Annotated in this window: 43 protein-coding genes and 1 riboswitch (1 of these 44 only partly in view); of the genes, 27 read left to right on the top strand and 16 right to left on the bottom strand. The window is 61.5% G+C overall.

Translation table 11 applies throughout. The annotated features are described in order from the left end of the window. Window positions 1-453: 453 nt before the first annotated feature. From B1722_RS17355 to madM, 10 genes are all read left to right on the top strand, one after another. Entirely contained in the window at window positions 454-819 is a 366-nt protein-coding gene (locus B1722_RS17355) for a DUF6124 family protein (RefSeq protein ID WP_086793642.1), read from the top strand. Window positions 820-1,140: 321 nt separating this feature from the next. Continuing rightward, entirely contained in the window at window positions 1,141-2,811 is a 1,671-nt protein-coding gene (gene mdcA, locus B1722_RS17350; protein WP_086793640.1) for a malonate decarboxylase subunit alpha, read from the top strand. After that, on the top strand, window positions 2,811-3,683 hold the full coding sequence (locus B1722_RS17345; RefSeq protein ID WP_086793638.1) for a triphosphoribosyl-dephospho-CoA synthase: 873 nt from the start codon (window positions 2,811-2,813) through the stop codon (window positions 3,681-3,683). Before mdcA ends, B1722_RS17345 begins: the two co-directional genes overlap by 1 nt. Further along, a complete protein-coding gene (locus B1722_RS17340) occupies window positions 3,683-3,982 on the top strand; it encodes a malonate decarboxylase subunit delta (protein ID WP_003229075.1) in 300 nt (99 codons plus the stop codon). Before B1722_RS17345 ends, B1722_RS17340 begins: the two co-directional genes overlap by 1 nt. Next, a complete protein-coding gene (locus B1722_RS17335; RefSeq protein ID WP_041063488.1) occupies window positions 3,975-4,826 on the top strand; it encodes a biotin-independent malonate decarboxylase subunit beta in 852 nt (283 codons plus the stop codon). Before B1722_RS17340 ends, B1722_RS17335 begins: the two co-directional genes overlap by 8 nt. Then, entirely contained in the window at window positions 4,823-5,608 is a 786-nt protein-coding gene (gene mdcE, locus B1722_RS17330; protein ID WP_041063486.1) for a biotin-independent malonate decarboxylase subunit gamma, read from the top strand. Before B1722_RS17335 ends, mdcE begins: the two co-directional genes overlap by 4 nt. After that, window positions 5,602-6,222 (top strand): malonate decarboxylase holo-ACP synthase, encoded by a 621-nt coding sequence (locus tag B1722_RS17325; protein WP_086793636.1) that lies wholly within the window; start codon window positions 5,602-5,604, stop codon window positions 6,220-6,222. The genes mdcE and B1722_RS17325 overlap by 7 nt, the downstream gene beginning before the upstream one ends. Continuing rightward, window positions 6,219-7,139 carry a malonate decarboxylase subunit epsilon gene (mdcH, locus tag B1722_RS17320; protein ID WP_086793634.1) on the top strand — a complete coding sequence of 307 codons (921 nt, stop codon included), beginning with the start codon at window positions 6,219-6,221 and terminating at the stop codon, window positions 7,137-7,139. Before B1722_RS17325 ends, mdcH begins: the two co-directional genes overlap by 4 nt. Before the next feature lie 66 nt (window positions 7,140-7,205). After that, a complete protein-coding gene (gene madL, locus B1722_RS17315; RefSeq protein ID WP_027610595.1) occupies window positions 7,206-7,622 on the top strand; it encodes a malonate transporter subunit MadL in 417 nt (138 codons plus the stop codon). Window position 7,623: 1 nt separating this feature from the next. Continuing rightward, window positions 7,624-8,388: a malonate transporter subunit MadM gene (gene madM / locus B1722_RS17310; protein WP_041063479.1), complete on the top strand. Its 765-nt coding sequence runs from the start codon at window positions 7,624-7,626 to the stop codon at window positions 8,386-8,388. Between the two features lie 196 nt (window positions 8,389-8,584). Here the strand turns inward: madM and B1722_RS17305 are convergent, their stop codons facing one another. Further along, entirely contained in the window at window positions 8,585-9,505 is a 921-nt protein-coding gene (locus tag B1722_RS17305; RefSeq protein ID WP_041063477.1) for a LysR substrate-binding domain-containing protein, read from the bottom strand. Between the two features lie 167 nt (window positions 9,506-9,672). On the opposite strand from B1722_RS17305, the gene B1722_RS17300 reads away from it, so the two are divergent. After that, window positions 9,673-10,290, top strand: a complete 618-nt coding sequence (locus tag B1722_RS17300; RefSeq protein ID WP_007964065.1) for a hemolysin III family protein — start codon at window positions 9,673-9,675, stop codon at window positions 10,288-10,290. Between the two features lie 51 nt (window positions 10,291-10,341). On the opposite strand, the gene B1722_RS17295 is transcribed toward B1722_RS17300, so the two are convergent. Continuing rightward, entirely contained in the window at window positions 10,342-11,298 is a 957-nt protein-coding gene (locus B1722_RS17295) for a LysR family transcriptional regulator (RefSeq protein ID WP_086793632.1), read from the bottom strand. Window positions 11,299-11,406: 108 nt separating this feature from the next. Here B1722_RS17295 and B1722_RS17290 point away from each other — a divergent pair, with 108 nt between their 5' ends. Both B1722_RS17290 and B1722_RS17285 read left to right on the top strand, forming a co-directional pair. Continuing rightward, window positions 11,407-12,648: a D-amino acid dehydrogenase gene (locus tag B1722_RS17290; RefSeq protein ID WP_086793630.1), complete on the top strand. Its 1,242-nt coding sequence runs from the start codon at window positions 11,407-11,409 to the stop codon at window positions 12,646-12,648. A gap of 41 nt (window positions 12,649-12,689) precedes the next feature. After that, the gene (locus B1722_RS17285; protein WP_086793628.1) at window positions 12,690-13,592 is read left to right on the top strand and encodes a transporter substrate-binding domain-containing protein; all 903 of its coding nucleotides are present in this window, start codon (window positions 12,690-12,692) and stop codon (window positions 13,590-13,592) included. Between the two features lie 4 nt (window positions 13,593-13,596). On the opposite strand, the gene B1722_RS17280 is transcribed toward B1722_RS17285, so the two are convergent. Together B1722_RS17280 and B1722_RS17275 are read right to left on the bottom strand one after the other, a co-directional pair. Beyond that, entirely contained in the window at window positions 13,597-14,316 is a 720-nt protein-coding gene (locus B1722_RS17280) for a 16S rRNA (uracil(1498)-N(3))-methyltransferase (protein WP_086793627.1), read from the bottom strand. A gap of 144 nt (window positions 14,317-14,460) precedes the next feature. Beyond that, window positions 14,461-15,867, bottom strand: a complete 1,407-nt coding sequence (locus tag B1722_RS17275) for an adenosylmethionine--8-amino-7-oxononanoate transaminase (RefSeq protein ID WP_086793625.1) — start codon at window positions 15,865-15,867, stop codon at window positions 14,461-14,463. Between the two features lie 223 nt (window positions 15,868-16,090). Here B1722_RS17275 and B1722_RS17270 point away from each other — a divergent pair, with 223 nt between their 5' ends. From B1722_RS17270 to B1722_RS17260, 3 genes are all read left to right on the top strand, one after another. Next, entirely contained in the window at window positions 16,091-17,878 is a 1,788-nt protein-coding gene (locus B1722_RS17270; protein WP_086793623.1) for a flavin monoamine oxidase family protein, read from the top strand. Between the two features lie 344 nt (window positions 17,879-18,222). After that, window positions 18,223-18,774 (top strand): cytochrome b, encoded by a 552-nt coding sequence (locus tag B1722_RS17265; protein ID WP_047297112.1) that lies wholly within the window; start codon window positions 18,223-18,225, stop codon window positions 18,772-18,774. Window positions 18,775-18,805: 31 nt separating this feature from the next. Continuing rightward, window positions 18,806-19,399: a YceI family protein gene (locus B1722_RS17260; RefSeq protein ID WP_041063462.1), complete on the top strand. Its 594-nt coding sequence runs from the start codon at window positions 18,806-18,808 to the stop codon at window positions 19,397-19,399. Window positions 19,400-19,631: 232 nt separating this feature from the next. Here the strand turns inward: B1722_RS17260 and B1722_RS17255 are convergent, their stop codons facing one another. The 4 genes from B1722_RS17255 to ahcY all read right to left on the bottom strand — a co-directional run bounded on the left by B1722_RS17255 (window position 19,632) and on the right by ahcY (window position 25,110). Next, window positions 19,632-21,497, bottom strand: coding sequence for a DEAD/DEAH box helicase (locus B1722_RS17255; protein WP_047297111.1), 1,866 nt, complete (start codon window positions 21,495-21,497; stop codon window positions 19,632-19,634). A 222-nt stretch (window positions 21,498-21,719) separates the two neighbouring features. Beyond that, complete coding sequence (locus B1722_RS17250; RefSeq protein ID WP_041063457.1) at window positions 21,720-22,532, bottom strand: ABC transporter substrate-binding protein; 813 nt, start codon at window positions 22,530-22,532, stop codon at window positions 21,720-21,722. A 148-nt stretch (window positions 22,533-22,680) separates the two neighbouring features. Further along, complete coding sequence (gene metF / locus B1722_RS17245; protein ID WP_003229047.1) at window positions 22,681-23,526, bottom strand: methylenetetrahydrofolate reductase [NAD(P)H]; 846 nt, start codon at window positions 23,524-23,526, stop codon at window positions 22,681-22,683. Window positions 23,527-23,700: 174 nt separating this feature from the next. Further along, a complete protein-coding gene (gene ahcY / locus B1722_RS17240; protein ID WP_007959684.1) occupies window positions 23,701-25,110 on the bottom strand; it encodes an adenosylhomocysteinase in 1,410 nt (469 codons plus the stop codon). A gap of 23 nt (window positions 25,111-25,133) precedes the next feature. Next, a riboswitch (S-adenosyl-L-homocysteine riboswitch) is annotated at window positions 25,134-25,232 on the bottom strand. Between the two features lie 196 nt (window positions 25,233-25,428). Here ahcY and B1722_RS17235 point away from each other — a divergent pair. Beyond that, window positions 25,429-25,836, top strand: coding sequence for an acyl-CoA thioesterase (locus B1722_RS17235; protein WP_003229043.1), 408 nt, complete (start codon window positions 25,429-25,431; stop codon window positions 25,834-25,836). 151 nt (window positions 25,837-25,987) lie between these two features. Then, the gene (locus B1722_RS17230) at window positions 25,988-26,893 is read left to right on the top strand and encodes a formate/nitrite transporter family protein (RefSeq protein ID WP_086793620.1); all 906 of its coding nucleotides are present in this window, start codon (window positions 25,988-25,990) and stop codon (window positions 26,891-26,893) included. On the opposite strand, the gene B1722_RS17225 is transcribed toward B1722_RS17230, so the two are convergent. Then, entirely contained in the window at window positions 26,894-28,159 is a 1,266-nt protein-coding gene (locus B1722_RS17225) for a sodium:proton antiporter (protein WP_086793619.1), read from the bottom strand. Between the two features lie 151 nt (window positions 28,160-28,310). On the opposite strand from B1722_RS17225, the gene B1722_RS17220 reads away from it, so the two are divergent. Next, window positions 28,311-29,144: an EamA family transporter gene (locus B1722_RS17220; protein ID WP_086793617.1), complete on the top strand. Its 834-nt coding sequence runs from the start codon at window positions 28,311-28,313 to the stop codon at window positions 29,142-29,144. 39 nt (window positions 29,145-29,183) lie between these two features. Further along, complete coding sequence (locus B1722_RS17215) at window positions 29,184-29,567, top strand: MAPEG family protein (RefSeq protein WP_027610617.1); 384 nt, start codon at window positions 29,184-29,186, stop codon at window positions 29,565-29,567. 140 nt (window positions 29,568-29,707) lie between these two features. Here B1722_RS17215 and B1722_RS17210 read toward each other — a convergent pair whose 3' ends face one another. After that, window positions 29,708-30,892, bottom strand: a complete 1,185-nt coding sequence (locus tag B1722_RS17210) for a murein transglycosylase A (protein WP_086793615.1) — start codon at window positions 30,890-30,892, stop codon at window positions 29,708-29,710. 128 nt (window positions 30,893-31,020) lie between these two features. Here B1722_RS17210 and B1722_RS17205 point away from each other — a divergent pair, with 128 nt between their 5' ends. Then, complete coding sequence (locus tag B1722_RS17205) at window positions 31,021-31,470, top strand: cytochrome c (protein WP_041063443.1); 450 nt, start codon at window positions 31,021-31,023, stop codon at window positions 31,468-31,470. A gap of 178 nt (window positions 31,471-31,648) precedes the next feature. Here B1722_RS17205 and B1722_RS17200 read toward each other — a convergent pair whose 3' ends face one another. From B1722_RS17200 to B1722_RS17185, 4 genes are all read right to left on the bottom strand, one after another. Continuing rightward, the gene (locus tag B1722_RS17200) at window positions 31,649-32,044 is read right to left on the bottom strand and encodes a DUF1090 domain-containing protein (RefSeq protein ID WP_041063442.1); all 396 of its coding nucleotides are present in this window, start codon (window positions 32,042-32,044) and stop codon (window positions 31,649-31,651) included. Window positions 32,045-32,137: 93 nt separating this feature from the next. Beyond that, window positions 32,138-33,814 carry an NAD-dependent DNA ligase LigB gene (gene ligB, locus B1722_RS17195; RefSeq protein ID WP_086793613.1) on the bottom strand — a complete coding sequence of 559 codons (1,677 nt, stop codon included), beginning with the start codon at window positions 33,812-33,814 and terminating at the stop codon, window positions 32,138-32,140. Window positions 33,815-34,057: 243 nt separating this feature from the next. Further along, complete coding sequence (metK, locus tag B1722_RS17190) at window positions 34,058-35,248, bottom strand: methionine adenosyltransferase (protein ID WP_027610621.1); 1,191 nt, start codon at window positions 35,246-35,248, stop codon at window positions 34,058-34,060. Window positions 35,249-35,266: 18 nt separating this feature from the next. Next, window positions 35,267-36,262 carry a metalloregulator ArsR/SmtB family transcription factor gene (locus B1722_RS17185; RefSeq protein WP_041063436.1) on the bottom strand — a complete coding sequence of 332 codons (996 nt, stop codon included), beginning with the start codon at window positions 36,260-36,262 and terminating at the stop codon, window positions 35,267-35,269. Window positions 36,263-36,520: 258 nt separating this feature from the next. Between B1722_RS17185 and tkt the strand changes: the two genes are divergently transcribed. From tkt to fba, 6 genes are all read left to right on the top strand, one after another. Then, window positions 36,521-38,518: a transketolase gene (gene tkt, locus B1722_RS17180; RefSeq protein ID WP_041063434.1), complete on the top strand. Its 1,998-nt coding sequence runs from the start codon at window positions 36,521-36,523 to the stop codon at window positions 38,516-38,518. 180 nt (window positions 38,519-38,698) lie between these two features. Then, window positions 38,699-39,757, top strand: coding sequence for an erythrose-4-phosphate dehydrogenase (epd, locus tag B1722_RS17175; protein WP_041063431.1), 1,059 nt, complete (start codon window positions 38,699-38,701; stop codon window positions 39,755-39,757). 26 nt (window positions 39,758-39,783) lie between these two features. Further along, a complete protein-coding gene (locus tag B1722_RS17170; protein WP_041063429.1) occupies window positions 39,784-40,947 on the top strand; it encodes a phosphoglycerate kinase in 1,164 nt (387 codons plus the stop codon). A gap of 34 nt (window positions 40,948-40,981) precedes the next feature. Then, window positions 40,982-41,203, top strand: coding sequence for a hypothetical protein (locus B1722_RS17165; RefSeq protein ID WP_007961876.1), 222 nt, complete (start codon window positions 40,982-40,984; stop codon window positions 41,201-41,203). A gap of 57 nt (window positions 41,204-41,260) precedes the next feature. Then, complete coding sequence (locus B1722_RS17160) at window positions 41,261-41,593, top strand: MliC family protein (protein WP_086793611.1); 333 nt, start codon at window positions 41,261-41,263, stop codon at window positions 41,591-41,593. Window positions 41,594-41,862: 269 nt separating this feature from the next. Beyond that, window positions 41,863-42,927 (top strand): class II fructose-bisphosphate aldolase, encoded by a 1,065-nt coding sequence (fba, locus tag B1722_RS17155; protein ID WP_041063423.1) that lies wholly within the window; start codon window positions 41,863-41,865, stop codon window positions 42,925-42,927. Window positions 42,928-42,989: 62 nt separating this feature from the next. On the opposite strand, the gene B1722_RS17150 is transcribed toward fba, so the two are convergent. Next, entirely contained in the window at window positions 42,990-43,241 is a 252-nt protein-coding gene (locus B1722_RS17150) for a helix-turn-helix domain-containing protein (RefSeq protein WP_041063421.1), read from the bottom strand. Between the two features lie 219 nt (window positions 43,242-43,460). Next, window positions 43,461-43,770: the 3' portion of a DUF6124 family protein gene (locus tag B1722_RS17145; protein ID WP_041063419.1), read on the bottom strand. Its footprint extends 53 nt past the window's final position; 310 of the gene's 363 nt are visible here — the last part of the coding sequence; the start codon falls outside the window, past its right edge; it ends in the stop codon at window positions 43,461-43,463.

The raw sequence follows: 43,770 nt of genomic DNA, 5'->3' as shown, positions 1-43,770 counted from the left end.
CTCCTCCCTTCAAGTCCCAGCATACAAGCTGGCTTGCCAGCGATGGGGCCAGTTGAATCAGCAAATTCTTACAGGCAAATCTTCAATTTCTGCAGTGCAATAAACACTTTCCAGCACAGCTGTTTAAAGACACCCGGTGTTACGCCTCACCAGCCTACAAATCCTTGCGCCACTGCCTACGCATGCACCAGAATCCGCCGGCTTGTGCGCCCTCGGCAGGCTGCGTAACTTGATTGCGTCACTGATTCCCAGTGATCGGGTTTAGCAGCCCGTGGTTAATCTAAGGGTGCACATACATCATCGTCAGGCTCAGTGCCTGCATTCGATGGCGGCTGTGCGCAGGGCGCTTCGGCGCGCCGGCTTCCTTAGGTTCCCCGGTCTGCTAACCTGCGTTCAGCTGCCACCCCTTCTTTTAGCAGAGAAGCGGTTCCAGCCTTATTTCGGAACCTGAGAATGATTAAACCAACACCAAATCCGCCGCCAACAGATGCGGCATCCCCTTACGAAGCCCCCGAATCAAAGAAATTCCACGAAGCCGCCGAACGCGCCCTCGACCATTACCTCGGCCCGCCAAAACCCGACCTCATGGCCAAGCCCTACACCCCCAACACGCTGTACATGGCCAACCCCGACGCCGACAGCGAATCCCTGCTGGCCGACGCCAGCGAATCCCTCGGCTCCGCTACGGTCATGCTCAACAACCATGCGGCGCTGGTGCAAGGCACGCACCGCAAGACGCTGCAGGGCATTGCTCAGGTGGTGATGGTGGCGGAGCTGGCGGTGAATCGGGTGTTGGATAGGTTGGTGCCGACGGAGTGATTAAAAGCCGACCCTCACCCCAGCCCTCTCCCGGAGGGAGAGGGGGCCGACCGAGGTGTCTGGCGTTGTACATCGACCTGAAAAACCGAGTCGATTATGGATTTGGTAAACCTGGTGAATTCCGGATTCAGTACAACACTCCCAGGTCGGCGTATCCCTTGAGCATCCCCCAATCAGTCCCCTCTCCCTCCGGGAGAGGGCTAGGGTGAGGGCAGCTCTCGATCGTTACCCTGACCGTAACGATCCACCACCGCGCTTGATTGATGCGCCCCGCTCACACGCCTACCTTGGCTCCACGACAGCGAACCCCGTGGAGTGAGCATGACAACAACAATTTCCCCCGACTCGCGCTGGACGCGGCGGCGTGACGAGAAGCAGCGGCGTCTCGACAAGGTGCGCGGGCTGGCCGACGGTGTGGTACTGCCAAGCGACAAGATCGTCGCCGCGCTCGAAGCGCTGATTCATCCCGGCGACCGGGTGGTGCTGGAGGGCAACAACCAGAAGCAGGCGGATTTCCTTTCCCGTTCGCTGGCCAAAGCCGATCCGGCCAAGCTGCATGATCTGCACATGATCATGCCCAGCGTCGGTCGCTCCGAGCATCTGGATCTGTTCGAACGCGGCATCGCCCGCAAGCTCGATTTCTCCTTCGCCGGTACCCAAAGCCTGCGCATCAGCCAGTTGCTCGAAGACGGCCTGCTGGAAATCGGCGCGATTCACACCTACATCGAACTCTACGCGCGGCTGGTGGTGGATCTGATCCCCAACGTCGTGCTCTCGGCCGGGTTCATGGCTGACCGCAACGGCAACATCTACACCGGCCCCAGCACCGAAGACACCCCGGCACTGATCGAACCGGCGGCGTTCAGCGATGGCATCGTCATCGTTCAGGTCAACCAGTTGGTGGATGACGTCAGCGAACTGCCCCGCGTCGATATCCCGGCCTCGTGGGTCGACTTCGTGGTGGTGGCCGACAAGCCGTTCTACATCGAACCGCTGTTCACCCGCGACCCACGGCACATCAAACCGGTGCACGTGTTGATGGCGATGATGGCGATCCGCGGGATCTACGAAAAACACAACGTGCAGTCGCTCAACCACGGCATCGGTTTCAACACCGCTGCCATTGAGTTGATCCTGCCGACCTACGGCGAATCCCTCGGCCTCAAAGGCAAGATCTGCCGCAACTGGACGCTCAACCCGCACCCGACCCTGATCCCGGCGATCGAGAGCGGTTGGGTCGAAAGCGTGCATTGCTTCGGCACCGAACTCGGTATGGAAAACTACATCGCCGCGCGCCCGGACGTGTTCTTCACCGGGCGCGACGGCTCGCTGCGTTCCAACCGAATGTTCTGCCAACTGGCCGGGCAATACGCGGTGGACCTGTTTATCGGCGCGACCCTGCAAGTCGACGGCGATGGCCATTCCTCCACTGTTACCCGTGGGCGCCTGGCCGGGTTCGGCGGCGCGCCGAACATGGGCCACGACCCGCGCGGTCGGCGTCACGGCACCCCGGCGTGGCTCGACATGCGCCACGACGATTCACAGCAACCGATGCTCGAACGCGGCAAGAAACTCGTGGTGCAAATGGTCGAGACCTTTCAGGAGGGCGGCAAACCGACCTTCGTCGAAACCCTCGACGCGGTGGAAGTGGCGAAGAAAAGCGGCATGCCGCTGGCGCCGATCATGATCTACGGCGACGACGTCACCCACCTGCTCACCGAAGAGGGCATCGCCTACCTGTACAAGGCGCGCTCGCTGGAAGAACGCCAAGCGATGATCGCTGCGGTTGCGGGCGTGACTGCCATCGGCCTGCGCCACAACCCGAAAGACACTGAACGCATGCGCCGCGAAGGCCTGATCGCCTTGCCCGAAGACCTCGGCATCCGCCGCACCGACGCCACCCGCGAACTGCTGGCGGCGAAAAGCGTGGCCGATCTGGTCGAGTGGTCCGGCGGCCTGTACAACCCGCCCGCCAAATTCAGGAGCTGGTGATGCACGCACTCAACCTGCAAGCGAAACCCCTGAGCCTGAGCGAACGCCTGGCGGATCTGGCGGTGGATGCGCTGATCGACGAAGCCGATCTGTCGCCGAAACCGGCGCTGGTCGACCGGCGTGGCAATGGCGCGCACACCGATCTGCACTTGGGCCTGATGCACGCTTCGGCGTTGTCGTTATGGCCGGCGTTCAAGGAAATGGCTGAAGCGGCGGTTGAAATCGGCGAAGTCGATTCAACGTTGCGCGAAACGATTGGCCGCATCGGTCGCGAAGGCGAGCAAGCCATGCTCGCGACCACCGACGGGGTGAATACTCATCGCGGGGCAATTTGGGCACTGGGTTTACTGGTGACCGCCGCTGCGCTGGAACCGAAATCCTCAAGTGCCAACGCCGTCTCTCTTCGCGCCGCACGTCTGGCCTTGCTGGATGATCGCTACGCACCAAAACCGCTGAGCCACGGCGCTCAGGTCGCCCTGCGTTACGGCGCACGCGGTGCCCGTGAGGAAGCGCAACTCGGCTTCCCGTCCGTGCTGCAACGTGGCCTGCCACAACTCAAACGCAGCCGCGCCAACGGTCACGGCGAACAGAACGCCCGGCTCGATGCGCTGCTGGCGATCATGACCGATCTGGCCGACACCTGCGTGCTCTACCGCGCCGGTGAACAAGGCCTGCAGGCCATGCAATACGGCGCGCAAGCGGTGCTCGATGCCGGCGGCAGCGCCAGCCTCAGCGGGCGTCGGCGCCTGCACGCACTGGATCAACAACTCATCGCATTGAATGCCTCGCCCGGTGGCGCCGCCGACTTGCTCGCCGCCACGCTGCTGCTCGATCGAATCGAGCGCGACGGCATCCTTCAGGGAGCGTTTTGATGGAAACCTTATCCTTTGAATTTCCCGCCGGGCAGCCGCCACGCGGGCGCGCGCTGGTCGGTTGTGTCGGCTCGGGCGATCTGGAAGTGCTGATCGAACCGGGGCTGGCCGGCAAGCTGACGATCAATGTGCAGACTTCGGTCAACGGTGCGCAGCAGCGCTGGCAGCATCTGTTTGCGCGGATGTTCGACGGCACCACGCCACCGGCGATGGCCATCGATATCCACGATTTCGGCGCCACGCCGGGGGTGGTGCGTTTGCGCCTGGAACAAGGTTTCGAGGAGATCGGCCATGACTGACAGCGCAGCGCTGTTGCACAAGCACAGCTTCGTCGAACTCGGTGCGCGGCAACGGGCGAAAGCCTTGCTCGACGCCGGGACCTTCCGCGAATTGCTCGACCCGTTTCAACGGGTGATGTCGCCATGGCTGGAGCGTCAGGGCGTGGTGCCGCAAGCCGATGACGGCGTGGTGATCGCCAAGGGCAGCCTCGATGGCCTGCCGCTGGTGATCGCCGCGATTGAAGGCGCGTTCCAGGGCGGCAGCCTCGGCGAAGTCGGCGGAGCGAAGATTGCCGGCGCGCTGGAACTGGCCGCCGAAGACAACCGCAAAGGCATCCCGACGCGCGCCGTGTTGCTGCTGGAAACCGGTGGCGTGCGCTTGCAGGAAGCCAATCTCGGGTTGGCGGCGATTGCCGATATTCATGCGGCGATTGTCGACTTGCAGCAGTACCAACCGGTGGTCGGCGTGGTCGCGGGCAGCGTCGGCTGTTTCGGCGGCATGTCGATTGCCGCTGCGCTGTGTAGTTATTTGCTGGTGACCCAGGAAGCGCGCCTTGGGTTGAACGGCCCACAGGTGATCGAGCAGGAAGCCGGGATCGAGGAATACGACTCCCGCGACCGGCCCTTCATCTGGAGCCTGACCGGTGGCGAGCAGCGTTTCGCCAGCGGCTTGGTGGATCGTTACGTCGCCGATGATGTGGCACAGATTCGCCAGCAGGTCGGTGCGTTGCTGCAACAGGGTTTGCCAACCCGGCCGCGCAGTCAGCGTGCCGATTGGTTTTTGCAACGCCTGAACCGTTTGGACACTGGCAAGCAAATCGAACCGTCGGTGGTTCGCGATCTGTATCAAGGAGAGCGCTCATGAGTGGTTATTCCGTGCGCGGTTTGAACTGGTTCAACGCCCTGAGCGCTGGCGCGAAAGCCGTAGAAGGCTTGCCGCCGTCGTTGCAAGTTGCCGATGGCGAACTCGGGCGATTTATTGCGGTGGTCGCTGACCCCGACAACCGTTTCCCACGGGCTCGCAACGGCGAAGTCGGTTTGCTCGAAGGCTGGGGTCTGGCTAAGGCTGTGGATGAGGTGATCACGGCTGATCATGATCAAGCTCACAAGCGCCCGATCATCGCCATCGTCGATGTTCCGAGCCAGGCTTACGGCCGCCGCGAAGAAGCCCTCGGCATTCACCAGGCCCTGGCCGGTGCGGCGGACGCTTATGCCCGCGCCCGTCTGGCCGGGCATCCGGTGATTGCGCTGCTGGTGGGCAAGGCGATGTCCGGGGCGTTTCTGGCCCACGGTTATCAGGCCAACCGCTTGATTGCCCTGCGCGATCCCGGGGTGATGGTGCATGCGATGGGCAAGGCCTCGGCGGCGCGAGTGACACTGCGCAGTGTCGAGGAACTGGAAGCACTGGCCGCCAGCGTGCCGCCGATGGCCTATGACATCGACAGCTACGCCAGCCTCGGATTGCTCTGGGAAACCCTCTCGGTGCAGCAGATCGAGCAGCCGACGGCGGAGGATCTGGCGCGGGTGACCGAGTGCCTGAAACAGGCCATCGGCGATATCGCCAGCACTGACTTGAGCAAGCGTCTCGGTGCGAAAAACCGTGAAGCGTCCAGCCGCGTGCGTGAACTGCTGAGGGCGCAGTGGTGAACCTGCCACTGGCCCACGATCTGCTGTGGGGCATGACCCCGGCGCAGTTGCCGGCGGATGCGCCGCAGTGGGCAGTCGAATCGCTGGCTGCCGGGCAACCGGTGGTGGTGCGGCGGGCGGTGAGCGCTGAAGGTTTGGTCGCGGTGGGCGTGCGCGGTGTGTTCCGTGAGCAGCGGCTGGCGGCGTTTATGGCGCTCGATTCGATTGCCTGTCGGGTCAGCCCCGAAGCGCTTTGTCATGTCGATTGCGCGCGCGATCTGCCAGTGATGCAGGCCCTCAAACAACTGCGGCCGATGCTCGATGATTGCGGTTGGGTCTGGGGCATCAGCGGCAGTGTCGGGTTTGAGCTGGCCAGTGGATTTGTCGCGATGCACGCGGCCAGCGATCTCGATCTGATTCTGCGTACACCGCAGCTGATTACCCGCAATCAGGCACGCAAACTGGTCGAGCTCTTTGATCAAGCCGTGTGCCGGGTCGACATGCAATTGCAGACGCCGTTCGGTGCAGTCGCGTTGCGCGAATGGGCCGGCGGGTCTGCACGGGTGCTGCTGAAAAACGCCCATCAAGCCTGTCTGGTCGCTGACCCGTGGAACCCGCAGGAGCAGGCAGCGTGAGCAGCCTGTTGGTGTTCCCCGGCCAGGGCGCGCAGCAACCGGGCATGCTCCAGCGTTTGCCCCGGGCAACCTTGACCGAGGCCAGCGAGGTGCTCGGTGAAGATGTCGCGCGGCTCGATTCTGCCGACGCGTTGCGCAGCACCCGGGCGGTTCAGCTGTGCCTGTTGATCGCCGGGGTCGCTGCTTCACGACAATTGCTGCAGGACGGACTCACGGCGGATTACGTCGCCGGCCTGTCCATCGGCGCATACCCGGCAGCGGTGGTCGCCGGGGCGCTGAGCTTCAGCGATGCGTTAAATCTGGTCAGTCTGCGTGGCGAGTTAATGCAGCAGGCTTATCCACAGGGCTATGGCATGACCGCAATCATCGGTCTGCAATTATCCACCGTCGAAACGCTGCTGGCGCAGGTGCACAGCGCGGAGTCGCCGGTGTACCTGGCCAATATCAATGCCGATAACCAGGTGGTGATTGCCGGCAGCGACGCGGCGATGCAAGCGGTGGCGGAGCTGGCGCGCAGTCGTGGCGCCGGTCTGGCGAAACGCCTGGCGGTGAGCGTGCCGTCGCACTGCCCGTTACTGGAGGCACCGGCGCAAACCCTCGCCGAGGCTTTCGTCAAAGTTGAACTGAAGACTCCGAAAATCGCTTACCTGAGTGGCAGTCGCGCGCGTCCGCTGATCAAGACTGACGCCCTGCGCGACGATCTCGCGTTCAACATGTGCCGCGTGCTGGACTGGCGCGGCACCGTGCAAAGCGCTTACGAGCGCGGCGTGCGTTTACAGATCGAACTGCCGCCCGGTGCGGTGCTGACCGGGCTGGCGCGCCGGGTGTTCGAATCGGGCACGGTCACTGCCTTCGACAGTGCGCGTCTGGACACCTTGCAGGCGCTGTTGCGAGAGGAGGGTGGCCGCCGACCATAAACCGCCGCGACTCAGGCTTCGAACAACAAAAACAACATTCGACGATGCACTTTGAGGACTACAACAATGATTATTTACGGTGTGGCGCTGTTGGCGATCTGTACGCTGGCAGGGGTGATCATGGGCGACATGCTCGGCGTGTTGCTGGGCGTCAAATCCAACGTCGGCGGGGTCGGCATCGCCATGATCCTGTTGATCTGCGCGCGGTTGTGGATGCAGAAACGCGGCGGCATGACCAAGGATTGCGAGATGGGCGTCGGCTTCTGGGGCGCGATGTACATTCCGGTGGTGGTGGCGATGGCCGCGCAACAGAACGTCGTCACCGCCCTGCACGGCGGCCCGGTGGCGGTGCTGGCGGCCATCGGTTCGGTGCTGGTCTGTGGCTGCACGATTGCCCTGATCAGCCGCACCCATAAAGGTGAGCCATTGCCTGACGAACCGGTGGAAGTCACCCCGGTCGGTACCCCGGTAGGAGGTCGCTGACATGTGGGCACTCATTGAAAACGGTCTGGAACACAACGGCCTGATCACCGCGTTCGCTTTCGTCGGCGTGATCATGTGGGTCTCGGTGATTCTCTCCAAACGCCTGACCTTCGGGCGCATTCATGGCTCGGCGATTGCCATCGTCATCGGTCTGGTGCTGGCCTGGGTCGGCGGCACCCTGACTGGCGGGCAAAAAGGCCTGGCGGATCTGACGCTGTTCTCCGGCATCGGCCTGATGGGCGGGGCGATGCTGCGGGATTTCGCGATTGTCGCCACGGCGTTCGAAGTGCAGGCGACCGAGGCGAAGAAGGCCGGGTTGATTGGCGTGATCGCGCTGCTGCTCGGTACGGTGTTGCCGTTCATTGTCGGCGCGTGCATGGCCTGGGCCTTCGGCTATCGCGATGCGGTGAGCATGACCACCATCGGCGCGGGCGCGGTGACCTACATCGTCGGGCCGGTGACCGGCGCGGCGATTGGCGCGACTTCGGATGTGATGGCGCTGTCGATTGCCACCGGGTTGATCAAGGCGATTCTGGTGATGATCGGCACGCCGGTCGCGGCGCGCTGGATGGGCCTGGATAATCCGCGTTCGGCGATGGTGTTCGGTGGTCTGGCCGGGACGGTGAGCGGGGTGACGGCGGGGCTGGCGGCGACGGATCGGCGGTTGGTGCCTTATGGGGCATTGACGGCGACGTTCCACACCGGGCTTGGGTGCTTGCTGGGGCCTTCGCTGTTGTTCTTCATTGTTCGCGGGATTGTGGGCTGAAAATCAAAAGCCCCTCACCCTAACCCTCTCCCGGGGGGAGAGGGGACTGACCGAGTTGGATGCTGGAGGTATGCCGACTTGAAAGTCCTGAGTCGAACTCAGGTCTTGAAACCCATGAAGATCTGCTCCCTTTCCCCCTCTACCCTTTGGGGGAGAGGGCTGGGGTGAGGGGGTAGCTCTTGATCTTGATTTTGCTCTAAATCCCAACCTGGCGATTGGCATACATCCGACACTCCGCCAGCAACGCCAGCAGATTCGGATCGCGCTCCTTGGCCTTCAAGAACACCACGCCAATGTGCTGCTGCAAGCGGTACTTCTCCTGCAACGGGATCAGCTTCACCCGATTCTCGTACACCGCCGCAATCCTTCCTGGCAGCAGCGCATAGCCGACCCCGGAGCTGACCATGCTCAGCAGGGTGAAGATGTCGTTGACCTGCATCGCCACCTTCGGCTCGAACCCCGCTTGCTTGAATACCCGAATGCCGTCCTGATGGGTGGCGAAGCCTTGGGTCAGGGTGATAAAGGTTTCGTCGCGCACCTCGGCCAGATCGACTTCACTGCGTTGGGCGAATCTTGAATCTGCCGGCGTGGCGAGGAAAATGTCATCGGAGAACAGCGGGATCTGCTCGCAGTCCGGGTCGCTGACGGTGTCGTCCAGCGACACCAGAATCGCATCGACTTCCATGTTCTTCAGCTTGTAGAGCAGGTCGATGTTGGAGCCGAGGATCAGGTCGATGTTGAGTTCGCTGCGGCGGATCTTCAGGCCCATGATCAGTTGCGGTACGGTTTTCACCGTCAGCGAGTACAGCGAGCCGAGTTTGAAGCGTTCAGCGGAGAAACCGGCGGCCTCGCGGGTCAGGCGCACACTCTCGACCACGTCCTGGATCAGCTTCTGCGCGCGTTCTTCGAGCACGTAGGCGCTTTCCAATGGCGTCAGGTTGCGCCCTTCATGCTTGAACAGCGGGCAGCGCAGGGCGCTTTCCAGCGAATGGATCGCCCGGTGCACGCTGACATTGCTGGTCTGCAACTCGGCTGCGGCACGCGCCAGATTGCCGGTGCGCATGAAGGCGAGGAACACCTCGAGTTTTTTCAGGGTCAATTCTTCGTCGATCAGCATGGCGCGGACTCTTTTTGGTATCGACCGATTGTGCCCGGTATGCGCCGCTCTTTGTAGGAGCTGCCGGAGGCTGCGATCTTTTGATCTTTTAAACGGAAACATTGCGCTTTTACGCTCAAGGCCCGAGCCTTGCGCGTTGCGGTAACGAATCTTGAGGTGAGCGACACATGTATCACGGGGAAAAACTCAACGCCTGGACGCATCTGGTCGGGGCCGTGGCCGCATTTATCGGCGGCGTGTGGATGCTGGTGATTGCCAGCCTCGACGGCAGTCCGTGGAAGATCGTCAGCGTGGCGATCTACGCCTTTACCTTGCTGGTGCTCTACAGCGCCTCGACCGTGTACCACAGCGTGCGCGGGCGCAAGAAAGCGATCATGAAGAAGGTCGATCACTTTTCCATCTATCTGCTGATCGCCGGCAGCTACACGCCGTTCTGCCTGGTGACGTTGCGCGGGCCGTGGGGCTGGACGTTGTTCGGGATTGTCTGGGGGCTGGCGCTGATCGGCATCCTGCAGGAGATCAAGCCACGCTCGGAAGCACGGATCCTGTCGATCGTGATCTACGCGGTGATGGGCTGGATCGTGCTGGTGGCGGTCAAGCCGTTGATCGCGGCGCTGGGCACGGCAGGCTTTGCCTGGCTGGCGTCGGGCGGCGTTCTGTACACCGTGGGGATCATCTTTTTTGCCCTGGATCACCGGTTGCGGCATGCGCACGGGATCTGGCATTTGTTCGTGATCGCCGGGAGTCTGCTGCACTTTGTGGCGATTCTGTTTTATGTCCTTTAGAACATCACAAATCCTGTGGGAGCGGGCTTGCCCGCGATGACGGACTGTCAGTCACTCATGTGTTGATGGGGCCACCGCAATCGCTGGCAAGCCAGTTCCCACAGGGACCAGGGTTTGCAGTTGTATCTGCGCGCGTCTGCTGAATATCTGCAACAAGTCGCCGAGGGTATGCGGTGGCGGTTCGGTGGCGCGGGTCACTGCGTACAACGTGATCGGCAAGGGCGGCGCCAACGGGCGGATTACGGTGCTGGTCGGCGAAGCACCGAGTGCCGTGAAAGGGTCGATCACCGCCACCCCGGCGCCAGACTCCACCATCGCCCGCGCCAGCGAATACGTCTGCACGGCGATCCGCACGCGAGGCGGTGGCTCGACCGCTTCCAGGTAGCTGTCGAGTCGGGCAGCCAGCGGGTCGGCGCTGGACAGCCCGATCAGCGGTGCGCCCGCCAACGCCATCAGCGGCAACGGCTGACCGGCTTCTTCCTCCGGCCAGTAACCTTTCGGCGCCAGCGCCACCAACACGCCCGAGGCCAATGCCTGCGCCTTCAATCCCGGATGATCCGGCAACTGCAACGTCAGGGCCACGTCCACTTCGCGCATCAGCAAGTTCTGCATCAGCTCGCGGCTGTGGGCACTGGAGAGTTCGCAGGCGATGTCCGGGAACTGTGCCGTCCATTGCCGGATCGCCGGCGGCAGCAACGACAGCGCCAGCGCAGGAGTCGCGCCGATCCGCAGGCTGTGGCCGGGTTCGCGGCGCAGGCTCTGTGCCAGGCGCCGCACGCCCTGCAGACTTTCCGTGACCTTGTCGACTTCGCGCTCCAGCTCCAGCGCTTCCGGGGTCGCCTGCAATTTACCGCGCACCCGCAGAAACAACGGAAAGCCCAACTGCTGCTCGGCGTGCTGCAGCACTTTGGTCACCGCCGGCTGAGAGACGTGCAGCAATTGCGCAGCGGCGCTGACCGAGCCGGTCTGGCGGATGGCCTGGAAAATCTCGATGTGGCGAAGGCGCATGGCGAGTCCATAACCTTTGTTTATAGGTCTGGCATCTTTATTCATTGTTCGGCGCCTGTCACCTCACCCTAACCTCAGCCTCGTCTTCACATAGAAATAAGGACGGACATGGCTCAGCGTGTATGCATCATCGGCGGCGGTGTGATCGGGTTGGCAACGGCCTATGCGCTGGTGCGCGACGGTTTCGAAGTGACTGTGGTCGAGGCGCGGCAGTCGCTGGGCAGCGAAACCAGTTTCGCCAACGGCGGCCAGTTGTCCTACCGCTATGTGGCGCCGCTGGCTGATGCCGGCGTGCCGTTGCAGGCGATCGGCTGGATGCTGCGCGGCGACTCGCCGCTCAAGCTGCGCCCGCGTCTGGACCCGGCGCAGTGGCGCTGGATGGCGTCGTTTCTCGCCGCCTGCCGCACCTCGGTCAACCGGGAAAACGCGGCGCATCTGTTGCGTCTGGCGCTGTTCAGCCAGAGCACGCTGAAACGCTGGCGCGAGGATGACGGGCTCATCGGTTTCAACTGGCGGCGCAACGGCAAACTGGTGACCTTCCGCAATGCCGGCAACTTCGACCATGCGCGCAAGGGCCTGGCCGGTCCGCAGCAACAACAGGTGTTGTCCGCCGCCGAATGTGCGCAGCTGGAACCGGCACTGACCGATGCGCCGTTTGTAGGCGCGATCTACACGCCGGATGAAGAAGTCGGCGACTGTCACGCCTTCTGCCAGCAGTTGGCGGCGCGATTGACGGCGTCGGGTCGCTGCGAGTTTCGCCTCGGTCAGGCAGTCACCGGCATTCGCCACAGCCACGGCGTCGTTACGGCGATTGAGCTTGGCAACGAAACCCTGCCGGTTGAACAACTGGTGATCGCCGCCGGGCACCGAAGCCCCTTGCTGGCGCTGCCCGGCCTGCGCCTGCCGCTGTATCCGCTGAAGGGTTACAGCCTGACCGTGCCGATCGGCGATGAGCATCGGGCGCCGGACGTGAGCATCACCGACTACGACCGCAAGATCGTCTACGCGCGCATCGGCGAACAGTTACGGGTGGCGGCGATGGTCGACATCGTCGGTTTCGACCCGGCGGTAGATCCCGAGCGGTTGGCACTGATCAAGCGCCAGGCCCGCGACACCTTTCCCGATGCCGGCAATTACGACGCAGCTGTGGAGTGGGCGGGCATGCGCCCGGCCACCCCCACCGGCGTACCGTTGTTGGGCGCCACGGCGTATCGCAATCTGTGGCTCAACCTCGGCCACGGCGCGCTCGGTTTCACCCTGGCCTGCGGCAGCGGGCAGTTGCTCAGCGAACTGATCGGTCAGCAGCGTACATCCATTGACCTGCACGGGCTCAATCCCCGTGCGGCGTGACAGTTTCTGCTAAAACACCCCAACCACAACGGAGAATAACAATGCAAAAAATCACGTTGCTCGGCTGCACACTGGCGCTGTTCATCGGCGCCCAGGCACAGGCCAATGAAGTGCCGCTGACCGGCGCGCTTGGCAAGATCGCCAGCGCCAACAGCATCACCCTGGGCTATCGCGATGCGTCGGTGCCGTTCTCGTATGTGGGCGATCACACCGGGCAGCCGATGGGGTATTCGGTGGAGCTGGCGGGCAAGATTGTCGAGCGGATCAAGCAGCAACTGGCGTTGCCGGAGCTGAAGGTGAAGTACAACCTGGTGACGTCGCAGACGCGGATTCCGCTGGTGCAGAACGGCACGGTTGATCTTGAGTGCGGCTCCACCGGGGTGACGGCCGAGCGGCAGAAACAGGTCGCGTTCTCCTACGGTTTCATCTACGTCAAAGGGCAGTTGCTGACCGCAAAGGACAGCGGCATCCACCGCTTCGATGACCTGCGCGGCAAGAACGTGGTGACCACCGCCGGCACCACCAACGAGCGCTATCTGAAGAGCTACAACCTTGACCACAAACTGAACATGTTCGTGATCAGCGCCAAGGATCACGGCGAGGCGTTCCAGATGCTGCAATCGGGACGGGCAGCGGCCTTCTACATGGACGACGCATTGCTCTACGGCGAGCGGGCTAAGGCGCGGGACCCGCACAACTGGGTCGTGGTGGGGGAGGAACAATCGCGGGAAATCTACAGCTGCATGGTGCGCAAGGATGATCCGCCATTCCTCGCGCTGGTGAACGGCGCGCTGGCCGATCTGTACAGTTCGGGGGAGATCAACGGGATCTACCGTAAGTGGTTCGAACAGCCGATCCCGCCGAAAGGCTTGAACCTTGAGTTCCCGATGACCAGCGAACTCAAGGCAATCATCGCCAAACCGATCAGTGATCCGGTGCCGTGACGGGTTAGAAATCACCCCACAGTTGCTGCGCCACCGCCAGTGCCACAACCGGCGCAGTCTCGGTACGCAGCACGCGTGGGCCGAGGCGGGCGGCGTGGAAACCGTTGGATTTGGCTTGCTCGACTTCGGCGTCGGACAAGCCGCCTTCGGGTCCGATCAGGAACGCCAGGGTCCCAGGCTTGGCGTGGCTGACCAACGGCTCGGCCACCGGGTGCAGCACCAGTTTCAGCTCGGCTTCGGTCTGTTTCAGCCAGTCCGCCAGCAGCACCGGTGGATGAATCACCGGAACCCGCGAACGACCGCATTGCTCGCAAGCGCTGATCGCCACCTGACGCCAGTGCAGCAGGCGTTTGTCGGCGCGTTCGTCCTTCAGGCGCACTTCGCAGCGGTCGCTGAAGATCGGGGTGATTTCGCTCACGCCCAGTTCGGTGGCTTTCTGGATCGCCCAGTCCATCCGTTCGCCCCGGGACAGGCCTTGGCCGAGGTGGATCTGCAGCGGCGATTCAATCTGCCCGGCGAACTGCTCGTCGATCTGTACGACGACGCGCTTCTTGCCGACTTCCACCAGCGAGCCGCGAAACTCATGGCCGGAACCGTCGAACAACTGCACCGCATCGCCCTCGGCCATGCGCAGCACGCGGCTGATGTAATGCGCCTGGGCTTCCGGCAGTTCGTGTTCGCCGGTGCTCAGGGGGGCGTCGATAAAGAAGCGGGACAGTCTCATGCGGGGTCTCTGTAAAATTTGTAAAAGTCTGGCGGCCCCATCGCTGGCAAGCCAGCTCCCACAGGGTTTTGCGCAGGACCTGTGGGAGCTGGCTTGCCAGCGATGACGGTACTCCGGTCACCGCTGAAGCTTAAGTGAAATAGATCAGCCCGGATCACGGAAGCCCGGGTGGAAATCCTTCGGCACCGCCACGCTGACGCTGTCACGCGTGGCGATGTCGATGCCTTCGCTGGCGACTTCGGCGAGGAAGTCGATCTGCTCCGGGGTGATCACGTACGGCGGCAGGAAATACACCACGCTGCCCAGCGGGCGCAGCAGCGCGCCACGCTCCAGCGCATGCTGGAACACCTTCAGGCCGCGACGTTCCTGCCAAGGGTAGGCCTCTTTGGTGGCTTTATCCTTGACCATCTCGATGGCCAGGACCATGCCGGTCTGCCGCACTTCGGAGACGTTCGGGTGATCAACCAGATGCGCAGTGGCCGAGGCCATGCGCCGTGCCAGCGCCTGGTTGTTCTCGATGACGTTGTCCTGTTCGAAGATATCCAGCGTCGCCAGCGCCGCCGCACAGGCCAGCGGGTTGCCGGTGTAGCTGTGCGAGTGGAGAAAGGCGCGCAGGGTCGGGTAGTCGTCGTAGAACGCGCTGTAGACCTCGTCGGTGGTCAGGCACGCCGCCAGTGGCAGGTAGCCGCCGGTCAGGGCCTTGGACAGGCAGAGGAAGTCCGGACGGATGCCAGCCTGTTCACAGGCGAACATCGTGCCGGTGCGGCCGAAGCCAACAGCGATTTCGTCGTGAATCAGGTGCACGCCGTAACGGTCGCAGGCTTCGCGCAGCAGCTTGAGGTACACCGGGTGATACATGCGCATGCCGCCGGCGCCTTGAATCAACGGTTCGACGATAACTGCCGCCACGCTGTCATGATGCTCTGCCAACGTCTGTTCCATGGCGGCGAACAGGTTGCGCGAATGTTCTTCCCAGCTCATGCCTTCGGGGCGCAGGTAGCAATCCGGGCTCGGCACCTTGATGGTGTCCATCAGCAGCGCTTTGTAGGTTTCGGTAAACAGCGGCACGTCACCGACCGCCATCGCCGCCATGGTTTCGCCGTGGTAGCTGTTGGTCAGGGTGACGAAGCGCTTCTTGTTCGGCTGGCCACGGTTGAGCCAGTAGTGAAAGCTCATTTTCAGCGCGACTTCGATGCAGGACGAACCGTTATCGGCGTAGAACACCCGGTTCAGGCCTTGCGGGGTCATCTTCACCAGGCGCTCGGACAGCTCGATCACCGGTTGATGGCTGAAACCGGCGAGAATCACGTGCTCCAGCTGATCGACCTGATCCTTGATGCGCTGGTTGATGCGCGGGTTGGCGTGGCCGAACACGTTGACCCACCAGGAGCTGACGGCGTCGAGGTAGCGCTTGCCTTCGAAGTCTTCGAGCCACACGCCTTCACCGCGCTTGATCGGGATCAGCGGCAGCTGTTCGTGGTCTTTCATCTGGGTGCAGGGATGCCACAACACCGCGAGGTCGCGTTGCATCCACTGGTTATTCAGGCCCATTTACAGTCTCCTCGAGGCGGCTCGCGTCAGGCGCGGGCAAACAATCGCGCAAGCCTATGCAATGCATCGCGTCGGAACAACCCATTGTGTCGATTGAGCTACTTTGTATGGGCCGATAGACGTCGCTGGCGGCGTTTTGATGGCTGACGTATTCTTCGCGGTTCTTGGGTCGTCTGACCCGCAAAAACTGCTTTTTCCTACGTGTATTTCCGGAGTTCGCTGAATGTCTGTCGGTTGGCTGCGCGCCTGTGCGCTGGTGATGTTGGGGCTGTTCAGCGTTACGGCGCTGGCCAAGGATAAAACCGCAATCGTGATCGGCGGCGGCCTGTCGGGCCTGACCGCGGCTTACGAGCTGCAAAACAAGGGCTGGCAGGTGACCCTGCTGGAAGCCAAACCGAGCCTGGGCGGTCGCTCGGGCATGGCCACCAGCGAGTGGATCGGCAACGACAAGACCCAGCCGGTGCTGAACAAATACGTCTCGACCTTCAAGCTGAGCACCACGCCGGCCCCTGAATTCGTGCGTACCCCGGGTTATCTGATCGACGGCGAGTATTTCTCCGCAGCCGATCTGGCGACCAAGCAACCGGCCACCGCCGATGCCTTGAAGCGCTATCAGAAAACCCTCGACGATCTGGCCCGTTCGATCGACGACCCGCAGAACCCGGCCGCGACCAACACCCTGCATGCGCTGGACCAGATCAACGTGTCGAGCTGGCTCGACAAGCAGAACCTGCCGGCCACCGCGCGTCAGTTGATCAACCAGGACATCCGCACCCACTACGACGAGCCTTCGCGCCTGTCGCTGCTGTATTTCGCCCAGCAGAACCGCGTGTATCGCGGCGTCTCCGACCGCGACCTGCGTGCTTCGCGTCTGGTCGGCGGCAGCCAGGTACTGGCCCAGGCCTTCGTCAAGCAGATCAAGACCATCAAAACCAACTCGCCGGTGTCGGCGATCACTCAGGACAAGGACGGCGTGACCGTCAAGGTCGGCAGTGTCGGCTACCAGGCTGATTACGTGGTGCTGGCCGTGCCGCTGCGCGCGCTGAACAAGATTGCGCTGACCCCGGCACTGGACGCCCAGCATCTGGCCGCGATCAAGGGCACCAACTACGGCTGGCGCGACCAGATCATGTTGAAGTTCAAGACGCCGGTGTGGGAAAGCAAGGCGCGCATGTCCGGTGAGATCTACAGCAACGCCGGCCTCGGCATGCTCTGGATCGAGCCGGCGCTGAAGGGCGGCGCCAATGTGGTGATCAACCTGTCCGGCGACAACGCCCGCGTGATGCAGGCGTTCGGCGACAAGCAGATGGTCGATCAGGTGCTGATCCGTCTGCACGCTTTTTATCCACAGGCCCGTGGCTCGTTCACCGGTTATGAAATCCGTCGTTACAGCACCGATCCGTCGATGGGCGGCGCTTACCTGGCTTACGGTCCGGGCCAGATCAGCAAGTTCTGGCGCCTGTGGGAGCGTCCGCTGCAACGCGTGACCTTCGCGGGCGAGCACACCGACACCCTGTATCCGGGCACCCTGGAAGGTGCGCTGCGCACCGGTCAGCGTGCGGCCAGTCAGGTTGAAGACCTGGCCGCCGGCAAGTCGTTTGAGCCGGTCAAAGTGGTTCCGGCTGCAGCAGCGGCGGGCGCGGCGGGTGCCGTGGCGGCGAAGAAAGGTAACTTCTTCAGCAACCTGTTTGGCGGTTCGGACGACGAGAAGAAGCCAGAGCCTACGAAGGCACCTGAGCCGGCTCCAGCGCCAGTGACTCCAGCGCCTGCACCGGCTCCGGCACCTGCGCCAGCTCCGGTGGAAGCGCCGAAACCCGCTGCTCCGGTGAAAACCGAGCCGGCGAAGAAAGCGCCAGCCAAGCCTGCGGCGAAGAAGCCAGCAGCGAAAACCGACGCGAAAAAGGCCCCGGCCAAGCCTGCGGCGAAAAAGGCTGAGCCGGCGAAGAAGCCAGCGGCGAAACCGGCTGCAGTGCCGGCTCCGGCGGCAGGCCCGGACAGCAAAGCGCAGTAAGGCTTTGCGGTGAATGAAAAGCGCGGCTCCGGCCGCGCTTTTTTATTGCCTGTGAGAACCTCATCGCGGGCAAGCCCGCTCCCACAGATTTTGCGGTGGGCGCAGAGTTTGTGTGCGCTATTGTCCACTGTGTGCGGGCTTGCCCGCGATGAGGCCTGTTCATACAGCACATCATCAGGATCTTCCACCTGACATCCCGCCACACTTTTCCCGTTTAATCTTTCCTTAACAAGCCACTTGCAGACTCTTGATCGTATTTCTCGATATTTCAAAGCAAAATTTTCCGCTTTAATTCGATAGATAACTCGCTAGTCTTGGTTCGCAGTTCTCACAGGATTTGGGCAATGCAGCTACGTAACTCTGCTTCACGCTATGGTTGGGTCAGCATCTTCATGCACTGGGGCGTGGCGCTGGCGGTCTTCGGACTGTTTGCGCTGGGTCTGTGGATGGTGGGGCTGGATTACTACAGCAGCTGGCGCAAAGACGCGCCGGATCTGCACAAGAGCATCGGTCTGGTGCTGCTGGGTGTGATGGTGTTGCGGGTGTTGTGGCGCTTTATCAGCCCACCGCCACCGACGCTGCAAAGCTACAGCCGCATGACCCGCCTCGGCGCCAAATTCGGCCACGGGTTTCTGTACGTCGGGCTGTTCGCTGTGATGCTTGCCGGTTACCTGATTTCCACCGCAGACGGTGTCGGGATTCCGGTGTTTGGTCTGTTTGAAGTGCCTGCACTGGTTTCCGGGCTACCGGATCAGGCAGATACCGCTGGGGTGATTCATCTCTGGCTGGCGTGGGCGCTGGTAATTTTTTCCGGTCTCCATGCGTTGGCAGCATTGAAGCACCACTTTATCGATCGTGATGCGACCCTGACGCGAATGCTCGGTCGCAAATCCTGAAATTCAACCTCGACTCAAAGGAAAAGAAAGCATGTTGAAAAAGACTCTGGCCGCTCTGGCAATCGGTTCGGCCGTACTGTCCGCGAACGTGATGGCTGCTGATTACACCGTCGACAAGGAAGGCCAGCACGCTTTCGTCGACTTCAAGATCAGCCACCTGGGCTACAGCTACATCACCGGTACCTTCAAGGACATCGACGGCAAGTTCAGCTTTGACGCTGCCAAGCCTGAAGACAGCAAAATCGAATTCAACGTGAAGACCGCCAGCGTGTTCACCAACCACGCCGAGCGCGACAAGCACATCGCCAGCAAAGACTTCCTGGACGTGGGCAAATACGCTGACGCCAAGTTCGTCTCCACCAGCGTCAAATCCACCGGCAAGAACGCCGCTGGCAAAGACACGGCTGACGTGACCGGCGACCTGACCCTGCACGGCGTGACCAAGCCAATCGTGGTCAAGGCCGTGTTCCTGGGCGAAGGCAAGGATCCATGGGGCGGCTACCGTGCCGGCTTCGAAGGTACTACCAGCATCAAGCGTTCTGATTTCGGCAAGATGATGGACCTGGGTCCACAGTCCGACAACGTCGACCTGTACATCTCGTTCGAAGGTGTGAAAGCGAAATAACTTCGCTGCCACACTAAAACGCCCCCGGTCGTAAGGCCGGGGGCGTTTTTTATTGCCCGCCACAACCCGAATCCCTGTAGGAGCTGCCGAAGGCTGCGATCTTTTGATCCTGGAAAAACCAACCTCAAAAGATCGCAGCCTTCGGCAGCTCCTACAGAAAGCGGGTTCTGGGACATCCATAAAAAATGCCCCGGTTCTTTCGAACCGGGGCATTTTTCATGGCTGCGATAACTCAGCGATTGCGGGTCAGCAAGGCTGGTTTTTCACCGCGCGGGCGGGTCGGCAGTTGATCGAGCTGCTCAGGCGTCGGGAAGCGGTCGGCTTTCGATTCCTTGTGCATGATCTTCGGCCCGGTGCTGCGCGGGTTCTGCACGGCCGGTTCGGCGCGTTGCTGATCGTCGCGAGCCGGACGGCGGTTGCGCGAGGACTCGTCACGACGGCCCTGGCCATCACGCGGAGCACCGTTGCGCGGGCCGTTGCGTTTGCCCGGCGGGGTGCCGGTGCTCGAACCGTTGCTGTTACGCGGGCCGTTCTGGCGACCTTGCGACTGACCGCCGCGAGGTGCGCCGGCACCTGCGCCCTGGCCTGGCGCGCCCGGACGGCGACCACGACCACCGGCCGGAGCGGCTTTGGGCACGTAGTCAACGCGGTTACCAAAGTTATCGATATCGTCGTCGAGGAACTCGTCCGGTGCACGATCAGCCGCCGCGCGTGGTGGCTGGCTCGGACGCTGTTCGCGGCTCGGCGTGCCTTCACGGGGTTTCTGCTGGCGGGCAGGGCGCTCGCCGCGTTCGCCGGCCGGTTTTTCCTTGCCCTTGTCTTTGCCTTTGTCCTTGCGACCGCCGCCACCGCCGCCGCCATTCGGACCGTCGCCACGCGGACCGCGGGAGTTGCGCGGGTTGCGCATGTCCGGACGCTCGCGCACTTCAGGCTTCTCGGCCTCGATGGTGCTGGCATCGAAGCCCATCAGGTCGCCGTCGGCGATTTTCTGCTTGGTCATGCGTTCGATGCTTTTCAGCAGTTTTTCTTCGTCCGGCGCGACCAGCGAGATCGCCTCGCCCGAACGACCGGCGCGGCCAGTACGGCCGATACGGTGTACGTAGTCTTCATCGACGTTCGGCAGCTCGAAGTTGACCACGTGTGGCAACTGGTCGATGTCCAGACCGCGAGCAGCGATGTCGGTCGCTACCAGAATGCGCACTTCACCGGCCTTGAAGTCGGCCAGGGCTTTGGTGCGGGCGTTCTGGCTTTTGTTGCCGTGGATCGCCACAGCCGGCAGGCCGTGTTTGTCCAGGTATTCGGCCAGACGGTTGGCGCCGTGCTTGGTGCGGGTGAACACCAGCACCTGTTCCCAGGCGCCGGCGGTGATCAGGTGCGCCAGCAGCGCACGCTTGTGGCTGGCCGGCAGACGGAACACGCGTTGCTCGATGCGCTCGACCGTGGTGTTCGGCGGCGTGACTTCGATGCGTTCCGGGTTGTGCAGCAGTTTGCCGGCCAGATCGGTGATGTCTTTGGAGAAGGTCGCCGAGAACAGCAGGTTCTGACGCTTGGCCGGCAGACGCGCGAGGACTTTCTTCACATCGTGCACGAAACCCATGTCGAGCATGCGGTCGGCTTCGTCGAGGACGAGGATTTCGACGTGGGACAGGTCAACGCTGCCTTGGCCGGCGAGGTCAAGCAGGCGACCCGGGCAGGCGACGAGCACGTCAACGCCACGGGACATGGCCTGGACTTGCGGGTTCATGCCGACGCCGCCAAAGATGCAGGCGCTGACGAATTTCAGGTCACGGGCGTAGATCTTGAAGCTCTCGTGAACCTGGGCCGCGAGTTCGCGGGTCGGGGTCAGGACCAGGACGCGCGGTTGGCGCGGGCCGTGACGCTGGGATTTGTCCGGGTGACCGTTGGGGAACAACCGCTCCAGGATCGGAAGGGCGAAACCGCCGGTTTTACCGGTACCTGTCTGTGCCGCAACCATCAGGTCGCGACCTTGCAACACGGCGGGAATGGCCCGCTGTTGCACCGGAGTAGGCTCGGTATAGCCCGCATCTTCGATGGCACGGACTAAAGCCTCGGAGAGACCGAGGGAAGCAAAGGACATGAGTAATCCTGTTTTAGTTAGGGCTTGGCCCAATGGGAGTCTTGCCTGGCGCGAATCGCGTTTAAGAGGACGCGATCCCGTCCGGTCCTGCTGCGGTCTCGAAGGCACGTCAGGAGCGCTCGCGCGGGCTGAAAAGCTGCGCTGTAGCGGGACTGGAGGCCTGTTACGGTTCCGGGCGTCCGGGCGTGAGCCTGGCGGGAACGCCGGAGTATAACAGAGCAATCACTGCGCGCTGCTTTCCTGCTGCTCAACGGTTTTGCGGCTGGCCGAGACGTTGCTCATTGGCGCGGCGTCGACCGGAGCTGCGCCGTAGCGTGCGCTGAGCTCGGCGTAGGCCGGTTCGCGCTTGAAGCGCTTGAGCTCGGCGCCAAAACGCGCCACCAGCAGATCCATCCCGGCATTGCGGCGAACGGCCAGATATTGGCTCTGGCGGCTGATAACTGTAGGGTTTTCGCTGATTTGATCGCGGATATTCAATTGATCGAGCAAATGCTGACCGACGCGGCGATCGGTGATCAGCAAGTCGATACGCCCGCGCAGCAGTTTGCCGAAGTTGGCTTCGTGGGTTGGCGCCGGTTCGCGGGTGAACAGTGTCGATTCGCTGAAGTCAGGGCTGTACAGATAACCCGGCGAGGTGCCGATGGTCAGGCCTTTGAGTTCTTCGAGTTTGCTGAACGGGTGTGGCCGGTCGTTGGCGTAGAACATCACGAACTCGACGTCCGACAGCGGTTCGATGGGGTAGAGCAGGGTGGCGTCGCGCTCGTCGCTGTGAAAGATGTCCAGTGCGCCGTCAGCCTGACCGGTTTCGAGCATCGACAGGCAACGTTTCCACGGCAAAAATTGCCATTCGACCTCGATCCCCAGACGCTTGAACACGATGGCCGTGGTTTCGTAATCCAGCCCGAGGTTCTTGCCGTCCTCTTCGTACACGTACGGCGCCCATGGCTCGGTGACAATACGCAACTTCTCGCCCCGAGCGGCAAAGCTCAGGCAAGCAAAAACCAGCACCGTGAATAATTGCGCGATCAAAGGCATGGCTTGAGATTACGACGAGAAACGCGAAAGAGCCAGAAAGTGCCTGCACAAGCTCTAATTCGGGGATTCAAAAGCAAAAGATCGCAGCCGCGACACCCCTGTAGGAGCTGCCGAAGGCTGCGATCTTTTGATTTTGCTTAGGTGCTTTTTAGCGCGGCAACTTCAGGTTATTCCAGATCGCCAGACTAGGCTCGGCCTGGTTCATGGAATAGAAGTGCAGCCCTGGTGCGCCACCTTGCAGCAGGCGTTCGCACATTTCGCTGACAACCTGCTCGCCGAAGCGCTGAATGCTCTGGCTGTCGTCGCCGTAGGCTTCCAGTTGCTTGCGGATCCAGCGCGGGATTTCCGCACCGCAGGCATCGGAGAAACGCGCCAGCTTGCTGTAGTTGGTGATCGGCATGATCCCCGGTACCACCGGAATGTCCACGCCCAGCGCCTGCAAACGGTCGACAAAGTAGAAGTAGCTGTCGGCGTTGAAGAAGTACTGGGTGATCGCGCTGTCGGCGCCGGCGCGGGCCTTGCGCACGAAGTTGGCGAGATCGTCTTCGTAATTGCGCGCTTGCGGATGCATCTCCGGATAAGCGGCAACTTCGATGTGGAAATGATCACCGGTTTCTTCACGAATGAATTCAACCAGTTCATTGGCGTGACGCAGCTCGCCGCTGGTCATGCCCATGCCGGACGGCAGGTCACCGCGCAGGGCGACGATGCGCTTGATGCCGGCAGCCTTGTACTCGTTCAGCAGTCCGCGCAGGTCGTCTTTACTGTCGCCGACGCACGACAAGTGCGGTGCGGCCGGTACTTTGACTTCGCTTTCCAGCTGCAGAACGGTGTTGAGGGTGCGATCACGGGTCGAACCGCCAGCGCCGTAGGTGCAGGAAAAGAAATCGGGGTTGTACGTTGCCAACTGACGGGCAACGTTGAGCAGTTTTTCATGCCCAGCATCGGTCTTGGTCGGGAAGAACTCGAAGCTGTAGCGACGGTCTTGGGACATGGTCATACCCTTGGAAACACGTAAGCCGGACGCTGTACTCCTGTAGGAGCTGCCGCAGGCTGCGATCTTTGAAGATCAAAAGATCGCAGCCTGCGGCAGCTCCTACACAGAGCGGTCAGCAGCGCCAGTCAGGCAACGCGGTGCGCAAGGCACACCGCGTCGACGCTCAGCCAATCAGTAGCGGTAAGCGTGCGGCTTGAACGGGCCTTCGACGGTCACGCCGATGTAGTCAGCCTGTTGCTTGGTCAGTTGAGTGACCACGCCGCCGAAGCCGCGCACCATTTCCAGGGCCACTTCTTCGTCGAGTTTCTTCGGCAGTACTTCAACGGTCAGACGCTCGGCTTTCTGGGCTGGCGACAGGTCGGCGTACTTCTGACCGAACAGGAAGATCTGCGCCAGTACCTGGTTGGCGAACGAGCCGTCCATGATGCGGCTCGGGTGACCGGTGGCGTTGCCCAGGTTCACCAGACGGCCTTCGGCCAGCAGGATCAGGTAGTCATCGTTCTGTGCATCGAACGCGCCCGGGCCGGTACGGTGGATCTTGTGAACCTGTGGCTTCACTTCTTCCCACGCCCAGTTCTTGCGCATGAAAGCGGTGTCGATTTCGTTGTCGAAGTGGCCGATGTTGCAGACAACAGCGCGCTTCTTCAGGGCTTTGAGCATGTTCGCGTCGCAAACGTTGACGTTACCGGTGGTGGTCACGATCAGGTCGATCTTGCCCAGCAGCGCTTTGTCGATGCTCGCTTCGGTGCCGTCGTTGATACCGTCGATGAACGGCGAAACCAGTTCGAAACCGTCCATGCAGGCCTGCATGGCGCAGATCGGGTCAACTTCGGAAACCTTGACGATCATGCCTTCCTGACGCAGGGACTGGGCGGAGCCCTTGCCCACGTCACCGTAACCGATGACCAGCGCTTGCTTGCCGGACAGCAGGTGGTCGGTACCACGCTTGATCGCATCGTTCAGGCTGTGACGGCAGCCGTACTTGTTGTCGTTCTTGGACTTGGTCACCGAGTCGTTGACGTTGATCGCAGGGATTTTCAGCTCGCCCTTGGCCAGCATGTCCAGCAGGCGGTGAACGCCAGTGGTAGTCTCTTCGGTCACGCCGTGAACGCGATCCAGTACTTGTGGGTACTTGTCGTGCAGCAGCTGAGTCAGGTCGCCGCCGTCGTCGAGGATCATGTTGGCGTCCCATGGCTGGCCATCTTTCAGGATGGTCTGCTCCAGGCACCACTCGTACTCTTCTTCAGTCTCGCCTTTCCAGGCGAAAACCGGGATGCCGGCGGCAGCGATGGACGCAGCGGCCTGATCCTGAGTCGAGAAAATGTTGCAGGACGACCAGCGTACTTCGGCACCCAGGGCAACCAGGGTTTCGATCAGCACGGCAGTCTGAATGGTCATGTGGATGCAGCCGAGAATTTTCGCGCCCTTGAGTGGCTGCTCGGAGGCGTACTTGCGGCGCAGACCCATGAGGGCCGGCATTTCCGACTCGGCGATGATGGTTTCGCGACGGCCCCAGGCAGCCAGGGACATGTCGGCAACTTTGTAATCGTTAAAATCTGCAGGCGTGATAACAGCGCTCATGAAGAGCCTCCATTCGTAATGTATGCGAATGGGCGCCGTTGTGCGTTTAGTGTCCGGCCGTGGCCAGTCAACGCCCCATCCGAGCCTGACAGGTTGATCCTGCTGCAGCGCCCCTCGGACAGGTGGCGGGAAAACGGTAGCAAGTGAAGGTTACCGTTTTGAAACGGGGGCGATTATAGCCGTCTAGACTGATCTTCCAAAGGGTTTCTGTCGGCCAGATGAAGATCGTTAATAGCGACCATAGTAGAAGGCTCATGGAGCCTGACCGCCCGGTCTGCCAAGATGGCGCCATCTTTCGGCAAACGCTCAGGAGTGAACATGAATTTCCACACCCGCAAATGGGTAAAACCCGAAGACCTGAACCCCAACGGCACCCTGTTCGGCGGCAGCCTGCTGCGCTGGATCGACGAAGAGGCGGCGATCTACGCGATCGTCCAGTTGGGCAATCAGCGCGTGGTGACCAAGTACATTTCCGAAATCAACTTCGTCAGCGCCTCGCGCCAGGGCGACATCATCGAACTGGGCATCACCGCCACCGAGTTCGGCCGCACCTCGATCACCCTGACCTGCGAAGTACGCAACAAGATCACCCGCAAGAGCATCCTCACGGTCGAGAAGATGGTCTTCGTCAACCTCGGCGAAGACGGCCTGCCGGCGCCGCACGGGCGGACCGAGATCAAGTACGTCAAAGATCAGTTCAAGGAAGATGAGCTCGTCACCAAGTAATGCAAGCCCTGTAGGAGCTGCCGAAGGCTGCGGTCTTTTGACTTTGTTTTGGTCGAGCAACATCAAAAGATCGCAGCCTTCGGCAGCTCCTACAGAACGTATTCCGAACGGCAAGGGTCGTAGCTAAAAGCCCCCACCCGGTTCCCACGCCATGACCACCCCGACAGACGGCAAGACCCCCAATCTCTCGACCGATGAACAACATGAAGTCGAGAAAAACCAGCCGCCTCGCGCAGCGGTTCTGCATGAAATCATCCGCACTCAGGGCGATCAGGAACTGGAGCGCAGCATCGCCGCGTTGTGGTGGTCGGCGCTCGCGGCCGGATTGACCATGGGCCTGTCGCTGATGGGCATGGGCCTGCTCAATTCACGCCTGCCCGAGGGCGACGAATTCAAGGTCATTGCCAGTTTCGGCTACTGTGCCGGTTTCCTCGCGGTGATTCTTGCCCGCCAGCAACTGTTTACCGAAAACACCCTGACCGCCGTCCTCCCGGTGATGACCAAACCGACCCTGGCCAATTTTGGCCGGTTGATCCGCTTGTGGGGCGTCGTCCTGTTCGGCAATTTGTGCGGGACGATTCTGGTGGCGTACGTGATGCTCGAGCTGCCGATCTTTGACACCAAGACCGATCACGCCTTCCTTGAAATCGGCCGCAAGGTCATGGAGAACCACGCCAGCCAGATGTTCGCCAAGGGCATCGTCTCCGGCTGGATGATCGCCACCATGGTCTGGATGATCCCGTCCATGGAGAGCGCGAAGATGTGGATCATCATCCTCATCACTTATCTGATGGCGTTGGGCGACTTCACCCACATCGTGGTCGGTTCGGCAGAAGTCTCGTACCTGGTGTTTGCCGGCGAGTTGCCGTGGAGTGATTTCTGGATGGTGTTTGCCGGTCCGACGCTGGCGGGGAATATCATCGGCGGCAGTTGCATCTTTGCCCTGATCAGCCATGCGCAGATCCGCAGCGAAAGCGGTGCGCCAAAGGAAACAGGCAAGGCCAAAGGGGCTGCAGATCAGGCCGAAAAGCCTGACCCGCAGCAGATCAGAAAATGATCAGTGGTGCGCGGGCTCGGCCGTGGTGGCCGGCTCGTCACGCGTGGCGTGCTTGACCAGTTTGCCGATGGTCAGACCCTGCAACAGGATCGACGACAGCACCACAATGTAGGTTATGCTCAGCAGCAGATCGCGCTCCGGGCCCAGCGGCAGGGCCAGCGCCAGTGCTACCGAAACGCCACCGCGCAAACCGCCCCAGGTCAGGATGCGGATGGTGCCGCGTGGCACTGTGCGCCAACGCCGCAGCAGAACGATGGCCGGGGCCACGGTGAGCAGGCGCGACAGCAGGATCGCCAGCGCCAGCAAACTGGCCGCCGCCACGTGCGCCCAGTTGAACGGCAGTAGCAACAGCTCCATGCCGATCAGCGCGAACAGCAGGGCATTGAGCATGTCATCGAGCAGCTCCCAGAAGCCGTCGAGGTACTTGCGGGTCATGTCGTTCATCGCCAGGTTGCGCCCCAGGTTGCCGATGATCAGGCCGGCCACCACCATCGCAATCGGCGCCGAGACGTGCAGCTCGGTGGCCATCGCCGAACCGCCGATCACCAGCGCCAGGGTCAGCATCACAGTGATCTGATGCTGCTGGACGCTTTTGATCATCCGGTACACCCCATAACCGATCAGCCCGCCGAACAGCACGCCGCCAAGGGCTTCATGAACGAACAGCATGGCCGTGGCGCTGAGAGTCGGCGTCTCACCCAACTGAGCGATGCCCAGCAGCACGGTGAACACCACGACCGCCGTGCCATCGTTGAACAACGACTCGCCGACGATGGTGGTTTTCAGCGGTTTCGAGGCATTGGCGGTACGCAGTACGCCGAGTACCGCGATCGGGTCGGTCGGCGAAATCAGCGCGCCGAACAGCAGGCAGTAGAGGAAGCTCACGTGCCAGCCGAACAGGGCAAAAATGTAATAGGCGAGGCTGCCGATCACGGCGGTGGCAATCAGCACGCCGAACGTCGCCAGCAGGCCGATGGGCCAGCGATAGCTGCGCAAATCGTTGAGGTTGACGTGCAGGGCGCCGGCGAACAGCAGGAACGACAGCATCCAGTTCATCAGCAGGTCGCCGAAGTCGATCTGGCCGATCAGTTGCTGCACGCGTTCTTCGAGGCCGGGGTAGCCGAGCACGCTCAGGCCTTGCAGCAACAGGGAGAACATCAGCGCGGTGACCATGACGCCGATGGTCGGCGGCAGGCCGATGAAGCGGTAATTGACGAAGGTGAGAAGGGTGGTGAGGCAGATAAAAGCGGCTACAAGTTCTAGCATCCGGGCTCCATTGGATGGGGGGAAAGACAGCGCCCCGATTCTTCGGCGCGAAAGTTGGATGGGCTGTTTCGGGGTGGGGACACAATCACGTCCCTCGGTTGGTCAGTGGTACGCATTGGTGTAGGGTCAACAAAAAATCAAGGAGTGGGACGTGGCGGCGACAGTTCTGGTGTTGATGGCGGCGCTGTTGCATGCGACGTGGAATACCCTGATCAAGTTCAGTGCCGAACGGCTGTTGGTGGTGGCGTGCATGGACACGGTGGCGCTGTTGTTCGTGGCGCTGGCCTTTCCATTCATCAGCCTGCCACCGGCGCACATCTGGCCGTGGATTCTGGCGTCGGCAGCATTCGAGCTGCTGTATCGCTATCTGCTGATCCAGGCTTATCGGGTCGGTGACCTCGGGTTGGTCTATCCCTTGATGCGCGGCTTGTCGCCGCTGGTGGTGCTGGCGCTGACCCTGATCTTCGCCGGCGAAGTGCTCACCACGCAGCAGATCTTCGGGATCATGCTGATTCCGCTGGGCATGGTCTGCCTGCTCTGGCAGGGCGGTGGTGGTAAACATTTGCCGTGGTCGATGCTGCCGGTGGTGGCGCTGATCGGGCTGTGCATCGGTTGCTACACCTACATCGATGGCCAGGCCTTGCGGCGCTGGTCGCATCCGCTGGATTACCTGGTCTGGGTCACGCTGCTCAGCGCCTGGCCGTTTCCGTTGCTGGCGTGGGTCGCCAAACGCCCGGCATTTCTGGTGTTCTGGCGCGAGCAATGGAAGCTGGGGCTGGCGGTCGGGTTCTGTGTGTTGTTCAGCTACGCTCTGGTGCTGTGGGCGATGCAGTTGGGCTCGATTGCCGAAGCGGCAGCGCTGCGTGAAATCAGCGTGATCCTGGTGGTGCTGTTCGGCATGCGGTATCTGAAAGAACCTTTCGGCAGGCCGCGGCTCTTAGCCTGTGGGCTGGTGCTGATCGGCATGCTGGTGATGAAGTTCTGACCGCCCGCCATTTCCAACACTCGAAAAAAGGACGGCGTTATGACGGTGGCTCTGTGGTGTGTATTGATCGCGATTTTCCTGCCGTATGTGTGCACGATCGTGGCCAAGGTCTCGGGCGGTTTCCGGCTCAGTGACAATCATGATCCTCGGGATTTTCTCGATAGCGTGGGCGGCGTCGCCCGACGGGCGCATGCGGCGCAGCTGAACAGCTTCGAAGTGATGCCGGCGTTTGCTGCCGCAGTGATTGTTGCGCATCTGGTGGGCACGGCGCAGCTGGTGACCGTGAATGTGCTGGCGGTGCTGTTTATCACCAGTCGCCTGCTGTACATCATTTGTTATCTGGCGGACTGGGCGATCTTGCGGTCGCTGGTGTGGTTTGTCGGGATGGGGCTGATTGCTGCGTTCTTCTTTGTATCTGTCTGATTCTCGGGTGCTGCTGCCGGCCTCTTCGCGGGCAAGCCCGCTCCCACAGGGGGCTTGGGTGTACACAGGATTTGTGCTCGCCATGGATACCTGTGGGAGCGGGCTTGCCCGCGAAGGCAATGGCTCAGGCGCCGAGGCGCTTAAGGTTTGTCCTTAACCGTGTCGGCGACCTGAGGCACTTGCGGCAACGCCGCACCTTTAGGCCAGAGCATCCAGATCTGCCCCTGCTGTTTCATGTCCCCGGCCAGTTGCCCGGCTGCGTCGCCGGTGCCCCAGAACAAGTCCGCGCGCACCTCGCCGGCAATCGCGCCGCCAGTGTCCTGCGCCGCGACCGGGCGAACCAGAGCGGTGCCGTCCGGACGGGTGGTCGACAACCACAGCAGACTGCCCAACGGAATCACCTTGCGATCCACCGCCGCGCTGTACCCAGCGGTAAGTGGTACGTTCAGTGAGCCACGTGGGCCTTCGTTGCTGTCCGGGTTACGGGTGAAGAACACATAACTCGGGTTGCTGCCCAACAGCTCCGGAATGCGCGACGGGTTGGCCTTGGCCCAATTGCTGATCGCGCTCATGGTCACGTCTTCTTTCTTCAACTCGCCCTGTTCCACCAGCCAGCGGCCGATCGGTCGGTACGGGTGGCCGTTCTGGTCGGCGTAGGCGATGCGCAGTTGCTTGCCGTCCGCCGTCTGAATCCGCCCGGAGCCCTGGATCTGCAGGAATTGCAGGTTCATCGGATCGGTCAGGTACGCCACCACCGGGGCTTTGACGCCTTTGGATTCGATGGTTGCGGCGTCGTCATACGGCTTGAGCACCCGACCTTCGAGGCGACCACGCAGGCGCTTGCCCTTGAGTTCGGGGTAAATGCTGTCCAGCGACACGATGATCATGTCTTCGGGCACGCCATATACCGGCACGTTGGCTGTTTCGGTGGGGGTCAGGCTGCCGGGGTAGACCGGCTCGTAGTAACCGGTGATCAGGCCGTTGGGGTTGTCGTGTTCGGCGCGCAACCCGAACACATCCAGGTTCTGCTTGAGAAACGCGCGAATTTCGCCGGCGCTCTGCGGCACGTTGGCGGCTGCCGCGCAGGTGCCACCCCAGATCGGATCAGCCTTGAGTCGGGTGCAGGCGCTGCGCCACGAGCCGAAACCGGCGACCAGATCGCTGTCGGACACCGCCGGCAGGGCTTCCCAGGTGGCGCTGGAATAAGTCGCCAAGGCGTGGGTTTTCGGTTTGGCACTGTCGCCGCCCGTGCAGCCAGCAAGGATTGCCAGCAGCGGCAGGGTTGCGATCAGCGGGTGACGCCAGGCCTTGAAACGGCTGTTCATGGAGTGATTCCTGTGCCGGTTGCCCGAGTGCTCCATGCGCTCGGGCAACCCGTATTTTTAATAGGACTATTGGTGTTTGACGGCGACGCGAGGATACTGGCCGCCGAATTCCGTGACCTGAAGCCACCATGACTCTTAAAAGAATTTCTGTTGTATTGCTGGCCTGTCTGACCTTGTCCGCCTGTGGCGGCGTCGATCCGAATTCGCCGCTGGGTCAACGTAAGGCGATCTTCAAGCAGATGCTCAAGACCGGTGAAGACCTGGGCGGCATGTTGCGCGGACGCATTCCGTTCGACGGGCCGAAATTCGCCGAAGGCGCGGTGAAACTTGATGCGTTGTCCCATGAACCGTGGAAGCATTTCCCGCAGGTGCGCGAAGAAGATCACACCAGCGCCAAGGACGATGTCTGGCTGCGTCAGGCCCGCTTTCAGGAATTGGCCCGTAACCTTGAGGCGGCCACCGGTGAACTGGTGATCGCCAGCAAGGTTCAGCCGTACAAGGCCGGCAACCTGGGACCGGCGGTGCAGAAAGTCGAAGATGCCTGCAGCGCTTGCCATAAAGAGTTTCGGGACCATTGATTGTCGGAGACTGCCGGACGACTGTGGCGAGGGAGCTTGCTCCCGCTCGGCGGCGCAGCCGTCGTAAACCCATTCAACCAAGTTGAGTCTGCTGCAGCGCCATTGAATGGAGTTGGGGCTGCTTCGCGGCCCAGCGGGAGCAAGCTCCCTCGCCACAGGACATCGCCCTCAATACGGGTTACTTGTCGATCTGGTCCAGCGCATCCTGCAGTTCTTTGCGCGACTCGGCGAGTTTGTTTTTGCGCTTGTCGATCTTCTCCGGATCACCTTTCTTCATCGCCTTGTCGAGATCCGCCTGACGCTTGCTGACTTCGTGCTTGGCTTCCAGCACCTTGTTCTCGCGTTCTTTCTTCAGGCCGGCATCGGTACAGTTTTTCGTCACTTCGTCCAGAGCGGTCTGCAGACCGGCCTGCTGATCGGTGTTGCCTCGGGATTTGGCTTGTTCGATCTGATTGATGATGCCCTGCTTCTTCGCGGCGCAACCGGTCAGGCCCGGTGCATCTTCGTCGGCCATCGCAGGTGCGGCCAAAACGCCACAGAGGGTCAGCAAGGCGAGCGGTGCAAGAAATTTCATAAAAGCTCCATGTGCGAAGGCAATCGGGTCGGTGGCACTGCGCTGTTTGAGCGTCTGACGTTCCTTCGGTTCCCGGCTGCCGGGATTGCGTGATCAGAAGCCGTCGATTCCGGCGGCGCGTAATGTGTCACTCAAGGCCAGCACCTGCGGGTCGCGGAAGAATGTGCTCAATTGCGCCGCGCGGCCCGGGCCGATTCCGGCCTCTGCCTGCCATTGTTCGGTGTCGCGTTGTGCCAGCACCTGCCACGAGTCGGCCAGTTGTGCCTGACCGGTGGGCGGTAAACCCAAGGCTTTGAGCCACTGGGTGAACGGCCGTTGGCGGGCGCTGTGAAAACTGTTGATCAGACGTGCGCTGCTGCGTTCGCCGAAGCCAGCAATGTTAGCAAGCTCTGGCTCGTCGAGGGTCAACCAATCCAGCAGGTTGTTCAGGCGGCCTGTTTCCAGAAGTTTCTCCCAGGTGCCGCGTCCGACATTCTGCAGCGCCAGCCCTTGCTTGCCACTGAGCCAGGTCAGGCGCGCGAGGAACTGGCTTTCACAACCGGGTGTCGGTTGCCAGCAGCTCAGGGCGTGGAAATCACGCTTGTCAGGAATATCGAGGGCGGCTCGTTCGGTAGTGCGCAGCACCACACTGTCGAGTCGCGGGATGGTCAGGCCGGCCAGGCTGATTGCCACATGATCACCGGGGCGGATGTCCAGCGTCTGCCAGCGCTTGAGGGAGCCGGCGCTGACGCGTTTGATCTCGCGGTCATCGAGCATCACCGGCGACAACTCCAATACCGGGGTGATGCGTCCACTGCGGCCGACCTTGAAATTCACTTTGCGCACCTCGGCCAGCGCTCGGGTAAACGGGTATTTCCAGGCGACGGCCCAGTAGGGCGCGCTTGCCTGCCAGCGCTCGGCCGGTGGGCGCTGGCTCTGGCGCAGGACAATGCCGTCGGTGGCGAAGGGCAGAGGCGATCGATACCAATGCTCGCGCCATTTTTGTGCGTCGGCAAAGTCGGCGATGGCCTGGCTGAATGGCGCCGTTGCGGCGAATCCCAAGGTTGCCAGCGTCGATATTCTTTCCGGCAGACTCGCCGGCCCTTGCGGCCAGTCCCAGACGAACAGGCCGATTCCGGCCGCCTGCTCGGCATTCAAGGTTTTGCGGTTCATCAGCCCGGCAACGGTGGCGCGGGCGTTGACGCTGCCGGCGCTGGCTTGCTCATGTTGCTGCAGGCGCCAGTAGAGTTCGCCTTGCACCAGCAAGTCCAGCGGTTGAGACAGTTGTTGCGGAATGGCAGCGATCTTTTGCGCCGACGCTGTCCAGTCCTGACCGCTGATCCCGTCGCCGCGACTGATCGCTTGCTGCAACAGGCCGCGACGGTAAATCAGCGTGACAGCCACGCCATCGACCTTGGGTTGTGCCCAGACATCCTGCCGATTCTTCAACCACGCTTGAACGGCAGCAGCTTCGTGAAGCTTGTCCAGACCGGTGTGGGCGACCGGATGCGCGACGGAGCCAGACACGCTGCGCAACGGTTCGGGCGCTGCGGGCTGCTGGAAGCACTGGCGCCATTGGTTGAGCCGCAGGCGCGATTGATCGTAGAGCTCGTCGGCAATCAGCGAGCGACCTTGGCGGTGGTAGGCGTTGTCCCATTGATCGATCTGCAGTTGCAGGGCCGAGATTTCAGTTTTTGCCCTGCTGGTAGACCAGTCGGGGCAGGCTGAGTAAGCGATCAGAGGGATGAAGCTCAGCAGAACAGCGGAAAACAGGCGCAGCGTGGCAAGCATTTTGAGCGTCCTTGCTCAGGGGGAATGTTTGAAGGCTAGGCGAGGATTGCGGGTCGGGTAGCCTGGGTGTTTTGCGGGGTGTTGCGCAGCGTTAAAGTCAAAAGATCGCAGCCTTCGGCAGCTCCTACAGGGGGATGCGTTGTGTAGGAGCTGCCGAAGGCTGCGATCTTTTAATCCTGGCAAGCATGAAAAAGCCCCGCACGGCGCGAACCGTGCGGGGCTTTTTTTGCAGCCGGGAAGGGCTTACAGACCTGCGGCGGAACGCAGAGCGTCGGCGCGGTCGGTTTTTTCCCAGGTGAAGGTGGAGAAGGTGTCTTCGCCAACCGTCTTGGTCTGCGGAGCACGACCGAAGTGGCCGTAGGCTGCAGTTTCCTGGTACATCGGGTGCAGCAGATCCAGCATGGTGGTGATTGCGTATGGACGCAGGTCGAACACTTCACGCACCAGTTTGATGATCTTGTCATCGCTGATCTTGCCGGTACCGAAGGTGTTCAGCGAGATCGAAGTCGGCTGAGCGACACCGATGGCGTAGGACACCTGGATCTCGCAACGCTCGGCCAGGCCGGCAGCGACGATGTTCTTGGCCACGTAACGGCCAGCGTAGGCCGCCGAACGGTCAACCTTCGATGGATCTTTACCGGAGAACGCGCCACCGCCGTGACGGGCCATGCCGCCGTAGCTGTCGACGATGATCTTGCGACCGGTCAGACCGCAGTCACCTACCGGGCCGCCAATGATGAACTGGCCGGTCGGGTTGATGTGGAACTGGGTGTCTTTGCTCAGCAGTTCGGCAGGCAGCACGTGCTTGACGATCAGCTCCATCACGCCTTCGCGCAGGTCTTTGTACGACACTTCAGGGTTGTGCTGGGTCGACAGTACAACGGCGTCGATACCGACCACCTTGCCGCCTTCGTAACGGCATGTCACTTGCGACTTGGCGTCCGGACGCAGCCACGGCAGCAGGCCCGATTTGCGGGCTTCGGCCTGGCGCTGCACCAGCTGGTGCGAGAAGGTGATCGGCGCTGGCATCAGCACGTCGGTTTCGTTGCTGGCGTAGCCGAACATCAGGCCCTGGTCGCCGGCGCCCTGATCTTCAGGCTTGGCGCGGTCAACACCCTGGTTGATGTCAGGGGACTGCTTGCCGATGATGTTCATCACGCCGCAGGTCGCGCCGTCGAAGCCGACTTCGGAGCTGGTGTAGCCGATGTCGCAGATCACGTCACGAACGATCTGCTCCAGGTCGACCCAGGCGCTGGTGGTCACTTCACCGGCCACGATGGCAACGCCGGTCTTGACCAGGGTTTCCACGGCAACGCGTGCGTGTTTGTCCTGGGCAATAATGGCGTCCAGCACCGCATCGGAAATCTGGTCGGCGATTTTGTCCGGATGTCCTTCAGACACGGACTCGGAGGTGAAGAGGGAGTATTCGCTCATCTCGATGTTTTCCTGAATTTACCGATGGTGAGTGTCGCCAGCCGGTCGCTGAAAGTGGCGAACCTGGATCTGGAAACCATTACGTAAGCCTACATAGAGGCTGTCCCCGGGAACGAGTCCCGCAGCGGTGGCCCAACGGGCCAAATCGTCCTGTTCAAACCCCAACCACAGATCACCGCAGGCCTCCCTGGCCCAACTCTGGTTGTGGCTACATAACTCTGTCACGAGCAGGCTACCGCCCGGTTGCAGCAGGCCGGCCATGTGCTTGAGCGCTTCGGCCGGCGCGGCGAAATGGTGCAACACCATGTTCAGTACCACGCAATCGGCCGTCAGGCTTGTGCCATTCAATGCATCGGCCAATTGCAGGCTGACGTTAGCCAGCCGTTCACGTTCACATACCTGACGCGCCAGTTCGAGCATCGCCGGGCTGTTGTCCAGCGCGGTTACGGTGCCGAAGCGGCGGGCCAGTTCCGGCAGAAAAGCACCATCGCCGGGGCCGACTTCAATGGCCGTGGCAGCACCATTGAAGTTCAGTTTGTCGAGCAGGGCCAGCACGCTGTCGCGGTACTGCGGCAGGCCTGCGATCAAGTCTTGCTGGGCGCGGAATTTCTCTGCGACCCGGGCGAAAAAATCCTGGCTGGCGGCTTCACGTTGTCCGTGGACCTGAGCGATGCGTGCCTGCACGTCCTCCGGCAGCGCCAGATTGTCGACTTCTTCTAACAGTGCTGCATGCAACTTGCCGCCCAGCAATTCAGTGTGGGGCAGGGCGCGGCGATAGAAAATCGCGTTGCCCTCGCGGCGCGTCGCTACCAGATCGGCCTGGGCCAGCACCTTGAGGTGGTGGCTCATGCCTGACTGACCAATGCCGAAAATCTGCGCCAGCTCCAGTACGCCGAACGAGTCGTTGGCCAGCGCGCGCAATACATTCAGGCGCAGCGGGTCGCCACCGGCCTTGCACAGGGCCGCCAGCTCGTCGCAATCGTCATGGCGAATGGAAGGCACGCGTAAGTTCATGGGGCAGCAGTCTAGTGACGGTGGGAAATCGCTGCAAGGGCAATATCAAAAAGTTTTGATATTGCTCGATAGATGGCACTTCTCACTGACTGGTTAACTCTACAAACGAACAGCGGAAAGGTTTCACCAGACGAAACCGCCGTCCAGCACGGGAAAAACGCCTTCGGATGACTATCTGTCATTGCCCCGAGGCGCTCCGGTGAGGGAAAATGCCCTCCTTTTTTCCGTTCCAATCTATTCACACCCAGGAGATCAGCGATGCCTAGCCGTCGTGAGCGTGCCAACGCCATTCGTGCCCTCAGCATGGATGCCGTGCAAAAAGCCAACAGCGGCCATCCCGGTGCCCCTATGGGTATGGCAGATATCGCCGAAGTACTTTGGCGCGACTACCTCAAGCACAACCCGAGCAACCCGTCGTTCGCCGACCGTGACCGCTTCGTGCTGTCCAACGGCCACGGCTCGATGTTGATCTACTCGCTGCTGCACCTGACCGGTTACGACCTGTCGATTGATGACCTCAAGCAGTTCCGTCAACTGCACAGCCGCACCCCGGGTCACCCGGAATTCGGCTACACCCCGGGCGTCGAAACCACCACCGGCCCGCTGGGTCAGGGTCTGGCCAACGCCGTCGGTTTCGCCCTGGCGGAAAAAGTACTGGGTGCGCAGTTCAACCGTCCTGGCCACAACATCGTTGATCACCACACCTACGTGTTCCTCGGTGATGGCTGCATGATGGAAGGCATTTCCCACGAAGTCGCTTCCCTGGCCGGTACGCTGGGCCTGGGCAAGCTGATCGCCTTCTACGATGACAACGGCATCTCCATCGACGGTGAAGTCGAAGGCTGGTTCACCGATGACACCCCGAAGCGTTTCGAATCCTACAACTGGCAGGTGATCCGCAACGTCGACGGTCACGATCCGGAAGAGATCAAGACTGCCATCGAAACCGCGCGCAAGAGCCCGCTGCCGACCCTGATCTGCTGCAAGACCACCATCGGTTTCGGTTCGCCGAACAAGCAGGGCAAGGAAGACTGCCACGGCGCCCCACTGGGTGACGCGGAAATCGCTCTGACCCGTCAGGCGCTGAACTGGAACCACGGCCCGTTCGAAATCCCTGCAGACATTTATGCCGAGTGGGATGCCAAGGAAAAAGGTCGCGCTGCCGAAGCCGAGTGGGATCAGCGTTTCGCTGCCTACTCCGCGGCGTTCCCGACCGAAGCCAACGAGCTGATCCGTCGTCTGAGCGGCGAACTGCCGGCCGACTTCGCGGAAAAAGCCTCGGCCTACATCGCTGAAGTGGCGGCCAAAGGCGAAACCATCGCTAGCCGTAAAGCCAGCCAGAACACCCTGAACGCGTTCGGCCCGCTGCTGCCGGAACTGCTCGGCGGTTCGGCTGACCTGGCCGGTTCCAACCTGACCCTGTGGAAAGGTTGCAAAGGCGTCAGCGCTGAAGACGCCAGCGGCAACTACATGTACTACGGCGTGCGCGAATTCGGCATGACCGCGATCATGAACGGCGTGTCCCTGCACGGTGGCCTGGTGCCTTACGGCGCGACCTTCCTGATGTTCATGGAATACGCGCGCAACGCGGTGCGCATGTCGGCGCTGATGAAGAAGCGTGTGATCCACGTCTACACCCACGACTCCATCGGTCTGGGCGAAGACGGCCCGACGCACCAGCCGATCGAGCAACTGACCAGCCTGCGCAGCACACCGAACCTCGACACCTGGCGTCCAGCCGATGCCGTTGAATCGGCGGTGGCCTGGAAAAACGCGCTGGAGCGCAAGGACGGTCCATCGGCGCTGATCTTCTCGCGTCAGAACCTGCAGCACCAGGAACGCGATGCCGGCCAGATCGCCGACATCAGCCGCGGTGGCTACGTGTTGAAGGACTGCGCAGGCGAGCCTGAGCTGATCCTGATCGCCACCGGTTCGGAAGTCGGTCTGGCCGTTCAGGCCTACGACAAGCTGACCGGGCAAGGCCGCAAGGTGCGCGTGGTGTCCATGCCCTGCACCAGCGTGTTCGATGCGCAGGACGCCGGCTACAAGCAATCGGTTCTGCCGCTGCAGGTCAGCGCACGTATCGCAATCGAAGCGGCTCACGCCGACTTCTGGTTCAAGTACGTGGGTCTGGAAGGTCGCGTGATCGGCATGACCACCTACGGCGAATCGGCGCCGGCTTCGGCACTGTTCGAAGAATTCGGTTTCACCCTGGACAACATCCTGGGTCAGGCTGAAGAGTTGCTGGAAGACTGAGCCGCAACGCGGTGATCGAGCGGTCACCGCAATTCCCTGTGGGAGCTGGCTTGCCAGCGATAGCGTCCTGTCAGTCAGCGTTTATGTTGAAGCGGATGGCCCTATCGCTGGCAAGCCAGCTCCCACACGGGATGTGTCGCAAATAAGCATTGTGTCTGCCCGCGTACTATCGAGAACCCCATGCCTCAACCGCGTCCCTACAAAGTTGCACTCAACGGCTACGGCCGGATTGGTCGTTGCGTCTTGCGTGCGTTGTTCGAGCGTGGCGAGAAGGCCGGGTTTGAAATTGTCGCGATCAATGATCTGGCGGACATGGCCAGCATCGAATACCTGACACGCTTCGACTCCACCCACGGCCGCTTTCCCGGCGAAGTGCGAGTAGAAGGCGATTGTCTGCATATTAATGGCGACTGCGTGAAGGTCCTGCGCAGCGCCACCCCCGAAGGCATCGACTGGGCGGCGCTGGGCGTCGACTTGGTGCTCGAATGCTCCGGCGCCTACCACACCCGTGAAGACGGCCAGCGTTTCCTCGACGCCGGCGCGCCCCGCGTGCTGTTCTCGCAACCGATGGCCAGCGAGGCGGATGTCGACGCCACCATCGTCTACGGTGTCAATCAGGATTGCCTGACCGGCGATGAACTGCTGGTGTCCAACGCCTCCTGCACCACCAACTGCGGTGTGCCGCTGTTGCGTCTGCTGGACAAGGCGATCGGCCTGGATTACGTGTCGATCACCACGATTCACTCGGCGATGAACGATCAGCCGGTGATCGACGCCTATCACCACGAAGACCTGCGCCGCACCCGTTCGGCGTTCCAGTCGGTGATCCCGGTGTCCACTGGTCTGGCGCGTGGCATCGAGCGCCTGCTGCCGGAACTTGCCGGGCGAATTCAGGCCAAAGCCGTACGCGTGCCGACGGTCAACGTGTCTTGCCTCGACATCACGATGCAGACCGCCACCGCGACCGATGCGGGCGAGGTCAACCGGATCCTGCGTGAAGCCGCCACCAGCGGCCCGCTCAAGGGACTGCTGGCCTACACCGAGTTGCCGCACGCCAGCTGTGATTTCAACCATGACCCACATTCGGCCATCGTCGATGCCAGTCAGACCCGTGTTTCCGGCCCTAAGCTGGTGAACATCCTGGCCTGGTTCGACAACGAATGGGGTTTTGCCAACCGAATGCTGGACGTTGCAGACCACTATCTGCAAACAGCGATTTCAAAAAAACCTGCTCTCTAAGAACAGCTACTCAGGAAGTGCGACCCATGACCGTGTTGAAGATGTCCGACCTCGATCTGCAAGGTAAGCGCGTATTGATCCGCGAAGACCTCAACGTCCCAGTCAAGGACGGTGTTGTCACCAGCGATGCGCGTATCCTGGCTTCGCTGCCGACCATCAAGCTGGCCCTGGAAAAAGGCGCGGCGGTGATGGTGTGTTCGCACCTGGGCCGTCCGACCGAAGGCGAGTTCTCCGCCGAGAACAGCCTCAAGCCAGTCGCTGACTACCTGAGCAAGGCTCTGGGCCGCGAAGTGCCGCTGGTGGCCGATTACCTGGGTGGCGTTGACGTCAAGGCCGGCGACATCGTGCTGTTCGAAAACGTGCGCTTCAACAAGGGCGAGAAAAAGAACGCCGACGACCTGGCCCAGCAATACGCCGCCCTGTGCGACGTGTTCGTGATGGACGCCTTCGGCACAGCGCACCGCGCTGAAGGTTCGACGCATGGTGTTGCCAAGTTCGCTAAAGTCGCGGCTGCTGGCCCGCTGCTGGCCGCTGAGCTGGATGCACTGGGCAAGGCGCTGGGCGCACCGGCCAAGCCAATGGCTGCGATCGTTGCCGGCTCTAAGGTGTCGACCAAACTCGACGTCCTCAACAGTCTGAGCCAGATCTGCGATCAACTGATCGTCGGTGGCGGCATCGCCAACACTTTCCTGGCTGCCGCCGGTCACCCGGTCGGCAAGTCGCTGTATGAGCCGGACCTGCTGGACACCGCACGCACCATCGCTGCCAAGGTCAGCGTGCCGCTGCCGGTGGACGTGGTGGTTGCCAAAGAATTCGCCGAAAGCGCCGAAGCCACCGTCAAGCTGATCGCTGACGTTGCCGCTGACGACATGATTCTGGACATCGGCCCGCAAACCGCGGCCAACTTCGCCGAACTGCTGAAATCGTCGAAAACCATTCTGTGGAACGGCCCGGTCGGCGTGTTTGAATTCGACCAGTTCGGCAACGGCACCAAGGTGTTGGCCCAGGCCATCGCTGACAGCGCCGCGTTCTCCATTGCCGGCGGTGGCGACACCCTGGCGGCCATCGATAAATATGGCGTGGCCGAGCAAATCTCCTACATTTCCACCGGTGGCGGCGCGTTCCTCGAATTCGTCGAAGGCAAGGTGCTGCCGGCCGTTGAAGTCCTGGAAAGCCGGGCCAAGGCCTGAGGCCGCCCGTTTGGCCAGGCAAAGGAGTGTTCAGATGGTCAAGTCGTTAGCGCTGTTGTTGCTGACCGGTACGCTGGCGGCCTGCGGGAGTAACCCGAAGGCCGAGGCGACACCTGCGCCGGATGCGGCACAGAAAGGCTGCTACCAGGCCGACTGGCAGGCCGAAACCAACCCGGTGCTGAACAAGCGCTCGGGGCCGGACGGTCTGGACAAATACGAGACGCAAACCCCGGCCAAGGAACATGGTTGTCCTTGACCGGTCTGACTCTTTAACGCAGGGCTGGCGGCGTTGGCTGTCAGTCGAGGAACACGGATGAAAGGCTTGATCGCCATTGCGGCGTTGGCATTGTTGGGCGGTTGCGCGCAGATGAACCTGTTTCCGTCGTCCGCACCTGCGGACAACTGGACCACCTGGACCTGCGACAGTCAGGCCAAAGTGCTGTGGCGCTACGCCGATGCCGGCCAGAAAGAAGTCGATGTTCGACTGGGCGGCGGTGATCAGGTCTATCGCCTGAAAGAAGAGCCGGGCGCCTCGGGCGTGCTGTACAGCGACGGCATGCTGGCATTTCATGTCAAGGGTGACGAAGGCCTGGTGTACTGGGTCGCCACCAATGACCTGATTGGCCGCGGCTGCAAGGCGCAGTAACTGACACACCACAGATCTAATGTGGAAGCGGATCCCAATGTGGGAGCGAGCTTGCTCGCGAAAACACTGGTTCAGCTTGCAGTTGTGTTGAATGTTGAAATGCATTCGCGAGCAAGCTCGCTCCCACAGAGTTCTGCGTAGTTCTCAGAATTTGCTTTATCGAATCACCAGACCGGGCCTCAACCCCCGATCTGCAATCACTTGAATAGCCGCCGCCGCTCCGGCAGGCTGGCACGATTAACGACCCTCAACCGGGAGAGACACACACAATGGCACTTATCAGCATGCGCCAGATGCTGGACCACGCAGCCGAGTTCGGCTACGGCGTTCCAGCCTTCAACGTCAACAACCTTGAGCAGATGCGCGCCATCATGGAAGCCGCTGACAAGACTGACTCCCCGGTGATCGTCCAGGCTTCGGCCGGCGCTCGCAAATACGCCGGCGCGCCGTTCCTGCGTCACCTGATCCTGGCCGCGATCGAAGAATTCCCGCACATCCCGGTGTGCATGCACCAGGACCACGGCACCAGCCCTGACGTCTGCCAGCGCTCGATTCAACTGGGCTTCAGCTCGGTGATGATGGACGGCTCCCTCGGCGAAGACGGCAAGACCCCGACCGACTACGACTACAACGTCCGTGTGACCCAACAAACCGTCGCCATGGCTCACGCCTGCGGCGTTTCGGTTGAAGGCGAGCTGGGCTGCCTGGGTTCGCTGGAAACCGGCATGGCCGGTGAAGAAGACGGCATCGGCGCTGAAGGCGTTCTGGATCACAGCCAGATGCTGACCGACCCGGAAGAAGCCGCTGACTTCGTCAAGAAGACTCAGGTCGACGCCCTGGCCATCGCCATCGGCACCAGCCACGGCGCCTACAAGTTCACCAAGCCACCTACCGGTGACGTGCTGGCGATCGACCGCATCAAGGAAATCCACAAGCGCATCCCGAACACCCACCTGGTGATGCACGGTTCCTCGTCCGTGCCACAAGAGTGGTTGGCGATCATCAACCAGTACGGCGGTGACATCAAAGAAACCTACGGCGTACCGGTTGAAGAAATCGTCGAAGGCATCAAGTACGGCGTGCGCAAGGTCAACATCGACACCGACCTGCGCCTGGCATCCACCGGTGCCATGCGTCGTCTGATGGCCACCAACCCGAGCGAATTCGATCCACGTAAATTCTTCGGCGCAACCGTGACGGCGATGCGTGATGTGTGCATCGCTCGTTATGAAGCGTTCGGTACTGCCGGTAATGCTTCGAAGATCAAGCCGATCTCGCTGGAAGCGATGTTCCAGCGTTATCTGAAGGGTGAGTTGAACGCTAAGGTGAACTAAGCCTGGGTGTTGAGCTGCTTTTATGAAAAACCCGCCGAGAGGCGGGTTTTTTGTGGGCGTAGTTAAACAAATATTTCCGCTAGCTCTTCAAGCGTAGGCATCACTGCCGGAACGACGGTGAACTCACAATCCAGAGCGGCAATAACACGTGCATAAGCGTTCATGCCCACGGAGAGGGTGCCTTTCTCTATAGCGATGACTTTGTATGGCGTAACTCTCGCGAGGTCGGCGAGTTGCGCTTGCGTTAGTCCGCGCTCCCTACGCTTTATGCGTAATTGGGTGGCGAGGCGGCTCATTAATAGAACGTGATCCATCTACTGTCTCTGTAACTTTCAAAGTTAAATGGCGTAAACGCTGCATTTGATCGTTATGAGTCCGCTCGGCGCGCGTCCGCGTCTACTCGATCCCCAGGCTTTGTTTCAAGCTGCTTGCGCCGCCTTCTGCAGAGTGGCACTTCACAAGGCACAGCTAGGTGAATGGCACCTGTAATGGAAGTTTGGAAGATTTTTCGACGAAAAGTCCGTTATCAGGGACTACTCCTTCAGTTCAACGTGATCCAGTGCCTGATTTACCGCCAATTCACCGAGCATGACCACCTGTGCGATACCCAGCGCAGTCTTGCGGTGGGAGGTATCGAGTGTTGCGGCGAAGTTGTTGAGCATTTCGCTGGCTGAACCCAGGGTTTCGCTGGCGTTGGCCAGCAGAGATTCGGTGTTGTACTTCGGGTTGGCGAGGTACATGGACTCGGGTTCGCAGGTGCTGGTCATGATGTGTGCGGCCGGGTTGAGGTAGTGGTCGAGGGCGCGCTCGGCGGCGTCGTGGAGCTTTCTTGAGTCGAGGGAT

This window comes from Pseudomonas sp. SCPG-7, assembly GCF_002156405.1.
In the GTDB taxonomy this organism is placed as follows: domain Bacteria; phylum Pseudomonadota; class Gammaproteobacteria; order Pseudomonadales; family Pseudomonadaceae; genus Aquipseudomonas; species Aquipseudomonas parakoreensis.
The sequence above is the reverse complement of the archived record's forward strand: the minus strand, read 5'-3'. Positions and strand labels throughout refer to the sequence as shown.

What these genes read in the sequence shown, in the direction of transcription:
- B1722_RS17355 (WP_086793642.1), top strand. Translation starts at nt 454, where the DNA reads ATGATTAAACCAACACCAAATCCGCCGCCAACAGATGCGGCATCCCCT.
- mdcA (WP_086793640.1), top strand. Translation starts at nt 1,141, where the DNA reads ATGACAACAACAATTTCCCCCGACTCGCGCTGGACGCGGCGGCGTGAC.
- B1722_RS17345 (WP_086793638.1), top strand. Translation starts at nt 2,811, where the DNA reads ATGCACGCACTCAACCTGCAAGCGAAACCCCTGAGCCTGAGCGAACGC.
- B1722_RS17340 (WP_003229075.1), top strand. Translation starts at nt 3,683, where the DNA reads ATGGAAACCTTATCCTTTGAATTTCCCGCCGGGCAGCCGCCACGCGGG.
- B1722_RS17335 (WP_041063488.1), top strand. Translation starts at nt 3,975, where the DNA reads ATGACTGACAGCGCAGCGCTGTTGCACAAGCACAGCTTCGTCGAACTC.
- mdcE (WP_041063486.1), top strand. Translation starts at nt 4,823, where the DNA reads ATGAGTGGTTATTCCGTGCGCGGTTTGAACTGGTTCAACGCCCTGAGC.
- madL (WP_027610595.1), top strand. Translation starts at nt 7,206, where the DNA reads ATGATTATTTACGGTGTGGCGCTGTTGGCGATCTGTACGCTGGCAGGG.
- madM (WP_041063479.1), top strand. Translation starts at nt 7,624, where the DNA reads ATGTGGGCACTCATTGAAAACGGTCTGGAACACAACGGCCTGATCACC.
- B1722_RS17305 (WP_041063477.1), bottom strand. Translation starts at nt 9,505, where the DNA reads ATGCTGATCGACGAAGAATTGACCCTGAAAAAACTCGAGGTGTTCCTC.
- B1722_RS17300 (WP_007964065.1), top strand. Translation starts at nt 9,673, where the DNA reads ATGTATCACGGGGAAAAACTCAACGCCTGGACGCATCTGGTCGGGGCC.
- B1722_RS17295 (WP_086793632.1), bottom strand. Translation starts at nt 11,298, where the DNA reads ATGCGCCTTCGCCACATCGAGATTTTCCAGGCCATCCGCCAGACCGGC.
- B1722_RS17290 (WP_086793630.1), top strand. Translation starts at nt 11,407, where the DNA reads ATGGCTCAGCGTGTATGCATCATCGGCGGCGGTGTGATCGGGTTGGCA.
- B1722_RS17285 (WP_086793628.1), top strand. Translation starts at nt 12,690, where the DNA reads ATGCAAAAAATCACGTTGCTCGGCTGCACACTGGCGCTGTTCATCGGC.
- B1722_RS17280 (WP_086793627.1), bottom strand. Translation starts at nt 14,316, where the DNA reads ATGAGACTGTCCCGCTTCTTTATCGACGCCCCCCTGAGCACCGGCGAA.
- B1722_RS17275 (WP_086793625.1), bottom strand. Translation starts at nt 15,867, where the DNA reads ATGGGCCTGAATAACCAGTGGATGCAACGCGACCTCGCGGTGTTGTGG.
- B1722_RS17270 (WP_086793623.1), top strand. Translation starts at nt 16,091, where the DNA reads ATGTCTGTCGGTTGGCTGCGCGCCTGTGCGCTGGTGATGTTGGGGCTG.
- B1722_RS17265 (WP_047297112.1), top strand. Translation starts at nt 18,223, where the DNA reads ATGCAGCTACGTAACTCTGCTTCACGCTATGGTTGGGTCAGCATCTTC.
- B1722_RS17260 (WP_041063462.1), top strand. Translation starts at nt 18,806, where the DNA reads ATGTTGAAAAAGACTCTGGCCGCTCTGGCAATCGGTTCGGCCGTACTG.
- B1722_RS17255 (WP_047297111.1), bottom strand. Translation starts at nt 21,497, where the DNA reads ATGTCCTTTGCTTCCCTCGGTCTCTCCGAGGCTTTAGTCCGTGCCATC.
- B1722_RS17250 (WP_041063457.1), bottom strand. Translation starts at nt 22,532, where the DNA reads ATGCCTTTGATCGCGCAATTATTCACGGTGCTGGTTTTTGCTTGCCTG.
- metF (WP_003229047.1), bottom strand. Translation starts at nt 23,526, where the DNA reads ATGTCCCAAGACCGTCGCTACAGCTTCGAGTTCTTCCCGACCAAGACC.
- ahcY (WP_007959684.1), bottom strand. Translation starts at nt 25,110, where the DNA reads ATGAGCGCTGTTATCACGCCTGCAGATTTTAACGATTACAAAGTTGCC.
- B1722_RS17235 (WP_003229043.1), top strand. Translation starts at nt 25,429, where the DNA reads ATGAATTTCCACACCCGCAAATGGGTAAAACCCGAAGACCTGAACCCC.
- B1722_RS17230 (WP_086793620.1), top strand. Translation starts at nt 25,988, where the DNA reads ATGACCACCCCGACAGACGGCAAGACCCCCAATCTCTCGACCGATGAA.
- B1722_RS17225 (WP_086793619.1), bottom strand. Translation starts at nt 28,159, where the DNA reads ATGCTAGAACTTGTAGCCGCTTTTATCTGCCTCACCACCCTTCTCACC.
- B1722_RS17215 (WP_027610617.1), top strand. Translation starts at nt 29,184, where the DNA reads ATGACGGTGGCTCTGTGGTGTGTATTGATCGCGATTTTCCTGCCGTAT.
- B1722_RS17210 (WP_086793615.1), bottom strand. Translation starts at nt 30,892, where the DNA reads ATGAACAGCCGTTTCAAGGCCTGGCGTCACCCGCTGATCGCAACCCTG.
- B1722_RS17205 (WP_041063443.1), top strand. Translation starts at nt 31,021, where the DNA reads ATGACTCTTAAAAGAATTTCTGTTGTATTGCTGGCCTGTCTGACCTTG.
- B1722_RS17200 (WP_041063442.1), bottom strand. Translation starts at nt 32,044, where the DNA reads ATGAAATTTCTTGCACCGCTCGCCTTGCTGACCCTCTGTGGCGTTTTG.
- ligB (WP_086793613.1), bottom strand. Translation starts at nt 33,814, where the DNA reads ATGCTTGCCACGCTGCGCCTGTTTTCCGCTGTTCTGCTGAGCTTCATC.
- metK (WP_027610621.1), bottom strand. Translation starts at nt 35,248, where the DNA reads ATGAGCGAATACTCCCTCTTCACCTCCGAGTCCGTGTCTGAAGGACAT.
- B1722_RS17185 (WP_041063436.1), bottom strand. Translation starts at nt 36,262, where the DNA reads ATGAACTTACGCGTGCCTTCCATTCGCCATGACGATTGCGACGAGCTG.
- tkt (WP_041063434.1), top strand. Translation starts at nt 36,521, where the DNA reads ATGCCTAGCCGTCGTGAGCGTGCCAACGCCATTCGTGCCCTCAGCATG.
- epd (WP_041063431.1), top strand. Translation starts at nt 38,699, where the DNA reads ATGCCTCAACCGCGTCCCTACAAAGTTGCACTCAACGGCTACGGCCGG.
- B1722_RS17170 (WP_041063429.1), top strand. Translation starts at nt 39,784, where the DNA reads ATGACCGTGTTGAAGATGTCCGACCTCGATCTGCAAGGTAAGCGCGTA.
- B1722_RS17165 (WP_007961876.1), top strand. Translation starts at nt 40,982, where the DNA reads ATGGTCAAGTCGTTAGCGCTGTTGTTGCTGACCGGTACGCTGGCGGCC.
- B1722_RS17160 (WP_086793611.1), top strand. Translation starts at nt 41,261, where the DNA reads ATGAAAGGCTTGATCGCCATTGCGGCGTTGGCATTGTTGGGCGGTTGC.
- fba (WP_041063423.1), top strand. Translation starts at nt 41,863, where the DNA reads ATGGCACTTATCAGCATGCGCCAGATGCTGGACCACGCAGCCGAGTTC.
- B1722_RS17150 (WP_041063421.1), bottom strand. Translation starts at nt 43,241, where the DNA reads ATGGATCACGTTCTATTAATGAGCCGCCTCGCCACCCAATTACGCATA.